We start from the raw sequence: 57,671 nt of genomic DNA on the forward strand, positions 1-57,671 counted from the left end.
GGTCAGATGACGCCCAAGGTCGGTAATAATAACGCCAGGGTGGACCGCATTGGCCGTAATGCCGGCAGAACCGTAGCGTTGATTTAAACCGACAGCAAACTGGGCGTTTGCAGACTTTGCCGCACCATAGGCTGCCCACTTATTATATTCACGTTGTTGAAAGTTCGGATCCGTTAAATCAACATCGCCATACTTGTGCCCCCCCGAACTCAACACCACGACACGTGCCGCCGTCGCCGCTTGCAACGATTCGATGAGCCCTAGGGTGAATACAAAGTGCCCCACATGATTAACACCAAACTGACTCTCAAAGCCCTGTTTAGTCAAACCAAATTCACAGGCCATAACACCGGCGTTATTGACCAGTATATCGATCACGGGGTGGCTCGATCGAATAGCGGTCGCTGCCGCTCTGACACTATCCAAGTCTGCTAAATCGATAGCTACCGCCTGCAGCTGATGATTCCCCGTTTGCTCGGCAATTTCCTCAGCCTTGCGCTGCGTTCTCTGCAGATCCCTTGAGGCTAGTACTACCGTCGCCCCCCTACTTGCCAGAGCGCGCGCCACTTCCGCACCTAGCCCCCCTGAGGCACCGGTTATCACGGCAGTTTTACCACTCAAATCAATACCGGCTACCACCTCGTCTGTCGTTGTTTGCGCGCCATAACACTGCTGTTCAACCGTCATTATACCCTCCACAAGATATCTATTCTGCGAATTCATTTAACTGACAATAAATCAGCTTTTACACACACCGGCAATGCTCACAGCGTACAAATAAACGCTCGATCAATGGGCTTCACCCGTTTTTGTTATGACTTCAATTTATCAAAATGGCAAGCTTGAACCCCTAATGTTTTTTCGACAGTAGAGCTGCCATGACCACCACTTCCGCCAAACTACAACGGCTGATCGATAAAGATGAGATCACAGAGCTTGTCCATGCCTATTGCAACGCCGCCGACCGGCAAGACCATGAAAAAATGCGTGCCCTGTATCACGAGGATGCCACCGATGATCACGGCGCCTTCTTCAAAGGTCTAGCAATTGAGTTTATCGATCGGCTTCCAGAGATTCAGGCGCCGATGCAAATTCTTCATCACAACGTCACCACGCTGAATATTAAGTTTCCAAATAGTGCTATTTGCGAACATGCTGAAGGCGAGGTCTATATACTAGCCTTCCACCAGATAGCAACCGACGATGGTCCGATGGACCTACTCATTGGCGGACGCTATTTCGATCGCTATCAGAAGAGAGACGGCAAATGGAAATTTGCCCATCGCAGCGTTGTCGCCGACTGGGCCAACCTACATCCACAGAGCCAGGTCAACCTAGATAACGACATCATTCGTGGTAGCCTCATCGGGCAGCCAGGGGCTGACGACCCCAGCTACGCTTTTTATCAACTGTTTCAGCGCGGCCAACGTTGAAAATATACAGCCTCAAGGGCAGCTGCTAGAATGCCTCAACAATGATAATGATTCAGTGGATAAGGATACGGCTGTGTTTGACAAAATCAGGCTCTCGCTATGGGATATTTTCACTTTTTTCCTCACCGGCTTTCTCGCCTCCGCCCTCTTTTGCACGCTATTCTTAGTGTTCGACGTCTTTACCTTTGCACAGCTCTTCGACTTTATTCGACAGCTCCCCAGCTCAATTGTATTGGTCGCCGCGCCGCTGCTCTTTACCTTGCTTGGTATGTTAATCGAGCCCATCGCTAATTATTTCGATAAAAAAATCGGCCGACACCTCTTCGGCTGGGCTATTAGCAAAAACTCTCAACGCAACCACGACGAGGAGCGGCTTGAACAGGAGATCAAAAATCATTATCTCGGCAGCCTCAACGGCGAAATTATAAACCCCTTCTCACTGTGCAAAGAGTACGTCGAGACCAAGCAGCTCAGCACGACCTTCATGGTCTTCCTCTCGCGCTACGGCTTCTACCGAAATTGCGCGCTACTGACTTTAATCACTGGTAGCTGCGCTGCCGTACTAGTCACTCACCCTATTTATAGCGTACTAATCGCCGTCGGCAGCTACTTTCTCGCCGCGCTATTTAAACGACGCTCTGCCGAGTTTTACAGCTATCTCGCACCCACTGTCTACCGCGCCTTTTTGATCGATAAGCTCGAGTGGCGCTACTGCCCCGCCAACGATCAAACAGGTCAACACGACAGCGACAAAACGGTCGTTAGGCAAGCAGCATCTAACTCCCTATAAGCAACACGCAAAGATATAGCTCTGCGTTATATTTACTTATTATCATAACGAAACTACCGTCTCTAACTTAGCGACATTATTATAATTAGCGACATTGTTATAATTAACGACATTGTTATAAGAGGACAAAAGATGATCAATATCTACGGCCACCCCCACACTCGCTCGTTTCGCATCACCTGGATCGCCGAAGAACTCGCACTCGACTATCTCTTTCATCGCGTCGAGCTTGCCAAGGGTGAGCACAAAAGTGAAGACTATCGCCGCCTCCATCCCGGAGGGAAAATCCCCGCTATCACTGATGATATTGATGGCATCAAAGAAATCAGCCTCAGCGAGTCTGGCGCTATCGTCAACTACCTTGCCGACCGCTACGGTAGTGAGCAACTGATTCCGAGCCCCGGCTCCCCCCAGCGTGGCAGCCACGACCAGTGGTGCTATTTTGCCCTCACCGAACTGGAACAGCCACTATGGTCCATTGGTAAGCATAAATTTGCCCTGCCCAAGGAGCAGCGTATTAAAGCGATGTTAGAGACCGCGGGCTGGGAATACCAACAAGCACTAGCGCTGTTATCTTCCGGGCTTGGCGATAATAACTACATACTCGGCAGCCAATTTAGCCCTGCCGATATCCTACTGGCACAAACCCTACGCTGGGGCCTAGCCTTCAAACAGCCACTGCCACAGCAAAACCTACAAGACTATTTTCAGCGCTGTAGCCAACGCCCTGGCTTCATCAAGGCCGCTGAAGTCGAAGAGGGAGCATAAGGCTCGGGCTCGGCGCCAAGGTTGCTAACAAACGGCGCCAATGTGAAATTACAACGCATTAGCCTTGCGATGACGACCTTGATAATCGAATATTTTTTCTTCGATTCGCCAAAAGCGCCCCTGCTTTTTCGCAATGACGAAATCTGGGGCGGTAAAGTCAGCCGCAAACGGTAACACCTGCGCCAGCGAGGTAAAACGCTTAGGTACTGTTGCTCCGGCAAAACGACGGCCGAATTGCTGATTAAATATGAACTGCTGGCCCCGGTGCGAGAGGTCAAAGCTCTCGCTCAGCTCCACCCCTTGTTCATCGTGATAGATAATTTTCAGCCTTCCCTGCTGATCCTCAAAACTGACGCCAGCACAGCGAATGACCTGGTAATCCTTCAGCTTTAAAGCCTCCTTCAACTTATCGTCAGGGTCGATAATCGGTTGCTCACAGCTGTGACAACGGCGCGCCGCAATATCGTTCTCAGCACCACAATAGCCACACGTCTTAAAACGAAAACGGAAATCGCACACCTGTTGGTTATCGTCATCATCCAACTCAACACCCCAGCAACGTCGACCGTAGTGTTCAATAATATGCTCCTCGTCATCGACCTTGCCCCAAAAGGTATTGGCAAAATCGCACTGCGGACACTTCACCATCACCGGCACACTGTCGCTATCCGGGCGTTGCTCACCCACCTCGGGATAAAAAAGGTCGTAACTATTACCCGCATAGTCGATCACCAAGCAGTCTTGCTTGCCCTCAGATAGCCGCAACCCCCGCCCGACAATCTGTTGATAAAGGCTAACCGACGCCGTCGGGCGCAGTATCGCAATAAAATCGACATGCGGCGCATCAAAGCCTGTTGTCAACACCGCCACATTCACCAAGAAGCGCAGCTCTCGTTGCTTAAAACGGCTGATTAAACGATCCCGTTCCGCTGCCGGTGTCGCCCCTGTCACCAGAGCCACCGAACCGCCTAACGCTTCAATATAGCCCGCAATTTCGTGGGCATGCTCGACCGTCGCAGCAAAGACCATCACCCCTTGCCTTTGTTGCTCATCACTAATAGTCACTATCTGTTCGGCGATGGTTTCCGTCACCCGCGGGTGTTGCGCCAACAGCTGGTTAACCTCGGCACTATTAAAGCCACCACTGCCGTTCGGCTGTAGTGTTGAGAAGTCATAGTGTTGAATAGCTGCATTGACTAGGCGCGGCTCGGTCAAAAAGCCATGCTTAATCATATAGCGCAGTGGCAACTCATAGATACAGCGTTCAAACGGTCGCTTGTCCTGCGCACGTAAGATACCGTGGTAATGATATTGATAGACCCAACCTACACCAAGGCGGTACGGCGTCGCCGTCAACCCTAATAGCTTCAAGCGCGGGTTCACCTGACGCAGCTTCTCTACCAATTGATAGTATTGGCTGCTCGGTGACTCGCCGGCTTCGACGTTATGGTGGGTATCGCTGACACGGTGACACTCATCGATAATCACTAGCGAATAGTCGTCGTCAAAATCGTCGAGATTACGTGCCACTGATTGAATGCTGGCAAAGGTGATTTGCTGGGCCGTGCTCTTCTGCTTTAGCCCCGCCGAGTAAATGCTGGCCTTGAGGCCGTAGCTCTCATACTTCTGATGGTTCTGCTCCACCAACTCCTTAACATGAGCCAGTACCAGTAATTTACCCCGGGCAATACGCGCCAGCTCGGCAATCACTAAACTCTTACCGGCACCGGTCGGCAGCACGATCACCGCAGGATCATCGCTTTGGCGAAAGTGGCGCAGGGTCGCCTCAACCGCTTCACGCTGGTAGGGACGCAGAGTAAAAGCCATAGTTAATATCACCGAGATCAGAAGGCGGTTAGTTTAGCCATTCGACCATACCACCGCAACTGATGCGAGCTGAGCGACGAGCTCAAACCCCGACCTTTTCCCTTTCAATCGCCGTTATTGACTTCTAACTTGCCTTAATAATCAAAGCCTCATCAAAACGCTTATCTGATGAGCTCATCTCATTAATCACATCGGTCAGATCGGCTGCATTATAGGCTGCCTGGCGGCGCTCTTCGTCAACCTCACCGTAGAGGGTATTACGCAGCTGTGACTGACGCCCCACGCCTGCAATAACCTCTTCCATATACGCTGGCGTCCACTCCTGGCCGACCGAGGCACCTGCGGCACGAGTAATCGACTCGTTCATCAGCGATCCACCTAAATCGTTAGCACCCGCTCGCAGGCTGGTTTCAACCCCCGCCCGCCCCATTTTTACCCACGAGGTTTGTATGTTATCGATCTGCCCAGCCAAGACCAGACGTGCCACAGCGTGCATCAGTATCGCCTCGCGAAAGGTTGGCCCTGGCCGCGCATGACCACGCAGATACATCGGCGCCTCCTTACCGACAAAAGGCAGCGGCACCAACTCCGTTATCATCCCGGTACGCTGTTGCAGATCACGAAGATGCAACAGGTGCCGCGCCCAATGCTCAGGCCGTTCAATATGGCCGTACATGATCGTCGACGTCGTTTTCAAGCCAACACTGTGCGCCGTCTCGATCACCTCTAACCACTCTGAAGTATTGAGCTTATCGCTACACAACGTCTCTCTCACCTCGTCATCGAGAATTTCCGCTGCCGTCCCTGGCAGGGTGTCGAGGCCAGCCTGCTTAAGCTGAAGCAGAAAATCTCGCAGTGATAACCCCAGTGTCTCGGCCCCCTGAGCCACCTCCAATGGAGAAAAAGCATGGATATGCATTTCAGGGACGACTTGCTTAATCGCGCGACAAATCGCCAGATAGGTATCGCCGGTATAGTCCGGGTGAATCCCCCCCTGCAAACAGACTTCCGTCGCACCACGCTGCCAAGCCTCGACACAGCGTCGCTGTATCTCTTCAAGAGAAATATCATAGGGCTTGCCGCGCAAATCCGCATGGCTTTTGCCTTTAGAAAAAGCACAGAACTTACATTTAAAATAACAAATATTGGTGTAATTAATATTGCGATTGACCGCATGCGTAATCGTCTCACCACAAACCTGCTGACGCTGTTGATCCGCCTGCTCACAGACATAGGCCAACTCAGCGCCATGAACGGCAAACAACCTGACAATCTCTGTTTCGCTAAGACGCTCACCGGCACGGGCGCGGGCCACACTATCAACGACCTCGTCTGCCACCAAGCTCATCTGTGCAGGAACGCTAAGCAGATCTGTTATCGACTCCGGCGGCCGATTATCGCCCCCTGTTGCCCAATCGTCGGTGCGCGGCATACCTAAGCTGTCAGTATTATCGTAGAGGCTACGATGCAAGCTTGAATCTAACCACTGCGCTTTATCGTGAACATAAGAAGGGTAAATCGTCAGCCGCTCCACTAACGTTTTGCCAGCACTGGCAGTCTCAAGACGTAGCTTATCCAAGTGCGGCCAGGGGGCCTCTGGATTAACGAAATCTGGCGTCAACGGTGATACGCCACCCCAGTCATTAATACCGGCATTGACGAGATTCTCCAACACCCCAGGGCTCAGGTTGGGTGGGGCCTGAATGCTCATCTCAGCGCCAAAGATAATTTTCGCGACAGCAATGGTCCACAGTAGCTCATTCAGGTCGGGTTCCGGCGCCTGTGCCATCAGCGTGCCAGGTTTGGCGCGGAAGTTCTGCACAATAATTTCCTGCAGCTGACCGTACTGCAAATGACTTCGGCGTAGCAATAATAAAGATTCGATACGCTCGCGTCGCGTCTCACCAATACCGATGAGGATGCCTGAGGTGAATGGCACCCGATGCTGACCGGCACGATCGATTGTTTCCATGCGCACTGCAGGATCTTTATCCGGCGAACCGTAGTGTGGCTGCCCCTTTTCACAAAGCCGAGTTGATGCTGACTCCAGCATAATCCCCATCGAAAAAGACACTTTTCGCAGCGCCAACATCTCCTCATCACTCATGCAGCCAGCATTAATATGTGGCAGCAGGCCCGTCTCACGCTGCACCACTTCAGCGACATGCGCAAGGTATTCTAACGTCGTCGAAAAGCCTAATTCTGCAAGCGCTTTTCTCGCTGCGCTGTAACGCAACTCAGGGCGTTCGCCGAGGGTGAACAACGCTTCGCGACAGCCCATCGCCGCACCTTCTCGCGCCACTTTCAAAACCTCCTCAACCGTCATGAAAGGCGAATCTAGCTTTGACGGTGTCTGCGCAAAAGTACAGTAGTGGCAAACATCACGACATAGCTGTGTCAGCGGAATAAACACCTTGCGAGAATAACTGAGCTGCTGACCAAAATGTTGGTCACGCAAAATACGGGCCTGCTTCATCAAGGCCGCTGTATCATCGACAGTAGCCAGCGCGAACGCCTGCTCCTCATCGATCAGACGATGCTCCGCCTGCGCCTGTGTTAAAGCGATAAATAATCGATTGATCGAGGAGGCTCGGTTCTCTAACACGGGATATTCCTAATGTTGGCTCGCAGTCTACTGCGAGCATATTGACAATTTATTATTTTCATCACAGTCGTTTTTTCATCACAATAACACTTACGCCGAGACTCGTTGCTCCTCGATCAACACGGGGATCTCGAGCCGATAGCGACGCATCACCATCCAGGTTAACGGTGCCTGCTGCGGCGACACAGCCAGTGCCTCGACGAGGTCCAATAGATCTTCCGGGGTATCGATATCGGTAGCGATACCGCTATAGCGACGGCTCTGGTAGCGTAGGCTTCTACTGTTAGCCTCTCGTATATGCCGGTCGAGGCTGCCCTCACCATAATGGAATTTAAAATCCTTGTCAGTATCGATGAGCAGCGCATTGGTTCCCTGACCTTGGCGATCGCTGACAAGACTCAGCTGCTGCCCCGTCGCCCGGTGGCTGTGAATCAATTCGTTAATTTCATTCACCTTCGCCAGAGGCAGATCACCGTGGAGCACTAAAACTTTCCGACAGCCAGCCGCACGTAATGCTGTTACACCTTGGGCGACAGCGTTGTTGAGTCCGCTCTGCTTATTCTCTCTCTGTCGTTCAGCGAGCCAGAAGGCATCGTTGTCGGCAGCCACCTGCTGAATATCAGCATCACCGCCCACAATCAGTACACGCTCAACCTCACCGGTTTGGCTCAGTTGCTGTAAAAGGTCACGTAACATCGCCTCGAACACTCGCCGACGCTGACCGCTGACCAAAACGGGGCTCAGGCGCTGCTTCACATCGGCCAGCGGCTTCGCCGGTATCAAGACCGCAAGGCTCATTGCGGCACCTCTACTGCTAGCTGGCTCACCGTAAGCCGCTCAGCAAAAGCGAGCGTCTGTTGCGCCAATAAAGCTCGGTCTTCTAGCGTTTTCATCACTGTATTAGTCACTAGGCAGGGTATCCCTAACGCCTCGATCGCCGCCTGTTGTTCTACGTCGATGTTATCTATCACAAAGCCATCGAGCAAATCACCATAAAACTCAGCGACTGCAATAGCACTACACCCTAAACCCAGCTCCGTAAACATCTTTGCCGCCGGTCCTTTGATCGCACTACCACCAACAATCGGCGACACAGCGATGACTGGCGCCTTACTCTGCCGCATCGCCTCACGCACACCACACAGGCGCAACATCGGATCGACACTGACAAAGGGATTAGAGGGGCAGATAATAATGGCTGCTAGCTGGCTAGCCGCTAACAATTGCATCCAATCAGGCTGTGGCCTCGCCTGCTCAATGCCCTGAAAATAGAAGCCCGTGACCTCAGGCGCACACTGCTCGCCAACAAAATACTGCTGAAAAGGTAATTCGCCCTGCGCCGTCTGCACGAAAGTGCGAACCGGGTCATCCGACATCGGCAACAGGGTATAACTCACACCGAGCGCGCTGTTCAATTGCCCCGTCGTCTCAGTCAGACTCACACCATCACGTAACAACTGACTACGCTGTAAATGGGTGGCAATATCACGATCACCTAAACGAAACCAGGTCGGCCCATTTAGCTCAGCCAGTGCTGACATACACGACCAGCTCTCGCCCTCTATGCCCCAGCCCTGCTCTTTATTACTTAGCTCGGCCAAGGTGTACATTACCGTATCCAGATCCGGGCAAATCGACAAACCCAAGTGCTCAAAGTCATCGGCAGTGTTCGCTACCACCGTCAACTCCGTGGCCCCTAGGTGCTGCGTCAAGCCCAGCGCTAACTTCGCTCCGCCGACGCCTCCTGACAGCGCTAACACTTGTCTTCTCTGCTTATGCACCATCACCACCAACGTCTACTTTGATTATTAACCGCGTAAAATACATTTAAGCCCTCTACATTGGGCATTCTAGCAGCATAATGATCTAGAAAAAATCACCTAACGGAAGAGGTCAGCGTCTTTGTCACGAATCAACGATCGACTGCCGCTCTCTGAGCTTGGCAGCTCCAACCCTGATAGCAACACCAATGGTGCCCCCTGGTTACCCTGCCCCATTAACAGCGAGGCGGCGCAGGCAATTTCATCGGCGACGGCAATCGTCGTCACCTCGAGTGGTCGGCCATATAAGTCTTCACAACCCACCTGATCCTGCACTGGATCAAAGCCAGCACTGCCTATCGTCATACCGGTAATACCGTTACGCCAGGCACGACCAGCACTGTCGGCAATGACGATTTTGACATCACAGCCATAACGCTCGGCGATGCCTTGGCGCAATAGTGCCGCCGAACGATCCGAGTCCTCTGGTAATAACAGCACACGTTCACGCCCATCCTCAGACACCGTGATGTTCGAGCGGTCAATGCCCGCATTAGCGTGCACATAACCTAAGCGGTGCTGCACGATCATTACCCCTGGTCGATGCCGTACCACCTCAACAGACTCCGAGAGAATCAACTCAACCAGGCGCGGATCTTTATCGACCTTTTCTGCCCATAGCAGTGCCTCCGGCGAAGGTATTACCTCATCCAAAATGGCGTATCGCCCCTCTGACTTAGAGACTATTTTCTGTGCCAACACCAGCACATCACCCGTAACGGGAGTGGTACCTGCTGCAGCAAAGGCCTCGCAACAAATAGCCAACAAATCATCGCCTGGCTCTACATGAGGGACACCTGGTAATACACGGGTCGTAAATTGCATAATCACAATACCACTTTACTTTGTGCTTATTCTTTTAACTGACCAATACCAAGCTAACACCGCCCACTCAGTGATCATCAGCATGATAATATTATTCCGCTAAACCGCTGATGCGGATACCCGCGTGACACTTATATTGTCGATTAATGGTAATCAGTACTGAAGTCATCGCCTCTACCGCTGCCGAATTAGCGATAGGTCCAGCATGAAAACCACGCATACCTGCGGCCTCTACGAGGGTAATCACCTGCTCACGTGCCACCTTCTTATCACCACAAACGAGAACATCACAATCAAGCGCCTCACCTTCTTGTAGGTGGTGAGCCGCCACATTCTGAAAAGCTGAAACAACACGCGTATCCTCGCCGAGAAAGTCTTGTGCAATCTGCCCCGCACTGCCGCCTTCAGGCAACTGCACACGACCGACCTTAGGCGGCACTAACGGTACCGTAACATCGATCAGAATTTTATCTTTCAGAGAAGTCTTCACCAACTCGAGTGTGCTCAGCTGATGTGAAAAAGGGACTGTGAGTACAACAAGGTCTGCCGCAGCAGCTGCCGCTTCATTATTTAACGCCTCGACACTGATATCAGCGACCCCCCGCTCATCCATCAGAGCTTGCAGATCATCAGCTGCCTGCTGCGCTTTTTCTTGCGTGCGCGAACCGATAACAATACTGTAACCAGCCTGTGCCCAGCGCCGCGCTAAGCCTGTGCCGAGATCGCCGGTACCACCTAGGATTGCAATCGTTTTTATTACATCAGTCATCAGAAACTTCTCTCATTATAATATTATTAACATCGCTTTCAGTACGCTAAGACGCTGAGCATACTGTAATTATATGCCTTTAAAAACAACGACTATCGACACTCAATAGCGCTATGTTAGCAGATGCTCAGAGCATCACAAGTCACCCCCGCGGGTGAGCGCTAACCAATGCGCTTTGCATCGATTTTTCATATACTAGCAGACATCAAAATAGCACCACATACTCAATAACATAATCAATAAATAAGGGTTCTAAGATGCACAACCGATTAGATATGAGTGGCAAAGTCGTTATCGTTACCGGTGGCGGCAAAGGCGTAGGCCGCGGTATCACGCTGCGCTTTCTTGAGGCCGGCGCAAAAGTGATCATCTGCGGAAGAAGCGAACCCGACACACTACCAAGCTATAATGGCAACAATGCCATCTTTCAGGGCGTCGATGTCCGCGACATCGAGCAGATACAAAAACTGATCGATTTCACCGTCGCAGAATTTGGTCGACTCGATGTGCTGGTCAATAACGCTGGTGGCGCCCCAAATGCCGACGCAGCTACCGTATCGCCACGTTTTTCAGAGTCTATCATTCGCCTCAATCTACTCGCCCCACTGAACTTCTGTCAGCTCGCCAACGCCGTCATGCAAAAGCAACCCGAAGGCGGCTCCATCATCAATATTTGCAGTGTTAGCGCTGTACGCCCCTCGCCAGGGACTGCCGCCTACGGTGCAGCCAAGGCTGGCCTTCTCAATTTGACCACCTCTCTCGCCGTAGAGTGGGCACCAAAGGTTCGCACTAACGCCATCGTTGCAGGGCTTATCAAAACAGAACAAGCTCATCTTCACTATGGTGATGACGAGGGTATTGCTGCCGTCTCTGCCACAGTCCCCCTCGGGCGCATGGCTAACCCAGAAGACATCGGTGACGCCTGTCTGTATTTTGCCAGCGATCTTTCCTCCTATGTTTCTGGCTCTAGCATCACCTTACACGGCGGCGGTGAGAAGCCCGCCTTCCTCAACGCTGGCAATACTGACAACGCTTAAGCGCCTATTTTGTCATGGTTATCAGCCATAAAATGCCGCCACTCACTGTGGCGGCCACAGCAATCGTTTTTGGAGTCCCCCTGTGGCACGCACTGTTATCGATCTACCTGACACCTTTCAATACGAAACCTATCTCGATATCTATATCGGTCACATCAATATCGCTAGCCACCTTGGCAACGATTCATTAGTCAGCCTATTAAATGAAGCAAGATGCCAATTTCTTAACGATCTTGGGGCCATAAACATGGAAGTCTGTGGCGCACAGATGATCAACGCTGACCTCGCTGTGATCCTCAAGAGCGAAGCCAAATACGGCGAGCGCTTACGCATAGAAATACAGGCCGCTGAATTTCAAAAATACGGCTGTGACTTTATCTATCGAGTCACAGAAGCCAGTAGCGAACGCGTCGTTGCCATCGCCAAAACGACGATGCTCTGCTTCGACTACGTCAGTAATCAGCTATCTACCGCCCCTAACGGCTTCGCTGAATTCTTTCAGCAGACAGCATAAGAGGGCACCGACGGTCGCTATAAAGCCACATAACGGGAGGATTTATATTTATAGTAATTTTACTGATAATCCCCCCTAATGGTGGTGTATACTCTTGCACATAATACTTAGGAAGTGGGAAATATGTCTCAAGAACTATTGGCATCGAGTTACAGCGACCTTATCGACGCGATCTATCGCGGCCCTCTAGAACGGACACCATGGCAGAGCTTTCTGACCCAATTCAAGAACTTACTAGACTGCAAAGTAGTCGCCTTAGTTCGCCGCTTCCCGACTCAAAGCGATCGCGGACTACTCTACACTATCGGTGGCGATGAGCATCTCGCGGCTGATTATCGCAACCGCCTCTACGCCGTTGAGCCACAAATTAGCAAGACACCTAACCGTCCTGTCTACACTTTAGATGAGTTAGCGAACAAAGAAACCATGATCAAGAGCGACTTCTTCCAGAAGTGCCTCGCCCCCTCTAACATCGCCCACCTACTCTGCGCCGATACCTTCGAGCATGACGGTACTAACGGCCGTGTCTTGCAGGCTAGATTATGCGCTGCAAAGATTGACGGCACTGTTAATTTTACTGAGGAAGAAAAGCAAATCTGCGAGTTATTATTACCCCACTTGCAGCGCGCACTGATGTTCCACAAAGAATACGTTAAGGTTGAGGCAGAGCGCGCACTCTACGAAGCCTCTATGGGGCAGCTCGGTTTAGGCACTATTATTCTTGATGAAAACGGCCGACTGATTAAAAGTAACAGCATTGCCAACAACATCCTCAACGAGCGTGACGGTCTCGTTATCGAGGATGATAAACTGCTCTTCTCCAATCGAGAAAACGATACCGTCCTACAGCAGGCTATCGAACGCTGCCGCGCCCTACTCGCTTTCCGCGACAACCAGCTAGTCGAAGCACTGCGCGTGCAGCGCCCCTCCGGCCATGCCGACTTAGGTATCCTAATCAAGTCGGTCAACTCCGCCGTCACGGGCACCGACAACAACTTTATCCAGGGCTGCCCCTCTATTGCTATTTTCATCAGCGACCCTGAACAGCAGAGCGCTACCGGCGCCGATATTCTTCGTCAACTCTACGGTCTCACCAACGCCGAAGCCAATCTCGCGCTGTTGATACTGGAGGGGATGAGCGTCGAAGAAGCAGCAGGACATCAAGGCGTCAGTAAAAACACGGTCAAAACACACCTTAAATCACTCTACGCCAAGACCGGTGTCAGTAAGCAGACTCGCCTGGTACGCCTTCTAAGTAAGAGCGTCGCCTCCCTCGGCTAAGGTAGTACAGCTACGTCGAAAACGCCGAGCCTATGTTCGGCGTTTTTCTTTTTTACTTAAGCCAAGTTCATCCCCCCGATAGCCTCTTCATCGAGCCAGGATTGGTCACAATGATCACAACAGTACTCGCCCTGAGCCGCCGTTGGCTTAAACTCAAAAAACAAGCTTCGATGCATCACCCAGCCTCGACGACAGCTCGGGCACTTCAGCTTAGGCTTGGCGCAGTTATAACAGCTCCACAGCTCATGCCCTGCACTATTATTACCTTGCTTACGCACTAACCGTCGCTCGCAGGTATGGCAGTCGAGCACCGGCGACTCATAGTCACACTGCCGACAAGCCCAGACTTCCAGCCCCGCCTGATAACGCACCAGACGAACCTCTCCCTCCTCACACTGACAACACCGCATATTCACTCTCTTTTATTATTAGTTTCGTCTCTAGCGAAGCCGATCATTTGCTCAAATAAGCAGGCCATTATACCGGATTACGGCACCTCACCCCATAATAACCTACACGACAGTTTCTCTCTGCCACAATACCTCCACGAACAAGTCGCAGCTGCCTCTGGATCCTTACAAGGCGACCCACAAGCAATGATTGATCTGAACTGCGCTTATCTGCTAACGCATCCGCCTTACGCTATGCAATAATTAGTGATGACACATTGTTTATTTAGCGCCACTGATCGGATCCTTCATGACTCTTAACGCCTGTATTATCCAACACATCGACAGCTCTTCTGATAACCACCAGCACCACGAGCGCTGCCTGCCCGTTAACGAGCAGACTGAAGAACTATTTAACCAGTTAAAACATAACTTTATTACCCGTGTTGGTAAAAAATACGGCCGTTTTGACCCCGATGGTGAAGCAGACTTTGCCAGCAAGGTCAGCGACCTCAGCGCCGCGAGTGACCTTGCTGAGCTCTCTGGCGAGCTCTCCGAGCAGCTGCATAACGGCCTTAAAGAAGCCGAAGAAGCACTTTCTGCCTATTTCGTCTTCGGCCGCGAAAGGGTTGCCGAAGAAGAGTTTCTGTATCTTTTCTGTATTCAGCTTAAGCAGGCTCTGCAGATTTCTGATGAGCTCGAAATCAACGACACGCAGTTTCTCAATCTGAGTGAGATTGGCTTCGCACTCCGTCTCAATATCAGTCAGTGGCAAGCTAACGAAGATAAGTATCTGACGATGTATAGCTATCGGCTGGAAAAAGAGACCGTCATCGCATTACAAAAGATTCTCGGCTTTACCAGCACGGTCAACGCCAACGCAGACACTAAGGCGCTGATTAATAGTATTCAGAACTACGCTCACGAATTACCTGAGAGTAAGGCGCACGAGGTTCGCACTCAGGCCTTTGAATACTGCGAGAGTCAGCATAAGGCTGGCGAGCCAATTGGTTTAGATGAGCTATCCCGCCAAATCAATCATGACGAGCCTGAGCAATTCAAAAACTTCATCGCCGAAAGAGTCGAAGAGAAGCCTAAGCAAGAAGTCATCGCCGATGCCAAGCAGTTAAAGAGCCTGGTAAAAATGGCAGGGCGCGACAAGGAGTTCACACTCTCATTTAACTCAAGCATCCTCGGTAGCCGCATCATCTGGGATGAGGATCAGGACACCCTGACCATCTCTGGCCTACCTAACGCCTTAAAAGCACAAATGAAACGGCAGCAGGGCTAATGGTACAGGGGCCAAGCAAGCCATCCAATAATCGCCCGATGATTGCTAGCGAAGCCCTCAAGGACAATCTTAACCTGCTGATCAGCGATATATCGATACTGCAAGAGAAGCTCTTCAACCTGCACTGCCGTCAGCTTGGCGGCATTCAGCTCACCCGCGCTCAAGCACAGCTATTAGCCTTGCTGGCGACAGGAGATGGCCTAAGCCAAACCCAAATCGTCAGTCAACTCAGCATAGAGAAATCAGCATTAGCAAGCCTGCTCACCAATTTAGAGAGTGCTGGCTGGATCATTAGACTCAGCGACAACAAGGATCGGCGCCTAAAACGTGTTTATCTGACCGATAAGCTCAAGCAACATCAAGCGGGCCTCAGTGTTGTCGCCCAACAATCACTCGATATCGCCTTGCACAACATCTCACAAACAGACGTAGAGCAATTATTGGCCACCCTCATGGAAGTTCGAGCCAACCTTGACCAAGCGTTGAGTAATTAACCACCAGATAAACGATGAATAAAGCCTGCTATAAAAATGCCAGCTCTGCATCAGAGCTGGCATTTTTCTTTTCACGGTAGCCGGGACAAAAAGATCACCCTAGCCCTGGAACTTATGCCCCCAGAACGACGGCAGCGTGCTCACTGTCGGTGTGTAAGTGCTCCAATCCACCTGACGTCCACCACAACCAAACTCAAGGGCGAAGCCACCTGGCGTGGCACAGTAAAAAGAAATCATTTCATCATTGGTATGACGTCCGAGGGTAGAGACAATCGGAATCTCCTTCTCCTGCACCCGATCCAGGCAGTAGCCGACTTCGTCGATTGTCTTCACTTCCATCATTAGGTGCACACACCCGCTTGGCATCGGCGCTTCATAGAGAGCCAATGTGTGGTGACGAGGGTTATCCACATGTAGAAAGTGTAAGCCCTGGCCTGGGTCAGCCGGGTCATCAGTGAACTTAAAGTGCATTTGATCGACCTGGCCAAAGCCCAGGACCTCACGATAGAACTTGTGTGTTACCTGCAGAGCCGGAGCAGGTAAAACCACGTGACCAAGCCCCATATCGCCGCTAACCCCCGTCTCAAACTCTGCGATACCAACCGGCGAAATAAACTTGGCATAATCAAGGTCAGAGCCCCAATATAGCTCAATAGTATTCTCAGAGGGGTCTTGTAATCGTACCAAGTCTTTCACTCGGCGGGCCTGAAGCTCTTCAGCTGTACCGTGCTCGAAGCTCACACCGGCCGCCTCAAGTTCCTGCTTTGCTGCGTTAAACTCCTCCTCACCACCGAGCTCGAAACCACTCAAAAGCAGACGATCGGTCTCGCCTTTAGTGATCGCGAAACGATAGGGGCGCGCATCCATTTTCAGATAAACATTGCCATCATCAGGCATCGTTGGAGCCGCCATCATGCCAACAACATTGGTACCAAACTCCAACCAGTTTTGGGGGTCTGTCGACTCAATCAGCACGTAGCCTAAACTCTTTACTTTCATGACATTACCTATTTTATTTTATTATTTGATTTACCACGGCGTCGACATGTCTCAACACTTCAGAGAACATGGCTGGCCAACAACGGCAATCTCTCCAACCTTTCAAACACGACCAACTTAGTTAACAAGTGGCAGCTTAAACAAATATTATTAACACTTTATTGTGACACAGCCTGATACTATCGCTTTCATCCAAATAGACTAACTTCGCTTAGATGATCCATCAATTTGACAATTCTTATGGTACAGGCCGAGTATATGTAGACGCATGACAATTACTTAACGATCACTGAGGGAGTCTTCGATCGCCGCTAGTGGCGCTACACTTTTCAAAATTAAACGGATTAGTAGTGATTGACGTGTTACGCCGGCTTTACTAAAGACTGAACGTAAGTGAGTACGTGTGGTATTGCGACTCACGCTGAGCTTTTCTGACGCCTCGTCAACAGACAGGCCATTGGCTAGCGCCAAGGCGAGTCGTGCCTCCGTCGGCGTAAAACCAAACAGCTGCGTCACAACGTCAATACTCGCTGGCGATTCACTCTCGGGGTCTGAGACAAATATTGCCACCGAGGGTACTCGCCTTCCCTCTGACCACTGGCTAAGCGGAATGGCACGGATAATCAGCCCATAGTCACTTCGACCAGAAGGACGCGATATTCGCATTGCCTCGATCGACGAGCACTCACCCATACGCTGTGCAGACAATAGACGCGTCACAGTCTGCTGCAACTGACTATTTCGTGATGCCGAGCCAAGGTGTAGCTTACCTTGCTGCGCCGACAAACCATCTTGTAACCTCAAAATATCACTAGCCACTTTATTACTACCTAATATTCTCCCTTCTTCACTTAATAAAATACTTCCCAACGCCATCTGCTGCACTGCGTGGGCATACAAGTCTCGCTCCGATATTAACCGGTTGCTTTGTGCATGAAATAAAATAGCCTGCTTTAGATGCGGCAATACCGCCTGGCAAACCTCCTTGTCTCGGAGGCTAAAGTGTGGACGATTCGAATAACGCCCTAACCGAAATCGACCATCGAACTCACCTTCTATGGACATATCACCGCCCATAAAGTCTGCTAAATCATTCGACTCCATACAGCGCTGATAAAACTCGCTCTGTTTAAGTTTTTCCGGGCACAATAACTCTCGTACGGTCTTTACCTCCCCTTCTGGCAGGTCCACAAAGGGGTCAATGTTGTAGAGCCCCTGCTCGTAGGAATCAATACCCGTCTCGACACCGCCATCAATTAACATCACTAGGCGAGCTCCCTCGCGCGGTGGCTGCAAAAATATCGCGGCAAGATCAGCCTCGAGTAATTGCCGCATTCGCGATAAAAAACTCTTCCAAGGGTAATCCTCTAATGCTCCTTTATAAGCAAGCTCAATTAACTCACTAAATTCACTATCGAACTCCACAGCTAAGCTCTCTCTATTGTTATTATCTTCTAGACAACAGCTTGAGCACACAACGGTGACGGTTTCACGTAAAAATAACGCGAACGACCAACGCATAAACCAAAACTATATCACTAGTTTATTTTATTAGAATAACGTCATTATTCACCGTTCACGACAGAACAACAAGGGGGCTAGTGTGGTCGCATTACCGTCGGCATTCGCTTGCACCGACTCTGCTCCAACACAAATGCCTGCAACAATAGCTGAGTATCGAGACTACTATCGATAAACTCGACACCAAATACTGCCTTTGCTCGCAACGGATCAAAAGCTAATGGCTCTGATGGCACCTGCTGCAGTCGCGAGCGGACACAGGCTAACAAACGAACCTGTCTCGCCGCCCCTGCTACTCGAAAACGCGCATGGCAAATCAATTGATCGCCGACATGAGCCGAGGCATTCGCCAGCTCGACCGCAGCACCACCGAGGCTAATATCTTGCAAACACCCCACATGACACTGCCCAGGGTCAAGCGCAGAGCTATTGTAAACCACGGTAGGCAGACGCAAACGAATACGCGGATGACGGCGCAATAAACGGCTGACACCGGCGCAGGGATAAGACAAAAACACCAGCGGTAGAGGATTCTTCTGTTGGCTAAGCAGTTGTGTCGAAAAGCTATGTTCCCCCTCCTCATTCGCCACACGAAGCCGCATCTTCTGCCCATCACTAAGTACAACTCGCTGCCCCCCTCGGCGCGGTGGCGTTGCCATGACGCCCTCACCAGGCACATAACCGACAAGCCGACTATGCCCGCGCCGCTCACGCGCAGCGCCCTCATCTGCAGACGCGGGGACATAGAGGTCGATCGTTGTGCCAATATCAAGGACGAGCTGCTCAAACTGCATCGCATTACCTAGAAGCCTAAACCACCAAAAAATAGGCGGCGCTACCTTGATTTTAGCAGTTCTAGCTCGATTACTCGTTCTTTGCGCGGTAATTCTGCCAATTGCTGTACACCCTGGTAAAACAACTGCCAGTCGCCAGGGTTTTGCCGATACAAGGCTTCGAAAGACTTTAACCAAAGATTATAATCACCTACGGTCGCTAGTTGAGCATTATTAATGTCGGCCATCCACGCGTCATAACCACGATAGTGCCATTGTTCAGCATACTGCCGATAGCGTGTCTGCAGCTTTAGATAGGCTTTGTCCTTGGCCTGAAGCTTCCCATCAACCGTCCGCCCACTGCAGTAAATCGCTGACAGCTCCTCTCTGGCCTCAAGCAACAGTTCAATAAAGGCCGAGGCACGCGCCTGCTGTCGCTGCCAATGCTGAAAGGCAGCAGGGTCCTGCTGTGCCACCCGATCCGTCGCCAACCATTGCGCAATACCTAGGTGTGCAACGGCAGTAGCAAAGCTCTCATTAAACGCTGTATCGCCACGAACATAGATCTTGCGATGAGCCAGTTCGTGAAACAATAATGCCGCTAAATCCAGCGTATTCTCCCCCAAAAAACTCGACAGCACCGGGTCATTGAACCAACCCAGCGTGGAGTAGGCTGTTACCCCACCCACATGCACCTCGAGCCCTTCCTCGGCCAGCTGCTCTGCATAGGCTATCGCTGACGACTTCTGGAAGTAACCGCGATAGCCCATGCAACCCAGTAATGGATAACACCACTGATAGCTCTCGACACTAAGCGGCTTCGCCGCATAGACATTCCACACCACATAATCATCATCGAGTGCGACAAAATGTCGATAGCTGCCCCCACTCTCTAACAACAGCTGCTGCTCAGCAAACTGGCGAAATTGCTGCACATGCTGCAATTTCAGCTTTAATATTTCATCTGTCGAGTCTGCCGACAACAAACTATCTATAGGTTGCCTACTGCTCAAGACAGACCACTGCCCTTTCCCCGCCTGCCAGTAATAGCCAAATTGTCCGCAACCACTGAGCAAAAGTGTGACGACTAGCGTAAGCAAGCTAACTCCTCGACAACAACACCCCATCAGATTCCTCATCACGCGCGACTATTGAATACTAAAACGCTTATAATAGGTTTTATTCTGTTTTAAAAAGAGTAGCTCCATATGACATTCCAATGCATTTCTATCGACGAGGCTATCGAGCTTATCGCCACAGAGCGTATTATTATCGTCGACGTTCGTGATCAGAGTTCATTCCAGCAGGGACGCATCGCCGGCGCCCAGCTACTCAACAATAACACTCTCGGCGATTTCATCGCATCAGCCGATACCACACACCCTGTCATCGTTTATTGTTACCATGGCCACAGCAGCCAAGGGGCGGCACAGTTCCTCTCTGAACAAGGCTTCGACACCGTTTACAGCCTCGACGGGGGCTTCGAAGAATGGCGTCAACAACAGCCAGTTGATAACGATCAGTAACAAAGCCACTTAAGCTCAGGCATTATCGCGATGCCACAGACATAAAAAAAGGCGCTATTCGCGCCTTTTTTATTGCCTGAAAATTTACGGCGCTACACAGTTTGCACACTGTGCATAAAAGCCGCGTGGGTCCCTAGCAGAGAACCATATAGCAGCCTCTTGACCGGCCTCCGGCAAACCAAGCTGAGCCATTACCTGTGACAGTTGAGACTGCCAGGAAACAGGAGCGATTAACGCAGAGGCGCCACTCAACTCGAGCATAAACTGTTGCTGAGCACTCAGCTCAGGCTCGATATCAACAACACTGTAATCCTCTAAACCTGCCAAATTGGCTGCCGCTGCGATCGCATCCTGCTTGCTGCCGAGCTGATCAACCAAGCCACGCTCAAGGGCATCTTTACCACTCCACACCCGGCCTTCGGCAACCTTCTCAACCTGCTCCAAAGACATGTCTCGCCCCTCGGCGACAATCATCAGGAAGCGATGGTAGCCATTTTCAATCTGACGCTGAATCACTTGTTGTGTTTTGCTGTTAATTTGTCGATCAACACGGTAACCACCTGCAATGTCAGTTGTGCCTACACCATCATTACTAATGCCAATATGCTTAAGGCTGCGCTCCAGATTCGGCAGTGCCGCAAAAATACCAATAGAACCCGTCAGAGTCGTTGGCAGAGCCCAGATCTCATCCGCCGGTGACGCAATCCAATAGCCCCCCGACGCTGCCACAGGCCCCATCGAAACAACTAACTTTTTACCACTCTCTTTAAATAGTAACAGCTCCTCACGAATCACTTCAGAGGCGAAGGCACTACCGCCACCGCTATTAATTCTTAACACTAACGCCTTAACGCCCTCGTCATCACGAGCACGCGTAATCAACTCCGCTAAGCTGTCGCCGCCAATAGCACCATAAGGCTCGTTACCATCGACAATATTACCCTCTGCAGTAATCACAGCCACCTTGTTATCATGCATATCTTCTTCAAACGAAGCAGGTGCTGTCATACTCAAATAATCACGAAAGCCCACGAGGTGGTCGTCGAGTTCACCGTCAACTAATGTCGAAAGGTACTGGCGATATTGCGGCCGTGTTTTGATGCCATCGATTAAGTTATTTTCCAGCGCCGCCGCCGCACCATCACCCGAGAAATGTTCCATCACCTCGTCGATACTATTGATATAACGGTTCAGTGCCCCCGCCTCAAGCCCTCGGTTTTCCTCGACCGCCTGAGTATATTGCTGCCACAACGTTCCCAACCAGGCACTATTTGAGGCTTTATCGGCATCGGACATATTGTCACGCATCATCGGTTCCAGCGCCGACTTATAAGTCCCCACCCGGAACACATGGAAGTCGATATTGAGCTTATCGAGTAGCGTTTTAAAATAACTACGATAGACGGCCAAGCCGTTGAGTTCCACCGAGCCCATCGGGTGTAAATATAGCTCATCGGCAAAGGAAGCAAGAAGATACGTCGACTGCGATAAATTATTAGAGCGAAGGAGTACTTTTTTACCGGTATGTTCAAAATCGTTCAGTGCCTGCGAGATCTCCAAGGCATGACTCATGCCCAAACCTCTTAACTCATCGAGCTGCATTACGATCATCTTAACTTTGCTATCGTCTGCCGCACGACTAATTGCCTCAATAATGTCTGGCAATGCAACTTCACTGTTCTTCTCGTCGTCATTAAATAACGATAATAACGTACCGCTATAACTGCGCCGCTCAACCAAAACCCCAACAGGTGAGATCACGAGGACGGCCTGATCGGGTATCGTCGGTACCTCCTTCTCTCGCAGAGCGATCAAGATAATAACAACGATAGCAATAAAGATAACGTTTAAAACAGCCCGACGGAGCCAGCTAATCCCCCCCCACACCGCACTAAAAGTACGTCGAATAATACCCGGCTTGTTACTTTCTTTCTTCATGTAAGTCCCTAACTCTTTAAAATGGTAAATTAACCGCCTTACAAGCCAGCTAAGACACGCTTTTTATAACGTACAAACATCATCGCAAAGGTAAACAGAGTGACCGTCAACCCACAAAAAATCCAATCAATCGGCGCCGCCTGACTTGGTATAGCCAAAGCTGTAACCGAATAAGTGAAATAACCAAGAATCACAAAACAAATCCAAGTGTAGGTTCGATCGCTATCTCGTAACAAGCCCGGCACAAAGATTAACAGCGGCACACTACTAAAGAGAAATATCGCAATGCGGGCGGACCATGAACTCCCCTCCGGTGCTAGGATGAAGCTTTTCACCGCAAAAACCACCATGAGCCCTATGTAGGAAAGCAGTGATGCGTAACGTGATAATTGTAATTTCTTTGTAAATGTCATTATTTCAAATACTACCTAAAGTTGATCATACCCCTGTTGGCTCTCGGGGAACGCACCTCTAATTTATAATTTACTCGCAACAACCGCCACTCGCTGACCCAACGCGCGACACAGCTGCGCCTCAACCTCATCGAGCTCACTGCAGTTATCCTTGCCAGCATGATGAGAGGCTCCGTAGGGTGTGCCGCCACTCTTGGTCGACAGCAAGCCCGACTCACTGTAAGGCAGCCCCATGAAAAGCATCCCGTGATGCAATAAAGGCAGCATCATCGACAACAACGTCGACTCCTGACCTCCGTGCAGACTTGAGCTTGAGGTAAACACTGCCGCGGGCTTACCACTCATCGCTCCCGTCAGCCATAGCGACGAGGTACTGTCGATAAAGTACTTTAACGAAGCAGCCATGTTACCAAATCGCGTCGGGCTGCCCATGACCAAACCACTGCATCCAGACAACTCCTCCAGGGTACAGTACAACGGCCCCTCCTCAGGAATCTCGTCGATTGTCACCTCACAATCTGCTGAGACTGTTGGCACCGTTCTCAGCTTCGCCTGCATCCCTGCCTGCAGGGCAACACCTCGTGCGACCTGCTCGGCCATCGCTCGAGTCGCCCCGTGACGACTATAATAAAGAACGAGGATATAAGGTTCAGTATTCACAATGTCGGGCCTCACGCAATGAGCTCAAGAACAGACTCTGGTGGGCGACCAATTTTAGCCTTGTTAGCGACAACAACGATAGGGCGCTCGATGAGCTTTGGAAAGCGGACCATCAAGGCGATAATCTCTGAATCACTTAAACTAGTATCAGCTAGATTATTAACTTTATAAGCTTCTTCGCCCTTGCGTAACAGCTGGCGAGCAGTCATGCCTAGTTTTTCGAGGATAGCAACAAGCTCATTGGCACTCGGCGTTTGCTCCAAATAGAGTACAACCTCAGGCTCGACGCCGTTATCGTTCAAGATTTGCAATGTCTGACGAGACTTAGAGCAACGCGGGTTGTGGTAAATAGTCGTTACTGGCATAGTATTTTCCCGTAATAGGTCACAATTAAAGTTATCATGCCGACGATTATATACACACACTACGACGAAGTCAGTTTGATCGCTTATAACGGAAATGTAGTCCCATGAAGCCAGTACGACAATGCATCGCGTTCATACGCTACCTGTTCCGACGCTACGCGGAGGATGGCTGCCGAGAAAGTGCGGCGGCACTAACTTATACCAGCCTCTTCGCCGTCGTACCTTTAATGACCGTCAGCTATGCCGTGCTTTCTGCTATTCCTGACTTTCAAAGTGCTGGTGACGAGTTACGCTCCCTCGTTTTTAGTCATGTCGTCCCCTCTACAGGGACAGAGATTGAAAGTTACCTCGCGCAATTCTCCACCCAGGCACGCAAACTCAGCGGCATCGGCGTTGCCTTCCTCGCCATCACCGCCTACCTCATGCTAAAAAATATAGAAACAACGTTCAATAAGATATGGCGTACTCACCAGCATCGCCGAGGATTATCTAACTTCTTATTGTACTGGGCCATTCTCAGTCTTGGCCCTATTTTTATCGGCCTAGGGCTTGCGATTACGACCTATCTACTGTCTTTCTCCTTCCTCAGTGATAATGAGCTTAGCGGCTTCATGCCTCTTATCTTAGAGACACTTCCGCTCGTATTGACCGTCGCCACTTTCACTTTGCTATTCACGGCAGTTCCCAACTGTCACGTGCCGCTCAAGCACTCGCTCGCTGGTGGCATTGTCACCGCCATTGCCCTCGAACTCGCCAAGCTAAGCTTCACTTCACTCGTATCAAACACGAGCTACCAACTCATCTACGGCACCTTTGCCGCCATCCCTCTGTTCCTCATTTGGATCTATCTATCATGGCTAATCATTCTTCTCGGCGCTGAATTTGTTCGCGCCCTGTCCAGCCACAAGGTGTTACACAGCAGTGAGTACCCTGCACTACTACTCTCTATCGCCCTGTTTAGAGAGCTCTATCAACGCCAAGCTAAAGGGCAAACTTTCGACGATGACGATATCACGACTCGCAGCTGGCTATTCGGGCATAGCTATATTTCCGCACATCGCTGGCAATCGCTATGCGAAACCCTACTCGAACAGCGTCTCATCTATAGCGCTGGTGATATGGGCTACGTACTGAATATCGATCTCAATAACCTCGATGTCTGGCAGCTCGCCAGCCGTCTTCCCAACGGTTTAAACATAAAAGAGTTCGAGGAAATTTGCTCGATAAGAGAGCCCCAGTGTGAATGGCTGCATGAACTACAAGCTTTATTAACCGATCTCTGCGAGCACACCGAGAAAAAACTACAGCTACCTGTCGCCACACTGAGCTTTACTCAATGAAAAAACCAGTCGCAGCACAAAGCTTGGGATTATTACTCCTCTTACTGCTAACGACCCTATCTGGCTGCGATCGCTCGATGGAAGAGCACGATCAAACAACCAAGTCAGCAGCTACGCGCTTCCTCGATAGTGAAGGTAGAGCATGGACCCCCGCCGACTGGCAGGCAAAATGGCTCGTGGTCAACTATTGGGCTACCTGGTGTGGCCCCTGCCGGAAAGAGGTGCCTGAGCTCAACCGTTTCGATACCGACTATGCCAATATCGCTAAAGTCGTTGCAATTAACTTCGACGGTACCAGGGGCGAGCAGCTTCGAGAGGATCGTCAAGCCCTAGGTATACAAGTGACCGTACTCGCCGACGATGTCGCCAACTACTATCAACTTCCGAGAAGTAGCGTCTTACCTGTCACCTATATTATTAACCCCAAAGGTGAGCTAAAAACAACGCTGGTCGGGCCGCAAACAGCGGCAGAGATTGCCAAGCACATCATCGAGCTCTAGCTCAGACAGACCAAGCCGGCGACAATAAACGGCGAGCTTGATCATACGCCTGCTGCAGCTGCGCCAGCATACGCTCTATATTGGCTTTGGTTAGATCGATGAGCTCACCTGTCGCGGTATACATGTGTGAAGAGTCTTTAGCCGCCAATAAGCGCTGGACATTTTCCTTTCCAATCGCGGCCTGATAATGATACATCTCTCGGCAGCTCGGTTCGATCAATTGATCCCCCCCCTCTACCAAACGATCCAATTCTTCAGTCAACTCGCTTATCTCTTCTACCTTACCGTCGACTTTTGCGTTGTGATCAAGGTTCAACAGCGCCGCCTGCCATAAGGTTTCATGATAGCGTTCACCGAACTCTAACCCCTGCTTCGCCCAAGCCAGAATATGATCAACTTCAGCGCGTTGCTGATCATTTAACTGGTCGTATCCCGCCCAGAAATCATCGTGTTCACGACGGCTAAGCTCCTCACCTGCAAGCAAGGCACGCTGAAAATATTGCATCTTACGTAAAAATAGCTGTTCGTTGGCGAAAACTGGTAACGACAACGCTGTACTCATAAATAATGGATTATTGTTCATACGTTCCTTCTCCTTCAGCTCAACGATACAGCGGTTAGCATCTTGATAACGCTACGCCAACGTTTGATACCGATCATTATAATGATCAGCTGCAGCTAAAAAATAAGGAGTTACCGTAGTGACATGGCTATATTTCGATAACCTAATGCGTCATACACATAAAAAAGGCGCCCCTAGGACGCCTTTCGTCGTATCGCCTCCCTTTTATGCTGCCGCTTCCAGGGCCGCAATTCGCTTCTCCAAGGGAGGGTGGCTCATCATCATCTCAGCCATACTCTTACCGCCATTAATACCGAAGGCGGTTAACTCACCCTTTAATTGCGATGGCTGTGCATGCTGCAACGCGCGTAGAGCAGCAATCATCTTCCCCCGCCCCGCCAACACGGCACCACCGGTGTCAGCCTTAAACTCTCGTTGACGCGAAAACCAAGCAACGATAATGCTCGCCAAGACACCAAGACACATCTCTAACACAAAAACGACAGCCATATAGGCAAACATCCCAAGCCCCTCACCATCATCGTTGTTGCTGGCAACAAAGTTACTAATAACACCGGCGATCATTCTGGCTAAGAAGATGACAAAGGTATTCACCACCCCCTGAATAAGCGTCAAGGTGACCATATCTCCGTTGGCAACATGACTAACCTCATGCCCAAGTACCGCCTCTACCTCGTCACGCCCCATGTTCTGTAGCAACCCAGAGCTCACAGCAACTAATGCCTCGTTTCTCTTGGCGCCCGTTGCAAAAGCGTTAACTTCTGGGGATTGATAGATCGCAACATCGGGCATACCAATACCAGCCTGCTGAGCTTGGCGCGCTACTGTATCGACCAACCAGGCCTCCGCCTCATTACGGGGCTGTTTAATCACGGTTGCTCCAGTACTACTCAGCGCGATTTTCTTTGATAACAATAGCGAAATAAACGAGCCACCCATACCAAAGAGTAGCGCCATAATTAGCAGCCCCGAGGTACTTCGGCTATCAACGCCAAACACCGAAAGAACAATTCCCAGAACCAACATAATGGCCAAGTTTGTCGCTAAAAAAAGTGCAATACGCTTCATAACTCTCCGATACCTATTTATTCAGAACTAACCGCTATATAGATGGGGGCAGAACCCATGATTTCAACATTATATTTGTACGCATGAGAATTTTTACTCACTATTTATTCTGACCCCTTTACTCCCCACTAGTTCCCGTTGTAGGGTAGTAACTAACCCGTATTTAACAATACGTACGACAGCGATAGAGTAAGTTCATCGACCGCAGTCTACTTGTTTCCAACGGGCGATAGAGTGGCTAGTATCAAATACTTAAGTCCTTACCTCCGTGCTACTTAAGGAGCACGCAGGAATCTTAGCTTTGATGATCTTGCCAAGAATTAATCGGCATACAACCCCGCTGATTAGATCCGCACTAGGAGTCAACTTATGCAAAAACAACTACAACTTGTATTCAACCACGTAGAATCTTCTGACGGACTAAAGGAGCTAGCAGCAACTCTGCTAGAAAAGATAGAGAGCCTCAATAGCGATATCACCAGCTGTCACATTGTTTTTGCTGCCGAGCCGAACCATCAATTCAGCGTCACTATCGAAATGCAGGCGATGCATAACGCCTTCGAGAGTACCGCTACCGATGCCGACGCCTATAGCGCACTACGTCAGGCCTTTAAGAAGCTCAACCGCATTCTTCAAGATCATTCTGGTAAGTTACGCGCCAGCCGCTACGACAGTGAACAGCCTGTCGTCGAAGAGCCTTACGACACAGATCAAGAAGAGGCCGTCGCCTAACAGCGTCTTAGCCAGGAGTGGACGAGCACTCCTGGCTACCTCCCTTTTTCCAGAAAATATAGAGCTAACCTCACCCCTGTTTTATCCCTTCTCTTGCAGTACTTGTAACACCTATATTTTTAGCGTCTATAAAGGCAACGCTATCTGAGCATCAGCCTCTTCAGCCTTCAGTCTCACCCCGACGCCCAGTAAGCGTACACTTTTATCTCTGCGCTCGATCGCCTGCGCGAAAAGCTGCCGGAAAACCCCCTCCTCAACTTTCAGTGACAAACACTCCGCCGTTGTTGTCGTAAAGTCACTAAAGCGAAGCTTAACGAACTGCTTAATAATTAATACTTCACTGCCCCGGTGCCGACTAATACGCTGCTGCAATTCGGCGGTTAACGCTGGTAACTCTTCGAGGCAGGATTGTAAGTCATCAAGATCATCATCGTATGTATGCTCTACGCTAATGGATTTGCGCTGCCTATGCGGCTTCACCACACGCTCATCGATACCTCGGCAAAGTTCATACAAGCGTTGACCAAATCGACCAAAGTACTCCGTTAATTCATAAACGCTAAATGCACGCAGGTCGGCGCAAGTCCGCACCCCTAAGCTATGTAGTTTTCTCTGGGTTACCTTGCCCACACCAAATAACTTATCGACGGAGAGAGCCGCGACAAAAGCCTCGACCTCGTGAGGCTGAATCACTGTCAGCCCATTAGGCTTCTGCCAATCACTGGCGATTTTCGCTAGGTATTTACTATTTGCCACGCCAGCCGAGATGGTAATACCGACTTCCTGTTGCACTCGACGCCTAATTTCTTGCGCAATCAGAGTAGCACTGCCATAAAAGTGACTAACATCACTAACGTCGAGATAAGCCTCATCAAGCGAAAGCGGCTCAACCAAACTAGTAAAGTCATGAAATATTCTCTGAACTTGCCGACTCACCTCCTTATATTTCACCATGTCAGGAGAAATAATCAGTAATGATGGGCACAATTTCTTTGCCTGTGACATCGACATTGCTGAATGTAAACCATAACTCCTGGCCAGATAATTACAGGTCGCAACCACCGATCTAGGCCCTGAGCCACCGATAGCCAAGGGCTTATCTTCGAGCACTGGATTGTCACGCATCTCTACTGAAGCGTAAAAACTATCGCAATCACAATGAATTATTTTCCGCATGCAACCTTCAACCAGAAATACTAAGAACATTATCAGCGGCAATATTTCCCGGTATTACAGCCTATCTAACCATCAAGCCCGACGAATTAACACGGATATTAAAGTACACTAAGAATGCTATCATTTCACACCTATAACGGTAAAATAGCGCCTCCATTCAAAGTTAGGAGCAACGGCAACCATGTCCACAGGAAACTGGGATCCAGAGATTAATGCACAACGCAAAGCCCTGAGCATCGAGCCGGCCTTCCTCACATTATTTATAAAAATAAGCGCCGACGATCAGCTCGATGTTATTGCCGATCAACTCACCAAGACACAACTTGAAACCTTTCCTGCCCTCATCGAGCTTTCCATAGAAGACTGGCAGGATGCTGTGAAGAACCTCAGCAATGATGACATCTGGCAGCTCATACGCTTTTGGACTGTCGCCGAAAAGTCGCTGGTCGGGTGGGAGTGTGGGGATAAATCACCAGTAATAGCTTTAAACAAACTACTCAAGAAGCGTAAGAAAGCCTTAAGCAAAGAGCAGCTAACCTGGATAAAATCCACTAGTAACAATCACTTCCTGCCAAACGGCCCACTTTTAATGTAACCTCTATTGCAAAGAAATGGCGGCATCAGCCGCCACTCTTGCACTCATACTCTTAGTCCTTAGGCTTACTCTCCTCAAAATCCTTTAACTGTTGCACTGAGGCGGGCTTCTGGTTTTTCACCTTCCAGTCTTCATAAGGCATTCCATAAATTCTTTCTCTTGCCTGATCATAATCTAGATCAAGACCGCGCTCCTCCGCCTCTGCTCGATACCATTTCGAAAGACAATTGCGACAAAAACCCGCCAAGTTCATTAAATCTATATTCTGTACATCGTTTCGCTCATCTAAATGAGCCAATAATCGACGAAAGGCTGCCGCCTCAATTTCTAGTTCTTTTTGTTTGTTCATAATAATCTCAAGAATGAAGGTTCACTATCTCTAGTGGCGTAAGTATAAACCAGTGTAAAAGTGATGAAAAACACTATATTAAACTAACGGTAAGACTATATTAAGCCATCTATTATGTCGCTATACATGAATAATCATCACGGCCACCAATAAACATCTTATACTCTATAATTATCAAAAAATGCTGAATTTTCCTTAGATAAAGTAGCCACAAAGCTGTTGGGATAAAGCACCTGGACTATTTTTTTTCAATTTTAATGTTTTTTATTGAAAAAAATCGTCGATATACTGCTATTTTATATAAAGATGCGTATAATCGCGCCGGTTAATGTTTAAAATTTATTGCTGAGGGGCAAAAACTATGGCAGCTGCCAAAAAAACACTAGATATCGTAGCGGACTTAGAAAGTGAAATTTCTAAACTTCAGGACAAACTTGATAAAGCACGCACCAAAAAACTAAACGATACTAATAAGGCCATCATCAAAGCTAAGGCGGATGCCAAGAAAGCCATAGTACAAGAGAAGAAGCTAGCTGCCAAAGTTGGGCCCGTACGCGATAAGAATCGCGCCAAGAAAACAGCCGCAACAAAGAAAGCTTACGACAAAGCCCGTGCCGCTGTTGAAGCTCAAAAGTTGAAGATCAAGGAAATGAAGGTTGGCATCAAAGCCAACGAAGCCTTAGCGAAGACTCTTAAGGCCGACACCAAGCGTAGCGCAGCGATCAACAAGGCTGTTGCAGCATTCAACGCTGTACAAGCCCGTGCAGACGCTAAGGCTGCCAAGGCTGAGGCCAAGAGCCTTGCTGCCGCAGAAAAGAAAGCTGCGAGTAAAGCAAAGGCAAAAGCTGCGGCAGAAAAAGCCAAGGCACCAGCTAAGAAGCGCGGTCGCCCAGCTAAGGTTACTGCCGATGCACCAAAGAAGCGTGGCCGTCCTGCGAAAAGCACAACCACTAAGAAAGCCGCTGCCAAGCCTGCTGCCAAAAAAACCGCTGCCAAGCCTGCTGCTAAGAAAGCCGCTGCCAAGCCTGCCGCTAAGAAAGCCGCTGCCAAGCCTGCTGCTAAGAAAGCCGCTGCCAAGCCTGCTGCTAAGAAAGCCGCTGCCAAGCCTGCTGCTAAGAAAGCCACTGCCAAGCCTGCCGCTAAAAAAGCCGCTGCCAAGCCTGCCGCTAAGAAAGCTGCTGCCAAGCCTGCTGCTAAGAAAGCCGCTGCCAAGCCTGCCGCTAAGAAAGCCGCTGCCAAGCCTGCCGCTAAGAAAGTAGAAGCCGCTAAAGTTGTCGCTCTTAAAGTAGAGACTCCGAAAGTGGTTGAGGCTATCAAGCCGGAAGCTAGCAAGCCAGAAGCAGACAAGTCTTAATCGTTAGCTTGCTTTACTATGAAAGCTCGCCAACCCTGTTGGCGGGCTTTTTTTTTACCTAGCACTACCCTACACATTAATACCCATCCTCACTCACTGGCCCAACACTCTTCAGTATTAACTGTATAAGCTTGGTCTGCCGAGTCACTCCTGTCTTCGAAAAAACAGCACTCAGATGCGACTTCGTCGTGTTTCTCGATACCCCAAGCTCTTCAGAGGCCTCATCCAGCGTCAAACCATTAGCCAGCAACATTGATAGCGCTGCCTCGGAGGGAGTAAAACCGAATAGTGTTGCCAAAGCCGACGTAGGTGCTTTTCTGCGATGCTGAGGATCACTAACAAAAAGTGCAACACAGGGCTGGTTGGCGCTTGGGGAGGTACTACACGGTAATGAGCGAAGCTGTATGGCAAGCCTCAAAGCACCTGGAGCATATTCCGTTTTAAACACTTCTGATGCCACTGCTCGCCCTGACACATGCCGCTCGATCAAGCGCGCGACTAGCTGTTGTAACTGCCTATTCTCTTCGCTTCGCTCTAAGCAAAGCTTACCATGCCTTAATGACAGGCCATTGCTCTCGGTAAAAAGTCTCTTCGCAGCCTCGTTGTAACGTATTACTTCTGCCTTTTCACTCAGTATAATAACGCCCAAAGCCATCTCGCCCATCGCCTCACTATAGAGGCAGCTCTCCATTTCCGCGCCCTGTAACCTCATATAAATCTCTACTGCTTGTCGTAAATGCGGCAACAGCATCTCCAACAAATACCGTTCTCTATGAGCAAAATTTAACGCTCCCTCATTTCTTGTAATTCGCAAGCGAACATCGACACCGTCTGCGAGTGAGAAATCAAAGCCCATTATCTGTTCAATTTTTAGCGGCTGCATGTATTCGGTGTAATAACGGCTCGACTTAAAACCAGCCATATCAACATGCTCCTCTATACTAACTACCTTTCCTTCGGGTAAATTAACAAACGGGTCAAGAGCATAGTAATTATTGTTATAGGCGAGAACATCGTCAGGATCTGTCACAAAAGCATTTAACACAAACCCTCTATCACTTTTGCTAGGTGGCTTTAATAATAAAGTAGCAAAGCTAGCATCAACACACTGACGCAACTCTACTAAAAATAATTCCCAACGGTTTTCATCAAGTACCCCCGCATAAATTGACCGTATTAAAGCCTCGGGTAAAACAACCATTTCCACTCCTAACAACTTGACAGCAATGCCTTCGGCCACTAGGTGAGCAGCATAAAGCCTCAACTTACTGCTACAACACAATCACCAAGCCAAACATGCTGCTACAAAAAATGACGAGACTGCAAGAATGAAGCTAGCAACCACTTAACTACAGATATATACAAGAAATTAGTACCCAATATAGAAACAAAAAACGACGCCATATAGGCGCCGTTATTCAATCAACCGTAACATCAACCATCCCAGATTAGATCAGGCCTTTCTCACGAGCCATATCGAGCGCCAGATCTTCAATCATATCTTCCTGTCCACCGACCGTACCACGACGACCAAGCTCAACTAGAATATCACGGGCTGGAACGCCATATTTGATACTAGCGCGCTTGGCAAATAATAAGAAAGATGAGTAGACACCGGCATAGCCCAAGGTCAACGCATCTCTATCTAAACGGATAGGCTGATCCATCATTGGCACTACAATATCTTCTGCAACATCCATAATTTTATAAAGATCAATGCCTGTTTCGACCTGTAACCTTTCTGTCGTCGCAATCAGCACTTCTAACGGCGTATTACCTGCACCGGCTCCCAGGCCAGCAACCGAACCATCTATACGATTGGCGCCGGCTTCTATCGCCGCTAGCGAGTTCATCACACCGAGAGACAGGTTGTGGTGGCCATGAAAACCCAGCTCTGTTGCGGGATCAAGAGCGGCACGGGCCGCCGAAATACGCGCCGTCACATCATGCGGCATCATATAACCCGCTGAGTCAGTAATATACACACAGTTGGCACCATAGCTCTCCAGCAACTTAAGCTGCTCGACTAAAGCATCAGGTTCAATCATATGCGTCATCATCAAGAAGCCCACGGTATCTAGGCCCATTTCACGCCCCATACCAATGTGCTGCTCAGTCACGTCCGCTTCACTACAATGAGTGGCTACGCGGATACTACTAATACCACAATCCGCAGCCATCTTCAGATGATCGACAGTACCGATACCGGGCAACAATAACGCAGATACCTTGGTGTTTTTAACAGCACCAACGACGGCACGAAGATACTCTTCATCACTTGCTGCGGGGAAACCATAATTGACCGAACGGCCACCGAGGCCATCACCATGAGTAACTTCGATCATCGGCACACCTGCCTCGTCTAACGCCTTGGCTACCGTCACCATCTCATCAATGCTGATCTGATGCTGTTTGGCATGCATGCCATCACGCAAGCACATATCGTGGATGGTAACTTTCTTACCTGCAATATTCATTCTGGCTTCTCCTGCTTACGCTTTAGTGGGCTCGAGCACCATACGGCCCGCTAGTATTTCTTCCGCATACATCTCTGCTGTGCGCAGACCGGCAGCGGTCATGATATCGAGGTTACCGGCATACTTTGGCAGGAAGTCTCCTAGACCTTCGACCTCCATATAAATAGAAACACGATTTCCATCAAACACTGGACCATTTTTTAACTTATAACCCGGTACATATTTCTGCACCTCTTCGATCATGCTGTGCACTGACGCAATGATCGCCTCTTGATCAGGCTCTTCGGCCGTCAAACAGTGGATCGTGTCGCGCATGATCAGCGGTGGCTCTGCGGGGTTGATGATAATAATCGCCTTACCTTCTTTCGCTCCACCGACCTTCTCAATAGCTCCGGCTGTCGTGCGAGTAAACTCATCAATATTCTTACGCGTACCCGGGCCCGCCGATTTAGAGGAGACCGTTGCAACTATTTCGCCGTATTCGACAGGCTGAACTTGGCTCACCGCCGCAACCATAGGAATTGTTGCCTGCCCACCACAGGTCACCATGTTCACGTTCATCGCCTTAGCAGAGACAGCTTCTTTTAAATTAACCGGCGGAATACAGTAAGGACCAATAGCGGCAGGCGTGAGATCAATCATCAGCGCGCCCAGCTCATTGACCTTGCGCGAGTTCTCCGCATGCACATAAGCACTAGTAGCATCGAAACAGATCTGCACGCCATCGGCCTTCATCTCCTCCAACATACCGTCAACACCCTTAGCCGTTGTCTTCAGCCCTAACTCTCGGGCGCGCGCGAGCCCCGGTGAGTCCTCAACAACGCCAACCATCCATACAGGTTCAATCAAGTCTGAGCGCAACGCCTTAATTAATAAGTCGGTGCCGATATTACCGGGACCAATAATGGCCGCTTTGATTTTATTACTCATAGTCGTTCTCTTTATTATCGATTACGCTTGCTGTGCTATTCACTGGCCAACAACTTATCAAGCCAGAAAGCACTATATTTACATACTTGCTTCAAGCTAGACGAAGGAGACCTCACAACTCCCCACTCCCTCTAACTCTAATTTCATCTCATCACCTGGCCCTACATTCTCCAACGGCACCAACGAACCCGATAAAATCAAGTCGCCTGCATCGAAGGTAATACCAAACTGACCGAGGGTGTTAGCGAGCCAAGCTACGGCAGTCAGGGGGTTTCCTTGAACAGCACTACCCATACCTTCACTGAGTAACGCACCATTCTTGTAGACTTTCATCTGCAAGTTAGGAAGGTCTAGCGTCTTTGGGTCAACCTCACTCTCACCGATAGTAAAGACACCGCAAGAAGCGTTATCGGCGACGGTGTCTTGAATCTTAATTTGCCAATCTTGAATACGTGAATCGACAATCTCAAAACAAGGCATCACACATTCTGTTGCCTCCAACACGTCTGCTTCAGTGACCCCTGGGCCAACTAAAGCCTTCTTCAGCCTGAAGGCGATTTCCCCTTCAGCACGTGGCGCAATAAGGTTGCCAGCGACAGGGATGGCGGCACCGTTGGGGTAGTGCATTTTGTCGGTGAGAAAGCCAAAGTCCGGCTGATTAACGCCCAGCATGTCTTGCACCACCTTGCTGGTCACACCAATTTTCTTACCAATGATTTTCTCTCCCGCCTCGACACGACGAGCCACCATACGCAGCGAGATATGATAAGCGTCGTCAATCGTAATATCGTCGTAACGATCAGTGAATGGACTCAACGTGCGCTGATGGCTCAACGCCTCGTACAACTCATCACCCAATTGCTCAATTAATGCCTTTTCCATCTTTTTTACCTTTTATTATATCTACACCAACGCTATACCGTACCTTCCTATCGAACTATGCGATCGCTAGTCATTCTCCAGAAAGTCAATCAGAGTACGATTGAAATAGTCTACATGCTCGACCATCACCCAGTGACCACACTCAGAAACCATCGTCATTCTTATATTTTTAATACCCTTCGCCAGCGTCATAAAACCACTTTCCGGCATCATGATCTCATTACCGCCCCAAAGACCTAATACCGGGCAACTAATCTCTCCAAGGCGAGACGCCATATTCGGCACCACCATCGTCTTAATCACCTGAGGGTTTTGCGTCTGCATCACTGCCCAGCGCTCCTGCACCAGCTCATCGGTGACGACAGTTTGTTGATGAACCAGCGCCTGAGAGATAAAATTGCGCATAACCGCTGGGGTCACCGGTTCTGGCGACATGAATGTCTCACGCATGATCTTCATCCCCGGCATGGTGAAGTAATCCGTCTGCTCTTCAATACCACCGGGCGCCATCAGCAACATACGTTCGACATGCTGCGGATAATCTAAAGCGTATTTTAGCGCAATGGCGCCACCGAGAGAGTTCCCCACTAGCGTATAACGATCGAGGCCTAAGTCATCGAGGTTCAACTTCACGCATTCAACAAAAAAGTCGAGGTGATAATCAACATCTTCCGGCTTATCGGAGAGGCCGTAACCAATTAAATCAGGGACAATAACCCGATACCCCTGATCTGCCACCACCTGATAGTTCAGTTTGAAATTACTGTGGCCACTGGCACCGGACCCTGAACCATGCAAAAACACCACTACCGGCCCCTGGCCTATATCGAGGTAATGAATACGTTGACCGTTGGCAAGATCGCTATAGCTCCCCTCGGGTAAATAGTCTTTTACATTCATCGATTGCTCCGCTCTATATCTATTGTTCGTTATTGTTGTCTTAATTATTTCTTTGAATAGTGCGCTTATTCAACCACGGCATCACTGAACACCGTAGGCTCACCGAACATAGCGGCATTGGATAGCGGCTGCTTGCCCCCGAGATCCTGCACACCGTATTCAAGCGCCAGCTCAGCGGCAACATGGACCGCCCCCGACTTCGCCATAAAGTCTTTATCATTGGCAATCGCATCGATCACACGACCACTAAACTCAGGAGACTCGGCAATATCCAGCATGCCACCATAGAGATCCGGCTCTGTGGCAATCAGAGCCAGCGTTCTCTCTGTTGTAATCAGCCCCATCCAAAGTGACAGACAAGCAACATTATAGGGCCTAAAGTCATGGGCCATGTCGTGTGCCATTTTATCAACTCCGGCCTTACCCGCTCCGTACGCTGGCCCATGCATGTAACACTTGGCGCCAAAGGACGAAGTATTAATAATAAGTCCCTCTCCATTGGCAACTAGCAAAGGGGCGGCATAATACGAAGCGACATAACTTGAGCGCATCCCCACATCGGTAATATCAATCAACTGCAGACTTTTCTGCCAAAATGGCCCCGGCTTAACTAAATCGTCAGGCACACTGAGCGCATTATTAACCAAGATATCAAGCCGCCCCTGCTCCCTTTCTACCTGAGCGAAAAGTGCTTCGACTTGCTTATCATCTCCGTGATCACAAACGACAGCAATGCCTTGGCCACCACGTCGAGTACACTCTTCCGCGGTTGCATAAATTGTACCCGGTAAGGCCGCGTCCCCCTCCTGCTGACTGCGTCCTGTGACATAAACTGTTGCACCAGTGGCGGCGAGCGCTAAGGCTATCCCCTTTCCCACTCCGCGACTCGCACCCGTCACTACAACTACGCGATTATGCTGTAAAGACATGATTATTATTCTCTATGCGTATTTACGATCACTTATCGTAACGAGATGCGACACCTTTAGATAGACTCAAATGGATTAGAAAAAGGTAATTAAAAGCCGCTTCTCACCCTCTTTCGCTGAGGATTTTAACAGCGTGAAGCAGTGAGACTTTTTGCTTAGGGCCTGTCTTCTAGTCACAACTCTTATATAGCCTTTATGGCAATCCATAGCCACCAACTTCACTGTCGCCACAAGACGCTTTATCATGACCTTATGATTCGCGTGATCGCTTAAAAAAATAACTTATAATAAATCTCGTCAGGAAATACCCCATGAAATGGCCCGCCTTATCACTGCAGCCAACAGCCCCCTCTATATTTTTGCTCTGTCTTCTCATCAACGCCTGTAGCTCACCCTCTATGCCTATTGATTACAATAGCAAGACGAATAACTGGCCGCACTATGGTGGCTCTCAAAGTACAGACCAACACAGCCCCCTCACGCAGATCAACCGAGATAACATTGGGCGACTCGAGCTGGCTTGGAGTTATCAGCTTCCAGCCATGTCTAGTATCGTAACAGTAGAGCAGTCTATCGAGCAGAAAGACAGACGCTATCAAGCGCAACCCCTGGTCGTCAACGATACATTGTACGCCTGCGCTATCACAGGTTACATCGTAGCGTTAAACCCATTAACAGGTCTTGAGAAGTGGCGTATTGATGTCAACGCCAACAGCACTCAACCACAACCTTTACGCTGTCGCAGCCTCGGCTACTGGCAAGCCCGCGAAAGAATCGAGGGCACGATCCACTGCCAACGGCGACTCTTCTTTACCACACCACACAATCAGCTCCAAGCTGTTGATGCCGACAACGGCCAAGCTTGTAGTGGCTTCGGCAACAGGGGATCTATCGATCTCAACGACGGTATTGATGCTCGTGACAAAGTCCGTTATCAGGTGAAGTCTATCGGCATCGTCGTCAAGGGTTTGATCATTGTCGGTTCCGCTATCGCCGATAATATCAGTACCGACGCTCCCAGCGGTGTGGTTCGCGCCTACGACACCAGCAGCGGAAAACTCGTTTGGGCCTGGGATGCCAGCCCCTCGAGCAAGAGCAACAGTACTCGCTATCAAAACGCCAGCGTCAATAGCTGGGGGCCGATGTCAGCTGATGCTGAACTCGGCCTAGTCTATATTCCCACTGGTAACCCAAGCCCCGATCTCTTCGGAGGTCAGCGAGACGGCGCCGACCACTATGGTTCCTCCGTGGTCGCCCTAGACTTAAACGACGGTAGCGTGCGCTGGCACTTTCAGGCGGTACACCACGATGTCTGGGATTACGACGTTGCTGCTGCACCGGCACTGTTCCAAAACCCGGCTATTGGCCAGGGCAAAAAAGGCTTAGCCCTCTCCAGCAAAACGGGTAATATCTTTCTACTCGACCGAGCCACCGGCGAGCCGCTCTACCCTGTAGAAGAGCGCGCGGTCCCGCAACTAGGCGTTATCGGTGAGCAGCTTGCAGCCACCCAACCCTTTGCCACTCATCCCACCACAATACACCCACAATCCCTCGATGCGTGGGGATTTACCCCATTCGATCGAGCAGATTGCCAAAAAAAGATCAACCACCTTCGCTGGCAAGGGCCGTTCACACCACCTAGCCTAGAAGGGAGTATCAGTTTTCCCGGCGCTTCCGGTGGCATTAACTGGGGCGGAGCGGCCATCGATAGTCAAAACGGCATCCTTTTGGTCAACCAAACCATCATGCCCTGGGTTATCAAGCTCATCCCACGCCAACAGCTAGCACAATATGACGCTGCAAATTACCCCTTTCCCAGCCAATTGTTTACGATGCAGGGCACCCCCTACGGCGCGCTACGCTACCCACTGCTCTCTGCTGCTGGCGCACCTTGCAGCGAACCGCCGTGGGGAACTCTTACTGCCATTGACCTCGTCAGCGGCAAACAGCTATGGCAACGTCCACTCGGCACTACACGTGATCAAGCACCATGGCCACTCTGGCTCGAGCTCGGCACCCCGAATCTCGGCGGCGTCATTACGACGGCCGGAGGTATCGCCTTCGCCACAGGAAGCACCGACCATTTTCTACGTGCCTTTGATATTCAAAGTGGTGAAGAAGTATGGCGGCGGCGCAGTTCTGGAACGGTAATGGCTGTACCGATGACTTTCCGACTAGATCGTACACAAAAACAGTATGTTGTTTTCGCCATTAGCGGCGATGAAAAGAAGGCAGAGCCATTTAAGCTTGTCGCCTACACGTTAGCCACAGATTAACAATAAGCTTCACCTCTAAAGACGATGTGATTTTATTTCACCAAGGACACACTGATAGATAGGAACAGCAAAAAATATACTCCCCCGGTCAAAAAGGATTGCTATGACCACTCTCGAACCAGAAATCACCAGTATGGCCGCTCCGATTGTTGCGCAACTTCGCCAGCACTTCCAACAAGGTGTCGCCCGCAGCTATGAGTGGCGACTCGCGCAGCTACAAGCCATCGTCAAGCTACTCGATGATAAAGAAGAGGAGCTAATGACGGCCCTGATGGCAGACTCAGGCAAGGCAGAATTTACCGCCTACGCTGGCGATATTGTTTTTGTCCGCGGCGAAGCCAAGCATGCCATGAAGCAACTTAAGCAATGGATGAAGCCGAGAAAAACTGCCACACCCATTTATCTACAGCCCGGTAAATCTTATGTGCGCCCGGAACCTCTCGGCGTCATACTCATTATTGGCGCCTGGAATTTCCCCATCCACCTGACTCTTGGCCCACTGGTTGGCGCTATTGCTGCCGGCAATACCGTTTTAATTAAGCCTTCTGAGGTTTCGCCAAAAGTAGCGGCCTTTCTCACAAAGTATGTACCGCAATATTTACATACAGACTCGGTTAAAGTGTTAGAGGGAGGCATCGAGGAAACAACTGATATTCTCGCGCAGCGTTTCGATAAAATACTCTACACAGGCAATAGCCATGTCGCCAAGATTGTCTCGGCTGCAGCGGCCAAACATCTGACACCTGTAACACTAGAACTCGGCGGCAAGAACCCCACGGTAGTCCGTGCCGACGCTAACCTAGCCGTTTCTGCCCATCGAATTATTGAGTCGAAATTTGCTAACAATGCCGGACAAGTCTGTGTCGCCCCCGACTACCTGTTAGTGCACGACACAATCTATGAAGAGTTCTTACTGTTATTAAAACAGGCCGTTGTCGACTTTTTTGGTGATCACCCTATCGACAGTAACGTCTGGTCAAGAATTATCAACCCGAGCCATGTACAGCGCCTGAAGAAAATGCTTGTTAGCGGCGAGACCTTTCACGGTGGTGACGTCATCGAAGAGGAGAACTACATTGGTCCGACACTGTTGATTAACTGCCGTGATGATGATCCGGTAATGCTAGAGGAAATTTTCGGCCCTATTTTACCCGTTTTCAGCTATAAAAATGACCGAGAGGCGATCAAGCGCATAAACCAGCGAGAACATCCTCTTGCGCTCTACATCTATACAGAAGATCGTCAGGCTGCCAACAATATTCTCGATGCCTGTAACTCTGGGGGAAGCTGCATCAACGCCTGCACTATCCAAGCAGGCAACCATAACCTACCTTTTGGCGGAGTCGGTTATTCTGGTTCGCAAGCCTATCACGGCCAGTATAGCTTCGATAACATGAGCCATCTCCGTGCTGTCATCGACAAATCAACGAAAGTAGATCCTGCCGGGAATTACCCTCCCTTTAAGGAAAAAGAGATCGCTCTACGGAAGAAAATCACCCGCTGGCTGCTTTCGGGAACATAGTGCTTTCGGTTAAATAAGCCTTCTAGTATAACCACAACAGCGGGCAACGCACTCAGCTTACGCGGAGTCGTTGCCCGGAAAGTTACCTTCACTAAGGCTTACTGTAAACGAGGTACCTCCTAAGGTATTGCTCTGGTAGTCCAAGCGCCAACCATAGAGGTCACAGACTCTTCTCGCGATCGACAAGCCCAGCCCAAAGCCTTCGCTTCTACCGCTATTATTGGCCTGACGAAACGCATGATAAAGCTGCCCTTGGTCAATCTCGCTAATACCCACACCGCTGTCTGACACCACCCAGTAATCATTATAGAAATCAATCCGAACCTCACCCTGCAGAGTATAATTAAGGGCATTCTTTAGCAGGTTATTCAGTACAATCATCGTTGTACCCTCTGGCACCTTCTGCGTTATCGAGCAGTGATTCTCTAGGGAAAACTTCAGTTCCTTAGTTTCAACTAAGGGTCGCCATTTATAGTCAAGCTGATCAATCACAGTTTCTAGATCCGTCTCGATTGGCTCTGTGCCGTCATCGTAATTATGCTTTAAGAGCAGTAAGAAAGTTGACGACAGATCATCAACCTCTGCACATGCATCACGAATAGTGCGTAACTTTGCCTCTTGGTAAGCAGATAAGCCACCGACTTCCTCTAACATCTCCACACTAGTCGCGATAACCATTAGAGGGGTCTTCAACTCATGACTGACATCAGCATTGAATAACTGCTCCCGAGCCAAACTCTCATCGTATTGGGTAATTAATGAATCGAACGAGCGGGCCAAGCGCCCCACCTCATCATTAGCATTACCCTCATGGAGAACTATCGAGCTATCTTGTCCTCGCATTTTTTCACTCACCGCCTTATCCAGCTTGCTGATAGGCCTGATAATCGAGGCTGATAACCAGCGTGCAATCATCCAGCTGAGCAATACACAGCCTAGATAAAGGGCGTAAATAATATAATAAAATAGGCTTTCAACATCCTCGAAGTTGCCTTGATCCATGACTAAATAGTATACCTCAGCGCTCCTCTGCTTCTTATAGACATAGTAGTCTCGATCAGAACGCTCTAGCTCTGATAGACCATAGGGAAACTGGCCTAATGATGGCGGTACGTTGGCCGATGTATAGACCTCTAATTCGGATTGACCGTAATCCACACCAGAGACGTTATCGATCAAAGGGCGCTCCTTCGCCAAGCTAGTCCGGAGATATAAGTTCATCTCGCGTGTAATCAGCGTGTTCTCCACCACGTGTACCGACACGTAAATAGAGAGAGCAAATATACCGGATATAATGGCCACCAACGAGACCAAGGAGAAAATCAAGCGGTTCGATATCGACAGCTTACTCCACCTACTCTTCATTGATACAAAACCCCACGCCTCTAATCGTCTTTATTAAAGGCCTACCAAACGGTTTATCTACCTCTTTACGGAGCAAGTGTAAGTGACTTCGCAGGCTATCACTATCGGGATGCTCATCGCCCCAAACCGCTTGCATCAGAGCCTCTCGACTCACCACAGAAGGGCTATTCTTCATTAACTGCTCAAGTATTCTAAAGCCAATCTTATTTAGCGAAATATCTATACCAGCTCGACTGACTTTAAAGGTGTTCCTATTCAAAAACAGTTCGCCTACTGTAATCGTATCATCCACAACATTCCCACCACGTTTTAGCACCGCCTTCACTCTGGCGTGTAGCTCTGCTAGAGAAAAGGGCTTCACTAGATAATCATCGGCGCCGGCCTCAAACCCCCTTAGACGATCGGCCACTTCCCCCCGGGCCGTTAGCATAATCACCGGAATCGATAACTGACAATCCGTTCTAATTTTAGTCAGCAACTCAAAACCATCGAGACCAGGGATCATCACATCCAGTAAAACCAAAGCATAACTATTCGTAGAAAGAAGATGTAGTGCGGTAAAAGCATCTGAGGCAAAATCAACGCTATACCCCTTCATCGAAAGGTAATCAGCAATATTGAGCTGAATCTCAACGTTGTCTTCAACAATCAAAATACTCACAAATACGTTCCTAGTTATGTGTTACAGAGACAATAATGACATCATTGACAGTAGTTCACCATCAGAAGCCGCTAGTCGATAACTTATCCCGCTCAATGTCAATTATTTGACACTCCCTTCACATTCATTTGACCTTGTTTTGACTGCATGTATGGATAATAGATCCACTCATCGACCACAGAGAAAAGTAGAGGGCCGCTACGTGAGCAAACTATTGAACCCACAACAACAAACTTTAATGAAGACCTATGGCACTCTGTTAGCCTTCTTTCTGTTGGCAACTATCCCCTATCAAGCCTGTGTTTTCTTTTCCGGACAAACCTCAATAGGCCAGTTTCTTACCGCTATCGGCCTCAGTGCTATCTGGATTATTCCCGTTTACTTTGCCCCCGTCATCACTAAGCCTTACTGTGCAATAATGGGCGGGCTGTTTACTCTGTTATCCGCACTCAAACTCTCCTACTTCATGCTCTATGGCACGGCGATCACCCAATCAACCCTTTTTATCGCCTTCGACTCCAACAGTCACGAGGGTTCTGAGTTTATCATCAGTTATCTGCGCTGGTGGATCCCTCTATTAACCTTAGGCTATATTGTCGTAATGACGTTACTCTGGCGCAAGATTGAGCGACCTCAAGGCGTCAAGGGTGAGCGCCCCTATCTTATCTTCAGCCTTATTATACTATTGTCATTTTCTCTGCCGATCATCCACAAAGGGCTCAAGGATGGAGGTACCAGTGCTGCGAGCTTTAAACGTTTTCATAAGAGGCTAGGCTTTGCCACACCATTTACTATCCCGACCAGTTACTTAGCCTACCGTCAACAGCTAAGCAATATGGAAGCATTAATCGACCATGCGGATACGGTTCCCCCCGTAAAAGATCTTGTCGATACAGAGGCGGATAAAGCAAAAACAGTTGTCTTGGTAATCGGTGAATCGACAGACCGCCACCGTATGGGGCTGTATGGCTATAGCCGTAACACCAACCCAGAACTGAATAAGATCAAAGGACAGCTGGATATATTCAATAATGTTTATACGGCTCGCCCCTATACGATTGAGACGCTCGAACAAGTCTTAAGCTTCGCCGATGAGCGTCACCCAAACCTCTATATGAAACAGCCAACGCTGATCGCGATGATGAAACAGGCTGGCTACAAAACTTTCTGGATAACGAACCAGCAAACATTAACCCAGCGTAACACCATGCTCACTTTCTTCTCACAACAAGCTGATGAGCAGGCCTACCTCAACAACAACGATAAACAGAATCTCGCTAGTTACGATGAGAAGGTTCTACTCCCCTTTAAAAAAGCACTACAAGACACCGCAAAGAAAAAGCTCATTGTTGTGCATTTGCTGGGAACACACAGAGACTATAAATACCGCTATACTGCACCGTTTGATCACTTTCAATCGAAGCAGGGTATAACGACAAGCGTTGCGCTCAACAAAGATCAAGTGAAAACCTATAATCAATACGACAATGCCGTGCTATATAATGACTGGTTGTTATCACAATTGATCAATGATTATAAAACGACATCACCCTATGGCATGTTGGTCTATTTTTCCGACCATGGCGAAGAAGTCTACGATTACCGCTCATATGAGGGACGAGATGAGAGCAACCCCTCGGAATATATGTACAGCATCCCCTTCTTCGTCTGGCGCTCACCCTCTTGGAAAGCCGCCCACCCAGCCGACTGGCACGCCTATCAAGACCGCCTCTACAGCAGCCAACATTTCATCTCTACCTTCAGTGATATGATCGGGCTACGCTTCAAGGGTCAGCGCTTTGACCGCTCACTCATCAGCCCTCATTATAAGCCCTCGGAAGTGCTGGTCGGAAACCCCAACGCACCGAGCACACTCCGAGATATCAGGCGCCAGCCTCTACCGGGATAAGCTTAAAGCAAGGCTCATTGTATTTGGTAATTTTCAGCATGCTGGCGGTAATAGTCTGCCAGCAATTGAAAAGCTTGTTTCTCGCGGCCATCTTCTGAGAGCAAGCCTTTTCTGTTCCAATAGTCTTGTGTATCAGTATTCAAGCGATAAGGGGCTCGAAAATCTTTTAATACCCAGGGTGAGAGACCTCTCAAGGCCGAGCTATTCGCTAACATTTTCAACTGCTGAACATACACCTTAGATTGATACTCCTCGCTCCAAACCTCACCCTCCTTACTGTGCAAGCCTGGCTTTGCACCGGCGCCAAACTCACTGATTAAAAGAGGCTTATTAAAAGGCGTTACTATCGAAAACTTTTCCATACTCTCAAGCATTAACGCCCTCAGTTCAGCCTCACTGACCTCGAGACCATTCTCCCTCATCGCCTCCGCCATCGGCCCTGAGGGATACCAACCAAGGTATTCGTTATAACCCAATACGTCGACAACCTCACCCAACGGATCGGTTACTTCAATAACAACAGGCTCAGGGTCGATCAACATACCCAATAGTGAACTGCGTTGCGCGGCAATCAACTTTGCCAAGTAACGTCCTATATCCTCCATCGCACCAAAACCTAACAATGCCGCCGTCAGTAAACGCGTGTCATCAAGTGATCTAACATGCTTCGCCATGTCGAAAAAAAAGCGGTTTCTCGCCTCGCTTTCTGGCGTCTCATTACCCAGGCTCCACATGATGATCGCCGCTCTATTTTGGTCTCTGTCGATCATCTCGCGATACTGCCGCTTGGCACTGGCTAAGGTACAGGGGTTGGCAAAGTCGATATTGTGGTACACCGGCAGCTCAGACCAGAGCATAATGCCCGCCTTATCGGCGGCCCGAACAATATATTCATTGTGCGGATAGTGCGCCAGACGAAGAAAGTTAGCGTTAAGCTGCTGCACTCTCTTGATCACGGCATCGGCATCAGCCTGACTATTAGCGCGCCCCGGATGCAGCAGGGACTCTTCATGGTTCGATATACCATAGAGAAAGATTGACTGCCCATTCAGCAAAATATCTTCCCCTTGCGTCTTTATACTGCGAAATCCAATTTGATCATGTAGCACTTTTTCTGCGCCATACCGCCACCGTATATCATATAACCGCGGCGACTTGGGTGACCAAAAATCGACTGCTGCCTTAAAACGGAAGGCGGCATAACCGTTTTTGTTGGTACGTACAGTTTGCTCAATTTCCGCCTCTGCGATATTTAACACCACCTCTTTATTAGCTACGCTATCACCCGCCAACTGCAGCCAGCCTTCGATCATCGAGGAGTCGTTCGATGCCAACTGTAATTTATAATTACTTATATAAGTCTTTTCTGTCTCGACCAATAAGACGTCACGCGTGATGCCTCCGTAGTTCATCCAATCATTATATTCCGTCGGTACCTCACTCGGCCCACTCATACTATCGACTTTAACCACGAGCGTATTACGACCACTCAATAAGTAATCGCTGATATCGGTATTAAAAGGGGTGAAACCGCCACGGTGACGCACTAATAAGCGACCGTTGAGATACACATCGGCAGAGAAGTTCACCGCACCAAAATAGAGGTGGACACGCTTGTCGGCCGGCGGCTGGTAATCAAACTCTCGCTGATACCAAACAACACCTCGGTACCAAAATAACGCCTCTTGCTGGGTATTCCAGTCACCGGGAACTTGTAAACGATAACGGTCACTAAACTGGTATTCTAACAACTCATTCTTCGCCGCCTGACGGTTTTCACCGACACCTCCGTACAGTAATGGACTAGCATCGCCAACGGCAAGCTGATCGATGATATAGCGCCAAGATCCATTTAACGATACTGTTTTTCGGTTGGTGATATTCACCAGCAAAGCTTCCGCAGGCTTAATCGGCTGCAGGTTCAGCGGTGTAAACAGTGGGTTTTCATCGTTGACAACATCATCGACCACGGAGCAATCAGCCACCGTATCCTGCAGTAATGATGAGTCGGCCGAAAGGGCTTTCGGATCACTATCACAGCCGGCCAAAATTAATGTGCAGAGCAGCGTTAGGCACACTGCCCAGCAGTAATTCACTGTTATCTTCATTGTTCAACCTATTATTTTTATTAATATCCATTACCAACATGCTAACGCAAACCGTAGGGCTTCGTCGCGATATTAAATTAACAATAAGAAATAACAGGGAACTTTAAAGCCTCGGCCTTATTACCGAAAATGAACCCGTTTGCCATCGGCGCAGAGCAGCAGCGTCTGCTCGGGCTCTCCAGCATCGTTCAGTTCCAATAGGCCGATGCCGCTAGCATTATACAACCTTGCTGTATCCTGCTGATCGACGCGACGCGCTTTAATACGCATTCGCCGACGCTTGGTCAGCCAATTCAAGGGCGAATAACGGCCATAAAGATAGCGGTTCAATTCCGCCAAACAGTGCAATAGCTTACTCGGAAATTGGTTTTTAATTCCGCTACAGGTTATCTGAAATATCTTTGAGCTATTGCGTCTAAATCGATGCGTCACTTCGTAGACAAAGGAGTAATGCACATCACCAGAAAGAATAATAAAATTAGGCGGTGTTCTATAGTGACGGAAAATATTCAACATCACATTCGCGGTACCTGAATGCGCCATCCAGTTTTCCGCATCCACTAACAACGGTTTACCAAAGAAGGTGAAAATACGCTGTATCGTCTCGATCACCTTCACCCCATAAATCGGTGCCGGTGAAACCATGATAACGCTGGGCTGGTCGATCAACTCCTGCTGTAACTCACTCAGTGACTCCCAGTCCATTAAGCCTGAGGGCTTGTTCGCCCTGCTCTCGGAGCGCCAGCGCTGCGTACGCGTATCGAGCACCACCAACTTGGGCGTGGTCGCTAAACTATAATGCCACTGATCCCAATCCAACAGCTGGTCAATGAGATCATCCTGGCTGTCACAGCCGAGCACGCTAAAATGCTCCTCGACCTTACTACCCAACGATTTCAGCTTATCAGGCGCGTTGCCCCAGCCCTGGCAAAGGAAGTAACCAATTAACGCATTACCCAAGATCCGCTTAGAAAATGCATTGCCATAAGCGGTTTCCTCCCAACCACGGGTTAAATTCCAATCGTCGGTAATATCATGGTCATCAAAGATCATATACACGGGCAGATGCGCCATCGCGCGGCGTACCGAGGCAAGTCCTGCCACAAAGTCCTCAACAACCCGGCGCTCGGCCGAATACTTTTGTACTAATACCGGTTCTGCTATCGATGGCATCGACAGCGATACCTGCCGCCATAGTGTTGGTGACCAGACCAACAGGTACATCGCCATCACCTCGGCCAGTGTAACCAGATGATTTCCTGCATCATCACTGGTAAAGATTGGCTTTTTGCTGGCGGCAAAAAGCTTGTCATAAATCGCCTCGCCAGCCCTATCGTGCGGCAACAACTGTTCACGATGGTAGTAACAAAAGGGGCTCTGATATAACGACTGACTGTCATCAACCAGGGCGCCTTGCAAGTTTTCATCAAATAACCCAAGTAGCTCGATGACCTGATGGATAGCCACCAACACCGGTCCCGCTACATCGTCAGCATAGATCTGATCACCCGACATCATCAACAGCGACGGACGTTGCTCAGCGGTAAAAGCCTCTGTCGCCAGCAGTTTATCAACCTGACAAAGCCCATCGGCACTATCAAAATGCGGCTTGCGGCAAGAACCGTGTAACAGCTTATCCAACTTGCGGTTAATCACCAGGCTCGGCAGTGACTCATCCGCGTACAATAACCCCTCCACTTCATCGACGACCGATACCTCGCCTTCCTCTTTTACTAGCCGTAGGTCATAGTAGATTAACTCCCCCTCAGGTAGCGGCGATTGAAAGTTTATCGAGAGTAGATTGACAAAAGCATGGTGACCAATCGCTACTTGCCGATGCTCATCTTCGTCGAGAGAACGTTCGACAATCAATTCATGATTACGATTAAACAAACACAGCACGACCGGACATCGGCTTGTCGTCACCAACCAGAAGTTAAGCTGACGGGAGTCAACATGGCGGACAATGGGGCCAGCAACAATCAGTGGAAGCGTCGAGTTATTTATGACCAATACTCCTGGGGCATTTTAACTAGCATTATTAATGCCTGTTATATGGCCTAGCTGAGCATTTATCAAGCCCACCAAGTGAGTATGGTAAGCAAACACTGACGAACCTCAAACTTGCTTAAGGCTCATCACTTACCGCCTCGCTTGCGCTTAGTGCTTTACTGAGCCGCTATCGAGCCACTCGGCAATAAGCTTGCGCTCAACGGGGCTCAACATATGCCGATGATCCACCTTTGCGTCAAGATCGACAGGTTTAAAGAACCATGCATCATCGAAGGGGTCATTATCAAACATCTCGAAGAAGTTCGCCGACTCGATGGCCCCACGCTGGCTCATCAAGTAGTAATCGTAACAACTAAAGCAATCCTCTGAGGGCGCAGTAACAAAAGGTGATTCAATAATTCGCCGGCAGCTACTTCCTCCCACTTGCTCAAACTCACCACCTAAAAAGCGATAGCTGCTACGAATTTCAAACAGCGCAGTATAGGCGCCGTTGAGACTGCCTGTAACATTGCTCGATAAATCGAGCCCTGTTGAGCCACCATTATCATGGCAACTCACACAGCTAAAGCCATCACTGGTGCGCCCCGGCACCTCCCACAATGGTTGGATATGATCGATATAATTAATATCGGCGACACAGTCCTCCCGCCAATTTTTTGCACACTTCCGGCTCACCGGTATCGGTGTATTCAAGTCAGTATAAACATAACTCAGCGGCATTCCCTCGTTGTTAGGTTCACTCCAACGGTCGCGATAATCGATGTCGATCGTCACCGCTTTGGCGCCGCCGTCATGGGCAGCTCGCGCCTTAGCCTGTGTGTCTCCGACTAGCTGAGGCAGAATAATACCGTTGGTGCCTGCAAACGCTGTCAGTTTCGCCGGTGCGCCAAGGTTTGCCGATACCACCTCATTAATAGTGCCATGTGGGTTATCACTCCCCTCTTCATGGCAGCCATGGCACCGCATCGATTCGCCTTTCTCTACGCGCAACACACCGGGATGCCGCTGTAGGTAACTCAGCTCATCGCCCGGCTTAAGTTTCGCCTCTTTCATATCAACATTGACAAACTGAAAGCTGAACGCCGTATCCGCTGGCACTCGGAACATCGCCGAGCCATCGGGCTCAATCTGGCTATAACCGATCAGCTCAGGCTCATCCCCCGGTGTAGTCACCCGCACAAAACGGCGCTGGCGATCATCCATATTCGGTGTGGCTGCCAATGTGGCGATGCCTCCACGACTGAGCGTTTGATCGACGCCGTCTAAATCATAAATACTGAGGATATGAACGGCACCGTAATCACCGTCTATCGGGTCAACCGGATCGACGGGATCAACGGGATCAACGGGATCAACAGGATCGACGGGATCGACGGGATCAACAGGATCAACAGGATCGACGGGATCAACGGGGTCAACGGGGTCAACGGGGTCAACGGGGTCGACTGGGTCAACAGGATCAACAGGATCGACAGGGTCGACAGGGTCGACAGGATCTACAGGATCTACAGGATCTACAGGATCGACAGGATCTACAGGGTCGACAGGATCTACAGGATCTACAGGATCGACAGGATCTACAGGATCTACAGGATCGACAGGGTCGACAGGATCTACAGGATCAACTGGGTCAACGGGATCGACAGGATCAACTGGGTCAACTGGGTCAACTGGGTCAACTGGGTCAACTGGGTCGACAGGATCAACTGGGTCAACTGGGTCAACTGGGTCAACTGGGTCAACTGGGTCGACAGGATCTACAGGATCAACTGGGTCAACTGGGTCAACTGGGTCAACTGGGTCGACAGGATCTACAGGATCAACTGGGGCAACTGGGTCAACTGGGTCAACTGGGTCAACTGGGTCGACAGGATCAACTGGGTCAACTGGGTCAACTGGGTCAACTGGATCAACCGGATCGACAGGATCAACCGGATCGACGGGATCCACAGGATCGACGGGATCTACAGGATCTACAGGATCTACAGGATCGACGGGGTCAACCGGATCTACAGGGTCTACAGGACCGATAGGATCAACTGGGTTTATCGGGTCAGGCTTCACAGGTTGGTGCGGATCATTACAGATCACACCATTGCTGCCGCCCTCATTACTATAGTGAGGACTGTATACCGTGTAGGGAAAATCGAGGGCCGGTTTAGCGCGTGCCATACGCACCTCGGAGTAGACCACTTGTTGCTGTGGCTGCACGATTGGCAAGCGACTGTCTTCCTCCGGGTTATAAACCCAGAGTCCATAACGCCCCTCCGCTTGCTGTGCAGCTGTAGCATCATCACAAAAAGCACTCACCTCGCCGTCAGACTGCAGGCACTGTGCCCAAGAGACCACAAGACGGCCTGAGTCATCCCAATACGGTGCCGCCGCACTGTACCAGCCTGCCTGAGAAACTTGCTGGGGATACAACAACGACTTCCCCCCTGAAATAGAACGCGGAGAAAGGCTGGAGTAGATACTGCTATCATCAGGATGCTGCGGAGCAAACAACTCGATCAAATCGCCACCGAGAAAAGGGTTATCCCGATGCTTGATCAACGCCGCAAGGCGGCCATTCTCTAGCTGCACTAAGTCGGTAATATCAATAAAAGCGGCCTCGGAATCCTCTAACGACACCCGCTCATAGAGCTGTTCTAACTGACTGCCATCGTCAGTCATTTGCAACAGCGTGTAATGATTCGTTGCCAGCGCTGGGCCGACTTCTGTTTGCTGAGTATAGGCACACTTTTCTAGGTCTCCCCAGGACTGTGGCTTGTCCAGGTTCACGGCTTGCACACTACGCTGCACAGACTCTAGGTCAGCCAGCATATTTTCATCTTCACAGTATGACAGCAGCTGATAGCTTCTTGACCAGCGCAAAAAGGCTACCTTATCAGTACCGATCGTCGTCAACTGTGTGTCATGATTAACGCCAAAAGTGAGCTGGACGATATCCGTCCCCTGCGCCGTCATCTGATGAATCAGCGAGGGTGATTCACTTGGCCCTACCTGTATGCAGTCCTCCTCAAGTATCAGTTGCTGCTCTCTCTCAACCCGCGCCGGGTTGCCGGCAGCACGATTAGAGGAGAAAAGAATAGAGCCATCATGCGCAAACACTGGGCTGGTATCCTCGAAAGCATTAGCCGTTTTATCGTCGGCAATGATCCGACGTATGGCATGAGTAGCAAAGTCATAGAGATAGATATTCCAACTATTATCTGTTGGCGAGTCACTCGGGCCATGCGCAGAAAATAGTAGCTGAGCACCATCGGCGGACAAGCTGAGGTCTTTGACATCGTAGGCTGCACCGTGAAAATAATCCGCCAGCAAATCCGTCGTATCGGCGTCAGACTGCACCCCCGAACGCAACATCAAACGGCTGCCGAGCATGTAGTGATAAGGTGAGCTGGGCTCTAGTGGATTAACGTTTGCAGCCTTCAATGCCGAGCGCTGCACAATTTCTTGCTGATACTCGGCTACTGGACTCTCGATAAAGACAAGTGAAGAGCGGCTAGCAACCCCCTCACCCTCCTCAATCTCATCAACTTCACTTTTACCTTCGCCGCCGCCACCGCCACAAGCACTAACAACCCCTGCTAACATCAATGATGCAATTAGCCTATATACATTAGCCATCGCTAAGCCTGCCATCCAATATTTTATTTTAGTGATCGTAATGATGCTGAGTTATCAATGCGTAATATAGCTATAAAGTCACAAACACAGCGTCATAAAAAAAATACACAACTTTTTTTCAAAAGCTGTGCACTAGGCAACCTAAAGATATAGATTGCCGCAAACTGATAGTGAGAACTGACGCAGCCTAGAGCATGGCTATGCCGTTAGCTGGGAAGAAAAACAAACTTATATTGCACCGGAGTTGCCGAAACGTCGGCTGCACCAAAGTGAATACTGGCAATCTTGGCGAGAATTTTTTTCTCTAACTCTGCCATGCCCAGCTCACTACTCACCAGTTTTAACCTTGAAATACTGCCATCCGGCTCTATCACTAACTTAAAGGTAAACTTACCGTTTAGCTCTGGAAAGCGACGCAAGGCCTCCGTATAGAGCGCATAGACACTTGCTTTACGATGCTCAAAAGTACGACGGATACTCTCCATATCACGCTTACCCGCCTGAAACGATGAGTGACCTCGCTTTTGTGCCGTCGAATTACCAGCGCTGGCCAAGCCTTCTACGGCTTGCGGGTTATAGACGGCGAGTCCTGTCCCATCATCTGACATAGCAGCTGCATCAACCACAATGCCACCGCTACGCTGAATGGCACTATCACTCCCTAAGCTCGAACGTTCACTATAAGCTGCTTGGCCCTGGGTATTTATAGCGAGATTTTTATTCTGCATTTTCTTCATATCTATGCCGCCACGCAACGCATTCAGCTGATTACTGAGTGCCGCCAGTGACTGAGTACTACTCTGCTGAGAGGCAGCCTTCTGCTTGCCCTGGCTCTGTTTCGTCCTCACCTTGGGCTTCGGTGGAGGAGGCGGCGGCGGTGGCTGAACCTCTTCAATGGGTTCAAGAATCAACTGCGTTTTCACCACCTCATCAACGCTATCTACCTCCTCATTTTCAAACACAGGTAGCCACGGCAACGCAAGGAAGAAAATGAGTAAAGGGGCAATAAAGCGCTTCAATAACCGCTGAAAACGCTCCTCCTGTTGACGGTCATCATGCCATGCAAGGGAAAGATCCAAGCAAAAGGCACGTGAAAAATCCTGTTCTATAGCAATACTCATACTAGCCCCCTACCACACTCGTTGAAATACCCGATGAGGCTATCACCGGCGCACTCACCTGATTCACGGCCAGAGAAATATTACGATAATTCTGCTGATTACACGTTGTCATGACCGTTTTTAATAACGCATAGGGCACCGACTTATCCCCCATTATCGTTACATCATAACCGCGTGCTCGCTGCTCCTCGGCTAATTCACCCAGTTCCTCGGCATGCTTTTTCAAAACGTCTGACAAGGCCTCGATGGTATTGTGTTTATCCGCGACAACATCGTCTAAATCTATCACTGCTTCATTACCAAACAATATCTGCCGATCGGAGATAGTAATAATGCTGTCGCCGTGAACATCAGTATTCGTACTAGAGTCTGGCAAGGTAATAAATTTTGCCTGCTCTAAATTCTGGCTCTCACCACTGTTTAATAATAAGAAAAACACTAATATGGTAAAGATATCCATCAACGACACTAGATTTAACTTACTATCGAAATAACTTCTTTTTTCTCTTGCTGTGATAAGTGACATAGTTAACTCATATTCGCCAGTTGGCCGTTATCAGGCCGATTAAGTTTAAGCTCGCCAAAGCTCCCTAGCTAAGAGGCGCTACAAATTGGCCAGTGATATCTCTGGAAACAACTCAACCTCTACCAAACTTGCTGACAGCACAGTTTTATAAGACTTTACGGTATCCATCGTGCTCACTAAGGTCTGATAACTGACGCTGGGCGATGATTTAATAATGACATCTCGACGCTCTTGCAACTGAAGTTTCATCCCCTGCAAAATACTTGACAGCATTGCGTAATCATAACTCTCACCGGCTTCCAAATGTTGTAACGGTACCGCTTTAATTAAGGTATTACCCGGGTAGTAGACTTTAAAGCCTTCTCCATCAACCTCAACCTCAAGCTGTGACTGTGCGCGCTCGCTGCTGGACATGCCGCCGGTTAGTTCCGGCAACTGAATATCATGCACCGTCACCTTGGTGAAAGTCAGGCTAAGCAATAACACGGGAACCAAGACAATCATTAGGTTCATGAAGGAGGTGATATCAAGCTCCGCCTCATCCACCTTTTTCGCTCTACGCATTAAGGCCATTGTTAACTTCCTGCCAGCAGTTCATCATCTGCTGAACGAGCCAGACCCGCTTCAATCGCGCGGTTCAACGTCATTACGTTTAAAAACTTGATGGCAGACATTTCAATACCAGTCACAATCGCGTTAGCACGATTTTGCAACACTGCATGCAAGACCAGCAGTGGAATTGCCGCAATCAAACCAAAGGCGGTCGTATTCATTGCCACCGAGATTGAGAGTGATAACAGTGCCGACTTCTCTGATGGATCGGCACTCGCCACCGCGGTAAAAGCGGCAATCAGTCCAACGATAGTACCCAGCAAGCCTAATAGTGTCGCGATATTCGCCAACACAGAAAGGTAACCCGTACGTTTTTCCAGGTTAGGGATCGCCTCTAAAATACCTTCACTCATTGCGTTTTCAATATCGCCACGCTGCTTTGACACTTTCATCATGTCGAGGCCGCAACCAATGATACGCGTTACCGGCACATTATTATCGCGAGCAAAGAGCTGCATCTTCTCTAGGTCGTTGGTTCTTAGCAGCGGTAAAAAATTATCGAAAGCATTCACATTTCTTCTTTTCTGCAGCGCAAGATACATCCAGCGCTCAACACTAATAACTAAGCCAATAACGAGTACAAGGCCAATTGGGTAGATAAAAAAACCACCATCTTGGAAAAACTTAACGACTGTGCTGTAAACATCCATCAGGGTACACCTTTATTTAAAATAATTTGTTAAAAAATAATTGTGAAAGTCTTTTCGCTAGCTATTTAGCTGGCTCTACGGGGCTTTCCAACGACATTTCATCGTAGATTCTCATTGACCGTAACATCACGTCACGATCCACAGGAGAAAGACTTTCATCGTGCTTCCCCTCCATATTCCAGTGCAACTTATCCGGGGCGCCCAAGCCCTGCCAGGGTATGAAATAACTGACTGTTGGCTGCTCTTTATCACCGATAAAGCTCGATTCCAGCATGATAGGTTCATCATCGGAGTGGGCAGAAACTGCGATTAAAGCCGACGGCAGTAGTAATAAAGCTAAAAATATCTTCATCATCGCTACTCCAAGCCTGCCACAGTAGTGTCGATCACAGCAGGTAAAGCCTTACCTGTCAGCACGACAGCCTGACCAGTACGTTGCTGTAGATCAGCCAACCAAGCAACCACCCTCTCATCGGCCTCTACCGATAAAAATAAGTAGGCCTCCATATGACGCTGCGCCCTCAGAGGTAGATTCAGATACTGGTCATAGAGAATCGCTAAGTTGAGGTGGGCCTCGGGAAAATCTCGCCACAGTTTCAGCGCTGTGACATAACTATTCTGCGCCGCTAGGAAGTGCCCCTGTTGGCGCTGCACCTTAGCCAAGCCAATATAGGCATTAACATTGCCCTTATTAACAGCTAGCGCGGCCTGATAGTGCTGCTCTGCCAGTACCCATTGACCGGCCCTGCGGTCTATATCGGCCATCAGTACCCAGGGACCAGAAAGGCTAGGATCCTGCTCCGTCAACTGCTTAAGAAAGCCCCTCGCCTGCTCTGGCTGATCCTTTCTCAAAGCACGTCGCGCCTGAATAAATAGCTCGATAGAAGGCTTTGCAATCACCCCTTGTAAGGTCAGATAGGGATTCGCCATCGCTGTATAGACATCATTCTTGCCAGCTTTGGGTATATATTGCTTACTCGGCTCCAATGTCGCATTCTGTTCTTGCACTACCGGCTGATCGACCGACACCGTAATAGCAACATCCGTCTCCAACGGTGAGTGGTTAGCCTGCTGTTTTATCACGGCAGGTGTTGCCACACAGCCTGAAACTAGGGCCACAAGCACTGTAGAAAGTAATTTTTTATCGAATCTGATCACCGTAACCGACCTCCAATTCTGTTTTTCCAAAACGATTAGGATTACGCACTGCCATCGCTTGATAGCTACGGTCTATCCATTCGTTGAATACCCCGGACCAGGCGCGGGATATATTGCCCATATGTAGCTCTTCCGCCAAATGATCGAATGGCTGTGCCTGCTGCTCGATAATGCCGTTATAAACACGCATATCCTGAGCGCTTAACTTTGGTTTTGGTGCCTGCCGTAACTCTTGAGCAAATTTCTGATAAAGCTCCGCCAACTTAA

General features: G+C 49.5%; 55 protein-coding genes (2 of these 55 running past the window's edge). 17 read left to right on the forward strand and 38 right to left on the reverse strand.

Annotated features, from left to right (window positions below; genetic code table 11):
* Positions 1-687, reverse strand: the 5' portion of a protein-coding gene (locus EDC56_RS07715) for an SDR family NAD(P)-dependent oxidoreductase (RefSeq protein ID WP_123711970.1). 339 nt of this gene lie to the left of the window's left edge; only the first 687 of its 1,026 coding nucleotides appear in the window; it begins with the start codon at positions 685-687; its stop codon lies beyond the left edge, outside the window.
* 191 nt (positions 688-878) lie between these two features.
* Here EDC56_RS07715 and EDC56_RS07720 point away from each other — a divergent pair, with 191 nt between their 5' ends.
* The 3 genes from EDC56_RS07720 (at position 879) to EDC56_RS07730 (ending at position 2,991) form a co-directional block, all read left to right on the forward strand.
* Positions 879-1,433 (forward strand): nuclear transport factor 2 family protein, encoded by a 555-nt coding sequence (locus tag EDC56_RS07720; RefSeq protein ID WP_123711971.1) that lies wholly within the window; start codon positions 879-881, stop codon positions 1,431-1,433.
* A 73-nt stretch (positions 1,434-1,506) separates the two neighbouring features.
* Complete coding sequence (locus tag EDC56_RS07725; RefSeq protein ID WP_148059351.1) at positions 1,507-2,223, forward strand: hypothetical protein; 717 nt, start codon at positions 1,507-1,509, stop codon at positions 2,221-2,223.
* Between the two features lie 132 nt (positions 2,224-2,355).
* Positions 2,356-2,991: a glutathione S-transferase family protein gene (locus EDC56_RS07730; RefSeq protein ID WP_123711973.1), complete on the forward strand. Its 636-nt coding sequence runs from the start codon at positions 2,356-2,358 to the stop codon at positions 2,989-2,991.
* 48 nt (positions 2,992-3,039) lie between these two features.
* Here EDC56_RS07730 and radD read toward each other — a convergent pair whose 3' ends face one another.
* The 6 genes from radD to npdG form a co-directional block, all read right to left on the reverse strand.
* Complete coding sequence (radD, locus tag EDC56_RS07735; protein WP_123711974.1) at positions 3,040-4,818, reverse strand: DNA repair helicase RadD; 1,779 nt, start codon at positions 4,816-4,818, stop codon at positions 3,040-3,042.
* A gap of 124 nt (positions 4,819-4,942) precedes the next feature.
* On the reverse strand, positions 4,943-7,423 hold the full coding sequence (gene cofH, locus EDC56_RS07740; RefSeq protein WP_245980665.1) for a 5-amino-6-(D-ribitylamino)uracil--L-tyrosine 4-hydroxyphenyl transferase CofH: 2,481 nt from the start codon (positions 7,421-7,423) through the stop codon (positions 4,943-4,945).
* 90 nt (positions 7,424-7,513) lie between these two features.
* Entirely contained in the window at positions 7,514-8,221 is a 708-nt protein-coding gene (gene cofC / locus EDC56_RS07745) for a 2-phospho-L-lactate guanylyltransferase (protein ID WP_123711975.1), read from the reverse strand.
* Positions 8,218-9,207: a 2-phospho-L-lactate transferase gene (gene cofD / locus EDC56_RS07750; protein WP_123711976.1), complete on the reverse strand. Its 990-nt coding sequence runs from the start codon at positions 9,205-9,207 to the stop codon at positions 8,218-8,220. The genes cofC and cofD overlap by 4 nt, the downstream gene beginning before the upstream one ends.
* 96 nt (positions 9,208-9,303) lie before the next feature.
* Entirely contained in the window at positions 9,304-10,068 is a 765-nt protein-coding gene (gene cofE, locus EDC56_RS07755) for a coenzyme F420-0:L-glutamate ligase (RefSeq protein WP_123711977.1), read from the reverse strand.
* 91 nt (positions 10,069-10,159) lie between these two features.
* Complete coding sequence (gene npdG / locus EDC56_RS07760) at positions 10,160-10,837, reverse strand: NADPH-dependent F420 reductase (protein WP_211333612.1); 678 nt, start codon at positions 10,835-10,837, stop codon at positions 10,160-10,162.
* A 257-nt stretch (positions 10,838-11,094) separates the two neighbouring features.
* Here npdG and EDC56_RS07765 point away from each other — a divergent pair, with 257 nt between their 5' ends.
* From EDC56_RS07765 to EDC56_RS07775, 3 genes are all read left to right on the forward strand, one after another.
* On the forward strand, positions 11,095-11,874 hold the full coding sequence (locus EDC56_RS07765) for an SDR family oxidoreductase (RefSeq protein ID WP_123711979.1): 780 nt from the start codon (positions 11,095-11,097) through the stop codon (positions 11,872-11,874).
* An 82-nt stretch (positions 11,875-11,956) separates the two neighbouring features.
* Positions 11,957-12,388: an acyl-CoA thioesterase gene (locus EDC56_RS07770; protein ID WP_123711980.1), complete on the forward strand. Its 432-nt coding sequence runs from the start codon at positions 11,957-11,959 to the stop codon at positions 12,386-12,388.
* 123 nt (positions 12,389-12,511) lie between these two features.
* On the forward strand, positions 12,512-13,669 hold the full coding sequence (locus tag EDC56_RS07775; protein WP_123711981.1) for a helix-turn-helix transcriptional regulator: 1,158 nt from the start codon (positions 12,512-12,514) through the stop codon (positions 13,667-13,669).
* Positions 13,670-13,725: 56 nt separating this feature from the next.
* Here EDC56_RS07775 and EDC56_RS07780 read toward each other — a convergent pair whose 3' ends face one another.
* On the reverse strand, positions 13,726-14,079 hold the full coding sequence (locus EDC56_RS07780; protein WP_123711982.1) for a hypothetical protein: 354 nt from the start codon (positions 14,077-14,079) through the stop codon (positions 13,726-13,728).
* Between the two features lie 289 nt (positions 14,080-14,368).
* Between EDC56_RS07780 and EDC56_RS07785 the strand changes: the two genes are divergently transcribed.
* Positions 14,369-15,349 carry a nucleoid-associated protein gene (locus EDC56_RS07785; RefSeq protein ID WP_123711983.1) on the forward strand — a complete coding sequence of 327 codons (981 nt, stop codon included), beginning with the start codon at positions 14,369-14,371 and terminating at the stop codon, positions 15,347-15,349.
* Positions 15,349-15,843: a MarR family winged helix-turn-helix transcriptional regulator gene (locus EDC56_RS07790; protein WP_123711984.1), complete on the forward strand. Its 495-nt coding sequence runs from the start codon at positions 15,349-15,351 to the stop codon at positions 15,841-15,843. Before EDC56_RS07785 ends, EDC56_RS07790 begins: the two co-directional genes overlap by 1 nt.
* Positions 15,844-15,942: 99 nt before the next feature.
* On the opposite strand, the gene EDC56_RS07795 is transcribed toward EDC56_RS07790, so the two are convergent.
* The 4 genes from EDC56_RS07795 to EDC56_RS07810 form a co-directional block, all read right to left on the reverse strand.
* On the reverse strand, positions 15,943-16,842 hold the full coding sequence (locus EDC56_RS07795; RefSeq protein ID WP_123711985.1) for a VOC family protein: 900 nt from the start codon (positions 16,840-16,842) through the stop codon (positions 15,943-15,945).
* Between the two features lie 279 nt (positions 16,843-17,121).
* Entirely contained in the window at positions 17,122-18,363 is a 1,242-nt protein-coding gene (locus tag EDC56_RS07800; RefSeq protein WP_123711986.1) for a helix-turn-helix transcriptional regulator, read from the reverse strand.
* A 77-nt stretch (positions 18,364-18,440) separates the two neighbouring features.
* On the reverse strand, positions 18,441-19,157 hold the full coding sequence (locus tag EDC56_RS07805; RefSeq protein WP_123711987.1) for a flagellar brake protein: 717 nt from the start codon (positions 19,155-19,157) through the stop codon (positions 18,441-18,443).
* Positions 19,158-19,198: 41 nt separating this feature from the next.
* The gene (locus EDC56_RS07810) at positions 19,199-20,236 is read right to left on the reverse strand and encodes an aminopeptidase (protein WP_162844124.1); all 1,038 of its coding nucleotides are present in this window, start codon (positions 20,234-20,236) and stop codon (positions 19,199-19,201) included.
* 108 nt (positions 20,237-20,344) lie between these two features.
* Here EDC56_RS07810 and glpE point away from each other — a divergent pair, with 108 nt between their 5' ends.
* Positions 20,345-20,662 carry a thiosulfate sulfurtransferase GlpE gene (glpE, locus tag EDC56_RS07815; protein ID WP_123711989.1) on the forward strand — a complete coding sequence of 106 codons (318 nt, stop codon included), beginning with the start codon at positions 20,345-20,347 and terminating at the stop codon, positions 20,660-20,662.
* Positions 20,663-20,746: 84 nt separating this feature from the next.
* Here glpE and sppA read toward each other — a convergent pair whose 3' ends face one another.
* The 4 genes from sppA to arsC form a co-directional block, all read right to left on the reverse strand.
* Positions 20,747-22,600 carry a signal peptide peptidase SppA gene (sppA, locus tag EDC56_RS07820; RefSeq protein WP_123711990.1) on the reverse strand — a complete coding sequence of 618 codons (1,854 nt, stop codon included), beginning with the start codon at positions 22,598-22,600 and terminating at the stop codon, positions 20,747-20,749.
* Positions 22,601-22,638: 38 nt separating this feature from the next.
* On the reverse strand, positions 22,639-23,013 hold the full coding sequence (locus EDC56_RS07825; protein WP_123711991.1) for a DUF2069 domain-containing protein: 375 nt from the start codon (positions 23,011-23,013) through the stop codon (positions 22,639-22,641).
* Between the two features lie 63 nt (positions 23,014-23,076).
* Positions 23,077-23,673: an NAD(P)H:quinone oxidoreductase gene (gene wrbA, locus EDC56_RS07830; protein ID WP_123712843.1), complete on the reverse strand. Its 597-nt coding sequence runs from the start codon at positions 23,671-23,673 to the stop codon at positions 23,077-23,079.
* 11 nt (positions 23,674-23,684) lie between these two features.
* A complete protein-coding gene (arsC, locus tag EDC56_RS07835) occupies positions 23,685-24,038 on the reverse strand; it encodes an arsenate reductase (glutaredoxin) (protein WP_123711992.1) in 354 nt (117 codons plus the stop codon).
* Between the two features lie 104 nt (positions 24,039-24,142).
* Here arsC and EDC56_RS07840 point away from each other — a divergent pair, with 104 nt between their 5' ends.
* The gene (locus tag EDC56_RS07840) at positions 24,143-25,378 is read left to right on the forward strand and encodes a YihY family inner membrane protein (RefSeq protein ID WP_123711993.1); all 1,236 of its coding nucleotides are present in this window, start codon (positions 24,143-24,145) and stop codon (positions 25,376-25,378) included.
* Positions 25,375-25,878 (forward strand): TlpA family protein disulfide reductase, encoded by a 504-nt coding sequence (locus EDC56_RS07845; RefSeq protein WP_123711994.1) that lies wholly within the window; start codon positions 25,375-25,377, stop codon positions 25,876-25,878. Before EDC56_RS07840 ends, EDC56_RS07845 begins: the two co-directional genes overlap by 4 nt.
* Position 25,879: 1 nt before the next feature.
* Here the strand turns inward: EDC56_RS07845 and EDC56_RS07850 are convergent, their stop codons facing one another.
* Entirely contained in the window at positions 25,880-26,461 is a 582-nt protein-coding gene (locus EDC56_RS07850; RefSeq protein ID WP_148059352.1) for a hypothetical protein, read from the reverse strand.
* 204 nt (positions 26,462-26,665) lie between these two features.
* A complete protein-coding gene (gene htpX / locus EDC56_RS07855; protein WP_123711996.1) occupies positions 26,666-27,529 on the reverse strand; it encodes a protease HtpX in 864 nt (287 codons plus the stop codon).
* A 369-nt stretch (positions 27,530-27,898) separates the two neighbouring features.
* Here htpX and EDC56_RS07860 point away from each other — a divergent pair, with 369 nt between their 5' ends.
* On the forward strand, positions 27,899-28,261 hold the full coding sequence (locus EDC56_RS07860) for an HPF/RaiA family ribosome-associated protein (protein WP_123711997.1): 363 nt from the start codon (positions 27,899-27,901) through the stop codon (positions 28,259-28,261).
* A gap of 126 nt (positions 28,262-28,387) precedes the next feature.
* Here EDC56_RS07860 and dinB read toward each other — a convergent pair whose 3' ends face one another.
* Positions 28,388-29,437, reverse strand: a complete 1,050-nt coding sequence (dinB, locus tag EDC56_RS07865) for a DNA polymerase IV (protein ID WP_123712844.1) — start codon at positions 29,435-29,437, stop codon at positions 28,388-28,390.
* Positions 29,438-29,618: 181 nt separating this feature from the next.
* Here dinB and EDC56_RS07870 point away from each other — a divergent pair, with 181 nt between their 5' ends.
* Complete coding sequence (locus EDC56_RS07870; RefSeq protein WP_123711998.1) at positions 29,619-30,032, forward strand: hypothetical protein; 414 nt, start codon at positions 29,619-29,621, stop codon at positions 30,030-30,032.
* Positions 30,033-30,084: 52 nt separating this feature from the next.
* On the opposite strand, the gene EDC56_RS07875 is transcribed toward EDC56_RS07870, so the two are convergent.
* The gene (locus tag EDC56_RS07875) at positions 30,085-30,381 is read right to left on the reverse strand and encodes a DUF1244 domain-containing protein (RefSeq protein WP_123711999.1); all 297 of its coding nucleotides are present in this window, start codon (positions 30,379-30,381) and stop codon (positions 30,085-30,087) included.
* A 361-nt stretch (positions 30,382-30,742) separates the two neighbouring features.
* Here EDC56_RS07875 and EDC56_RS19580 point away from each other — a divergent pair, with 361 nt between their 5' ends.
* The gene (locus EDC56_RS19580; protein WP_123712000.1) at positions 30,743-31,735 is read left to right on the forward strand and encodes a transcriptional regulator; all 993 of its coding nucleotides are present in this window, start codon (positions 30,743-30,745) and stop codon (positions 31,733-31,735) included.
* Positions 31,736-31,811: 76 nt separating this feature from the next.
* Here EDC56_RS19580 and EDC56_RS07885 read toward each other — a convergent pair whose 3' ends face one another.
* The 6 genes from EDC56_RS07885 to EDC56_RS07910 all read right to left on the reverse strand — a co-directional run bounded on the left by EDC56_RS07885 (position 31,812) and on the right by EDC56_RS07910 (position 37,853).
* Positions 31,812-32,936 (reverse strand): helix-turn-helix transcriptional regulator, encoded by a 1,125-nt coding sequence (locus tag EDC56_RS07885; protein WP_148059353.1) that lies wholly within the window; start codon positions 32,934-32,936, stop codon positions 31,812-31,814.
* 247 nt (positions 32,937-33,183) lie between these two features.
* Positions 33,184-34,212: a 4-hydroxy-2-oxovalerate aldolase gene (gene dmpG / locus EDC56_RS07890; protein ID WP_123712002.1), complete on the reverse strand. Its 1,029-nt coding sequence runs from the start codon at positions 34,210-34,212 to the stop codon at positions 33,184-33,186.
* 15 nt (positions 34,213-34,227) lie between these two features.
* Positions 34,228-35,142 carry an acetaldehyde dehydrogenase (acetylating) gene (locus EDC56_RS07895; protein ID WP_123712003.1) on the reverse strand — a complete coding sequence of 305 codons (915 nt, stop codon included), beginning with the start codon at positions 35,140-35,142 and terminating at the stop codon, positions 34,228-34,230.
* 96 nt (positions 35,143-35,238) lie between these two features.
* On the reverse strand, positions 35,239-36,024 hold the full coding sequence (locus EDC56_RS07900; RefSeq protein ID WP_123712004.1) for a fumarylacetoacetate hydrolase family protein: 786 nt from the start codon (positions 36,022-36,024) through the stop codon (positions 35,239-35,241).
* 66 nt (positions 36,025-36,090) lie between these two features.
* Positions 36,091-36,924, reverse strand: coding sequence for an alpha/beta fold hydrolase (locus tag EDC56_RS07905; protein ID WP_123712005.1), 834 nt, complete (start codon positions 36,922-36,924; stop codon positions 36,091-36,093).
* A gap of 65 nt (positions 36,925-36,989) precedes the next feature.
* Entirely contained in the window at positions 36,990-37,853 is an 864-nt protein-coding gene (locus tag EDC56_RS07910) for an SDR family NAD(P)-dependent oxidoreductase (protein ID WP_123712006.1), read from the reverse strand.
* 311 nt (positions 37,854-38,164) lie between these two features.
* Here EDC56_RS07910 and EDC56_RS07915 point away from each other — a divergent pair, with 311 nt between their 5' ends.
* The gene (locus tag EDC56_RS07915) at positions 38,165-40,129 is read left to right on the forward strand and encodes a pyrroloquinoline quinone-dependent dehydrogenase (RefSeq protein WP_123712007.1); all 1,965 of its coding nucleotides are present in this window, start codon (positions 38,165-38,167) and stop codon (positions 40,127-40,129) included.
* 103 nt (positions 40,130-40,232) lie between these two features.
* Positions 40,233-41,651 (forward strand): aldehyde dehydrogenase family protein, encoded by a 1,419-nt coding sequence (locus EDC56_RS07920; protein ID WP_123712008.1) that lies wholly within the window; start codon positions 40,233-40,235, stop codon positions 41,649-41,651.
* A 57-nt stretch (positions 41,652-41,708) separates the two neighbouring features.
* On the opposite strand, the gene EDC56_RS07925 is transcribed toward EDC56_RS07920, so the two are convergent.
* Positions 41,709-43,016: a HAMP domain-containing sensor histidine kinase gene (locus EDC56_RS07925; RefSeq protein WP_123712009.1), complete on the reverse strand. Its 1,308-nt coding sequence runs from the start codon at positions 43,014-43,016 to the stop codon at positions 41,709-41,711.
* On the reverse strand, positions 43,006-43,677 hold the full coding sequence (locus EDC56_RS07930) for a response regulator transcription factor (RefSeq protein WP_123712010.1): 672 nt from the start codon (positions 43,675-43,677) through the stop codon (positions 43,006-43,008). Before EDC56_RS07930 ends, EDC56_RS07925 begins: the two co-directional genes overlap by 11 nt.
* Before the next feature lie 202 nt (positions 43,678-43,879).
* On the opposite strand from EDC56_RS07930, the gene cptA reads away from it, so the two are divergent.
* On the forward strand, positions 43,880-45,586 hold the full coding sequence (gene cptA, locus EDC56_RS07935) for a phosphoethanolamine transferase CptA (protein ID WP_162844125.1): 1,707 nt from the start codon (positions 43,880-43,882) through the stop codon (positions 45,584-45,586).
* 14 nt (positions 45,587-45,600) lie between these two features.
* Here the strand turns inward: cptA and EDC56_RS07940 are convergent, their stop codons facing one another.
* From EDC56_RS07940 to EDC56_RS07990, 10 genes are all read right to left on the reverse strand, one after another.
* Positions 45,601-47,694, reverse strand: a complete 2,094-nt coding sequence (locus EDC56_RS07940; RefSeq protein ID WP_123712012.1) for a glycoside hydrolase family 2 TIM barrel-domain containing protein — start codon at positions 47,692-47,694, stop codon at positions 45,601-45,603.
* Positions 47,695-47,814: 120 nt separating this feature from the next.
* Positions 47,815-49,707, reverse strand: coding sequence for a metallophosphoesterase family protein (locus EDC56_RS07945; RefSeq protein WP_123712013.1), 1,893 nt, complete (start codon positions 49,705-49,707; stop codon positions 47,815-47,817).
* Between the two features lie 147 nt (positions 49,708-49,854).
* Positions 49,855-53,337 (reverse strand): HzsA-related protein, encoded by a 3,483-nt coding sequence (locus EDC56_RS19585; protein ID WP_162844126.1) that lies wholly within the window; start codon positions 53,335-53,337, stop codon positions 49,855-49,857.
* A gap of 206 nt (positions 53,338-53,543) precedes the next feature.
* Positions 53,544-54,458 (reverse strand): AgmX/PglI C-terminal domain-containing protein, encoded by a 915-nt coding sequence (locus EDC56_RS07960; protein WP_123712014.1) that lies wholly within the window; start codon positions 54,456-54,458, stop codon positions 53,544-53,546.
* A 1-nt stretch (position 54,459) separates the two neighbouring features.
* Entirely contained in the window at positions 54,460-54,984 is a 525-nt protein-coding gene (locus EDC56_RS07965) for an ExbD/TolR family protein (RefSeq protein ID WP_123712015.1), read from the reverse strand.
* A gap of 78 nt (positions 54,985-55,062) precedes the next feature.
* Positions 55,063-55,557 carry a biopolymer transporter ExbD gene (locus EDC56_RS07970; RefSeq protein ID WP_123712016.1) on the reverse strand — a complete coding sequence of 165 codons (495 nt, stop codon included), beginning with the start codon at positions 55,555-55,557 and terminating at the stop codon, positions 55,063-55,065.
* A gap of 2 nt (positions 55,558-55,559) precedes the next feature.
* A complete protein-coding gene (locus tag EDC56_RS07975; protein ID WP_245980666.1) occupies positions 55,560-56,246 on the reverse strand; it encodes a MotA/TolQ/ExbB proton channel family protein in 687 nt (228 codons plus the stop codon).
* 61 nt (positions 56,247-56,307) lie between these two features.
* On the reverse strand, positions 56,308-56,601 hold the full coding sequence (locus EDC56_RS07980) for a hypothetical protein (RefSeq protein WP_245980667.1): 294 nt from the start codon (positions 56,599-56,601) through the stop codon (positions 56,308-56,310).
* A gap of 2 nt (positions 56,602-56,603) precedes the next feature.
* Positions 56,604-57,404 carry a tetratricopeptide repeat protein gene (locus EDC56_RS07985; RefSeq protein WP_148059354.1) on the reverse strand — a complete coding sequence of 267 codons (801 nt, stop codon included), beginning with the start codon at positions 57,402-57,404 and terminating at the stop codon, positions 56,604-56,606.
* On the reverse strand, positions 57,388-57,671 hold the end of the coding sequence (locus EDC56_RS07990) for a tetratricopeptide repeat protein (RefSeq protein ID WP_211333613.1). The gene runs 2,578 nt beyond the window's last position; 284 of the gene's 2,862 nt are visible here — the last part of the coding sequence; its start codon lies off the right edge, out of view; the stop codon is at positions 57,388-57,390. Before EDC56_RS07990 ends, EDC56_RS07985 begins: the two co-directional genes overlap by 17 nt.

This window comes from Sinobacterium caligoides (assembly GCF_003752585.1).
Classification (GTDB): domain Bacteria; phylum Pseudomonadota; class Gammaproteobacteria; order Pseudomonadales; family Sinobacteriaceae; genus Sinobacterium; species Sinobacterium caligoides.

Bases quoted from the DNA above. Each gene is read 5' to 3' on its own strand.
- EDC56_RS07720 (WP_123711971.1), top strand. From the start codon at position 879: ATGACCACCACTTCCGCCAAACTACAACGGCTGATCGATAAAGATGAG.
- EDC56_RS07730 (WP_123711973.1), top strand. From the start codon at position 2,356: ATGATCAATATCTACGGCCACCCCCACACTCGCTCGTTTCGCATCACC.
- radD (WP_123711974.1), bottom strand. From the start codon at position 4,818: ATGGCTTTTACTCTGCGTCCCTACCAGCGTGAAGCGGTTGAGGCGACC.
- cofC (WP_123711975.1), bottom strand. From the start codon at position 8,221: ATGAGCCTTGCGGTCTTGATACCGGCGAAGCCGCTGGCCGATGTGAAG.
- cofD (WP_123711976.1), bottom strand. From the start codon at position 9,207: ATGGTGCATAAGCAGAGAAGACAAGTGTTAGCGCTGTCAGGAGGCGTC.
- cofE (WP_123711977.1), bottom strand. From the start codon at position 10,068: ATGCAATTTACGACCCGTGTATTACCAGGTGTCCCTCATGTAGAGCCA.
- npdG (WP_211333612.1), bottom strand. From the start codon at position 10,837: ATGACTGATGTAATAAAAACGATTGCAATCCTAGGTGGTACCGGCGAT.
- EDC56_RS07765 (WP_123711979.1), top strand. From the start codon at position 11,095: ATGCACAACCGATTAGATATGAGTGGCAAAGTCGTTATCGTTACCGGT.
- EDC56_RS07775 (WP_123711981.1), top strand. From the start codon at position 12,512: ATGTCTCAAGAACTATTGGCATCGAGTTACAGCGACCTTATCGACGCG.
- EDC56_RS07780 (WP_123711982.1), bottom strand. From the start codon at position 14,079: ATGCGGTGTTGTCAGTGTGAGGAGGGAGAGGTTCGTCTGGTGCGTTAT.
- EDC56_RS07785 (WP_123711983.1), top strand. From the start codon at position 14,369: ATGACTCTTAACGCCTGTATTATCCAACACATCGACAGCTCTTCTGAT.
- EDC56_RS07790 (WP_123711984.1), top strand. From the start codon at position 15,349: ATGGTACAGGGGCCAAGCAAGCCATCCAATAATCGCCCGATGATTGCT.
- EDC56_RS07795 (WP_123711985.1), bottom strand. From the start codon at position 16,842: ATGAAAGTAAAGAGTTTAGGCTACGTGCTGATTGAGTCGACAGACCCC.
- EDC56_RS07800 (WP_123711986.1), bottom strand. From the start codon at position 18,363: ATGCGTTGGTCGTTCGCGTTATTTTTACGTGAAACCGTCACCGTTGTG.
- EDC56_RS07805 (WP_123711987.1), bottom strand. From the start codon at position 19,157: ATGCAGTTTGAGCAGCTCGTCCTTGATATTGGCACAACGATCGACCTC.
- glpE (WP_123711989.1), top strand. From the start codon at position 20,345: ATGACATTCCAATGCATTTCTATCGACGAGGCTATCGAGCTTATCGCC.
- sppA (WP_123711990.1), bottom strand. From the start codon at position 22,600: ATGAAGAAAGAAAGTAACAAGCCGGGTATTATTCGACGTACTTTTAGT.
- EDC56_RS07825 (WP_123711991.1), bottom strand. From the start codon at position 23,013: ATGACATTTACAAAGAAATTACAATTATCACGTTACGCATCACTGCTT.
- arsC (WP_123711992.1), bottom strand. From the start codon at position 24,038: ATGCCAGTAACGACTATTTACCACAACCCGCGTTGCTCTAAGTCTCGT.
- EDC56_RS07840 (WP_123711993.1), top strand. From the start codon at position 24,143: ATGAAGCCAGTACGACAATGCATCGCGTTCATACGCTACCTGTTCCGA.
- EDC56_RS07845 (WP_123711994.1), top strand. From the start codon at position 25,375: ATGAAAAAACCAGTCGCAGCACAAAGCTTGGGATTATTACTCCTCTTA.
- EDC56_RS07850 (WP_148059352.1), bottom strand. From the start codon at position 26,461: ATGAACAATAATCCATTATTTATGAGTACAGCGTTGTCGTTACCAGTT.
- htpX (WP_123711996.1), bottom strand. From the start codon at position 27,529: ATGAAGCGTATTGCACTTTTTTTAGCGACAAACTTGGCCATTATGTTG.
- EDC56_RS07860 (WP_123711997.1), top strand. From the start codon at position 27,899: ATGCAAAAACAACTACAACTTGTATTCAACCACGTAGAATCTTCTGAC.
- dinB (WP_123712844.1), bottom strand. From the start codon at position 29,437: ATGCGGAAAATAATTCATTGTGATTGCGATAGTTTTTACGCTTCAGTA.
- EDC56_RS07870 (WP_123711998.1), top strand. From the start codon at position 29,619: ATGTCCACAGGAAACTGGGATCCAGAGATTAATGCACAACGCAAAGCC.
- EDC56_RS07875 (WP_123711999.1), bottom strand. From the start codon at position 30,381: ATGAACAAACAAAAAGAACTAGAAATTGAGGCGGCAGCCTTTCGTCGA.
- EDC56_RS19580 (WP_123712000.1), top strand. From the start codon at position 30,743: ATGGCAGCTGCCAAAAAAACACTAGATATCGTAGCGGACTTAGAAAGT.
- EDC56_RS07885 (WP_148059353.1), bottom strand. From the start codon at position 32,936: ATGGTTGTTTTACCCGAGGCTTTAATACGGTCAATTTATGCGGGGGTA.
- dmpG (WP_123712002.1), bottom strand. From the start codon at position 34,212: ATGAATATTGCAGGTAAGAAAGTTACCATCCACGATATGTGCTTGCGT.
- EDC56_RS07895 (WP_123712003.1), bottom strand. From the start codon at position 35,142: ATGAGTAATAAAATCAAAGCGGCCATTATTGGTCCCGGTAATATCGGC.
- EDC56_RS07900 (WP_123712004.1), bottom strand. From the start codon at position 36,024: ATGGAAAAGGCATTAATTGAGCAATTGGGTGATGAGTTGTACGAGGCG.
- EDC56_RS07905 (WP_123712005.1), bottom strand. From the start codon at position 36,924: ATGAATGTAAAAGACTATTTACCCGAGGGGAGCTATAGCGATCTTGCC.
- EDC56_RS07910 (WP_123712006.1), bottom strand. From the start codon at position 37,853: ATGTCTTTACAGCATAATCGCGTAGTTGTAGTGACGGGTGCGAGTCGC.
- EDC56_RS07915 (WP_123712007.1), top strand. From the start codon at position 38,165: ATGAAATGGCCCGCCTTATCACTGCAGCCAACAGCCCCCTCTATATTT.
- EDC56_RS07920 (WP_123712008.1), top strand. From the start codon at position 40,233: ATGACCACTCTCGAACCAGAAATCACCAGTATGGCCGCTCCGATTGTT.
- EDC56_RS07925 (WP_123712009.1), bottom strand. From the start codon at position 43,016: ATGAAGAGTAGGTGGAGTAAGCTGTCGATATCGAACCGCTTGATTTTC.
- EDC56_RS07940 (WP_123712012.1), bottom strand. From the start codon at position 47,694: ATGAAGATAACAGTGAATTACTGCTGGGCAGTGTGCCTAACGCTGCTC.
- EDC56_RS19585 (WP_162844126.1), bottom strand. From the start codon at position 53,337: ATGGCTAATGTATATAGGCTAATTGCATCATTGATGTTAGCAGGGGTT.
- EDC56_RS07960 (WP_123712014.1), bottom strand. From the start codon at position 54,458: ATGAGTATTGCTATAGAACAGGATTTTTCACGTGCCTTTTGCTTGGAT.
- EDC56_RS07965 (WP_123712015.1), bottom strand. From the start codon at position 54,984: ATGTCACTTATCACAGCAAGAGAAAAAAGAAGTTATTTCGATAGTAAG.
- EDC56_RS07970 (WP_123712016.1), bottom strand. From the start codon at position 55,557: ATGGCCTTAATGCGTAGAGCGAAAAAGGTGGATGAGGCGGAGCTTGAT.
- EDC56_RS07975 (WP_245980666.1), bottom strand. From the start codon at position 56,246: ATGGATGTTTACAGCACAGTCGTTAAGTTTTTCCAAGATGGTGGTTTT.
- EDC56_RS07980 (WP_245980667.1), bottom strand. From the start codon at position 56,601: ATGATGAAGATATTTTTAGCTTTATTACTACTGCCGTCGGCTTTAATC.